53 protein-coding genes and 1 riboswitch (2 of these 54 cut by a window edge) are annotated in these 57,671 nt (G+C 68.6%); of the genes, 36 read left to right on the forward strand and 17 right to left on the reverse strand.

Translation table 11 applies throughout. From position 1 onward, the window contains the following. Both carB and pyrF read left to right on the forward strand, forming a co-directional pair. A protein-coding gene (gene carB, locus SCNU_RS04380) for a carbamoyl-phosphate synthase large subunit (RefSeq protein WP_009678149.1) crosses the window boundary here: on the forward strand, positions 1–2,729 show its 3' portion. It extends 622 nt beyond the left edge of the window; the window shows 2,729 of its 3,351 coding nt (coding positions 623–3,351); its start codon lies off the left edge, out of view; its stop codon occupies positions 2,727–2,729. Then, on the forward strand, positions 2,726–3,550 hold the full coding sequence (gene pyrF / locus SCNU_RS04385; RefSeq protein WP_009678150.1) for an orotidine-5'-phosphate decarboxylase: 825 nt from the start codon (positions 2,726–2,728) through the stop codon (positions 3,548–3,550). The genes carB and pyrF overlap by 4 nt, the downstream gene beginning before the upstream one ends. A gap of 4 nt (positions 3,551–3,554) precedes the next feature. Here pyrF and SCNU_RS04390 read toward each other — a convergent pair whose 3' ends face one another. Then, positions 3,555–4,619 carry an alpha/beta fold hydrolase gene (locus SCNU_RS04390; RefSeq protein ID WP_009678151.1) on the reverse strand — a complete coding sequence of 355 codons (1,065 nt, stop codon included), beginning with the start codon at positions 4,617–4,619 and terminating at the stop codon, positions 3,555–3,557. Positions 4,620–4,867: 248 nt separating this feature from the next. Here SCNU_RS04390 and mihF point away from each other — a divergent pair, with 248 nt between their 5' ends. The 23 genes from mihF (at position 4,868) to ppc (ending at position 29,722) form a co-directional block, all read left to right on the forward strand. Continuing rightward, entirely contained in the window at positions 4,868–5,182 is a 315-nt protein-coding gene (gene mihF, locus SCNU_RS04395) for an integration host factor, actinobacterial type (RefSeq protein WP_006894812.1), read from the forward strand. A 2-nt stretch (positions 5,183–5,184) separates the two neighbouring features. After that, complete coding sequence (gene gmk, locus SCNU_RS04400) at positions 5,185–5,805, forward strand: guanylate kinase (RefSeq protein WP_009678153.1); 621 nt, start codon at positions 5,185–5,187, stop codon at positions 5,803–5,805. Then, a complete protein-coding gene (rpoZ, locus tag SCNU_RS04405) occupies positions 5,806–6,105 on the forward strand; it encodes a DNA-directed RNA polymerase subunit omega (protein ID WP_009678154.1) in 300 nt (99 codons plus the stop codon). Between the two features lie 9 nt (positions 6,106–6,114). Next, a complete protein-coding gene (gene coaBC, locus SCNU_RS04410; RefSeq protein ID WP_009678155.1) occupies positions 6,115–7,431 on the forward strand; it encodes a bifunctional phosphopantothenoylcysteine decarboxylase/phosphopantothenate--cysteine ligase CoaBC in 1,317 nt (438 codons plus the stop codon). Beyond that, a complete protein-coding gene (gene metK, locus SCNU_RS04415) occupies positions 7,428–8,642 on the forward strand; it encodes a methionine adenosyltransferase (RefSeq protein WP_009678156.1) in 1,215 nt (404 codons plus the stop codon). The genes coaBC and metK overlap by 4 nt, the downstream gene beginning before the upstream one ends. 142 nt (positions 8,643–8,784) lie before the next feature. Then, positions 8,785–10,815 (forward strand): primosomal protein N', encoded by a 2,031-nt coding sequence (locus SCNU_RS04420; protein ID WP_009678157.1) that lies wholly within the window; start codon positions 8,785–8,787, stop codon positions 10,813–10,815. A 1-nt stretch (position 10,816) separates the two neighbouring features. After that, positions 10,817–11,758 (forward strand): methionyl-tRNA formyltransferase, encoded by a 942-nt coding sequence (gene fmt / locus SCNU_RS04425; RefSeq protein WP_009678158.1) that lies wholly within the window; start codon positions 10,817–10,819, stop codon positions 11,756–11,758. Beyond that, on the forward strand, positions 11,755–13,197 hold the full coding sequence (locus tag SCNU_RS04430; protein ID WP_009678159.1) for an RsmB/NOP family class I SAM-dependent RNA methyltransferase: 1,443 nt from the start codon (positions 11,755–11,757) through the stop codon (positions 13,195–13,197). The genes fmt and SCNU_RS04430 overlap by 4 nt, the downstream gene beginning before the upstream one ends. A gap of 26 nt (positions 13,198–13,223) precedes the next feature. After that, positions 13,224–13,928 (forward strand): ribulose-phosphate 3-epimerase, encoded by a 705-nt coding sequence (gene rpe / locus SCNU_RS04435; protein ID WP_009678160.1) that lies wholly within the window; start codon positions 13,224–13,226, stop codon positions 13,926–13,928. A 31-nt stretch (positions 13,929–13,959) separates the two neighbouring features. Continuing rightward, positions 13,960–14,952 carry a bifunctional diaminohydroxyphosphoribosylaminopyrimidine deaminase/5-amino-6-(5-phosphoribosylamino)uracil reductase RibD gene (gene ribD, locus SCNU_RS04440; RefSeq protein ID WP_040517725.1) on the forward strand — a complete coding sequence of 331 codons (993 nt, stop codon included), beginning with the start codon at positions 13,960–13,962 and terminating at the stop codon, positions 14,950–14,952. 117 nt (positions 14,953–15,069) lie between these two features. Further along, positions 15,070–15,223, forward strand: a riboswitch (FMN riboswitch). Positions 15,224–15,278: 55 nt separating this feature from the next. Next, positions 15,279–15,923 (forward strand): riboflavin synthase, encoded by a 645-nt coding sequence (locus tag SCNU_RS04445; protein WP_009678162.1) that lies wholly within the window; start codon positions 15,279–15,281, stop codon positions 15,921–15,923. After that, positions 15,916–17,211 (forward strand): bifunctional 3,4-dihydroxy-2-butanone-4-phosphate synthase/GTP cyclohydrolase II, encoded by a 1,296-nt coding sequence (locus SCNU_RS04450; RefSeq protein ID WP_009678163.1) that lies wholly within the window; start codon positions 15,916–15,918, stop codon positions 17,209–17,211. Before SCNU_RS04445 ends, SCNU_RS04450 begins: the two co-directional genes overlap by 8 nt. Then, positions 17,208–17,678, forward strand: a complete 471-nt coding sequence (ribH, locus tag SCNU_RS04455) for a 6,7-dimethyl-8-ribityllumazine synthase (RefSeq protein ID WP_009678164.1) — start codon at positions 17,208–17,210, stop codon at positions 17,676–17,678. Before SCNU_RS04450 ends, ribH begins: the two co-directional genes overlap by 4 nt. Further along, on the forward strand, positions 17,675–18,163 hold the full coding sequence (locus SCNU_RS04460) for a PH domain-containing protein (protein WP_009678165.1): 489 nt from the start codon (positions 17,675–17,677) through the stop codon (positions 18,161–18,163). The genes ribH and SCNU_RS04460 overlap by 4 nt, the downstream gene beginning before the upstream one ends. Positions 18,164–18,214: 51 nt before the next feature. After that, positions 18,215–20,260 carry an excinuclease ABC subunit UvrC gene (gene uvrC / locus SCNU_RS04465; RefSeq protein ID WP_009678166.1) on the forward strand — a complete coding sequence of 682 codons (2,046 nt, stop codon included), beginning with the start codon at positions 18,215–18,217 and terminating at the stop codon, positions 20,258–20,260. Further along, a complete protein-coding gene (gene rapZ, locus SCNU_RS04470; protein ID WP_009678167.1) occupies positions 20,253–21,149 on the forward strand; it encodes an RNase adapter RapZ in 897 nt (298 codons plus the stop codon). Before uvrC ends, rapZ begins: the two co-directional genes overlap by 8 nt. After that, entirely contained in the window at positions 21,146–22,177 is a 1,032-nt protein-coding gene (locus tag SCNU_RS04475; RefSeq protein WP_009678168.1) for a gluconeogenesis factor YvcK family protein, read from the forward strand. The genes rapZ and SCNU_RS04475 overlap by 4 nt, the downstream gene beginning before the upstream one ends. Positions 22,178–22,288: 111 nt before the next feature. Further along, complete coding sequence (gene whiA, locus SCNU_RS04480) at positions 22,289–23,272, forward strand: DNA-binding protein WhiA (RefSeq protein ID WP_040517634.1); 984 nt, start codon at positions 22,289–22,291, stop codon at positions 23,270–23,272. 167 nt (positions 23,273–23,439) lie between these two features. Beyond that, on the forward strand, positions 23,440–24,459 hold the full coding sequence (gap, locus tag SCNU_RS04485) for a type I glyceraldehyde-3-phosphate dehydrogenase (protein WP_009678170.1): 1,020 nt from the start codon (positions 23,440–23,442) through the stop codon (positions 24,457–24,459). A 5-nt stretch (positions 24,460–24,464) separates the two neighbouring features. Further along, positions 24,465–25,682, forward strand: a complete 1,218-nt coding sequence (locus SCNU_RS04490; protein WP_009678171.1) for a phosphoglycerate kinase — start codon at positions 24,465–24,467, stop codon at positions 25,680–25,682. Further along, positions 25,679–26,464: a triose-phosphate isomerase gene (gene tpiA, locus SCNU_RS04495; protein WP_009678172.1), complete on the forward strand. Its 786-nt coding sequence runs from the start codon at positions 25,679–25,681 to the stop codon at positions 26,462–26,464. Before SCNU_RS04490 ends, tpiA begins: the two co-directional genes overlap by 4 nt. A gap of 125 nt (positions 26,465–26,589) precedes the next feature. Then, positions 26,590–26,823, forward strand: a complete 234-nt coding sequence (gene secG, locus SCNU_RS04500; protein WP_009678173.1) for a preprotein translocase subunit SecG — start codon at positions 26,590–26,592, stop codon at positions 26,821–26,823. 49 nt (positions 26,824–26,872) lie between these two features. Further along, entirely contained in the window at positions 26,873–29,722 is a 2,850-nt protein-coding gene (gene ppc / locus SCNU_RS04505; protein ID WP_009678174.1) for a phosphoenolpyruvate carboxylase, read from the forward strand. Between the two features lie 12 nt (positions 29,723–29,734). Here ppc and ehuA read toward each other — a convergent pair whose 3' ends face one another. The 5 genes from ehuA to SCNU_RS04530 form a co-directional block, all read right to left on the reverse strand. Continuing rightward, the gene (gene ehuA / locus SCNU_RS04510) at positions 29,735–30,490 is read right to left on the reverse strand and encodes an ectoine/hydroxyectoine ABC transporter ATP-binding protein EhuA (RefSeq protein WP_009678175.1); all 756 of its coding nucleotides are present in this window, start codon (positions 30,488–30,490) and stop codon (positions 29,735–29,737) included. A 40-nt stretch (positions 30,491–30,530) separates the two neighbouring features. Next, positions 30,531–31,175, reverse strand: coding sequence for an ectoine/hydroxyectoine ABC transporter permease subunit EhuD (gene ehuD / locus SCNU_RS04515; protein ID WP_009678176.1), 645 nt, complete (start codon positions 31,173–31,175; stop codon positions 30,531–30,533). Beyond that, positions 31,172–31,903, reverse strand: coding sequence for an ectoine/hydroxyectoine ABC transporter permease subunit EhuC (ehuC, locus tag SCNU_RS04520; RefSeq protein WP_009678177.1), 732 nt, complete (start codon positions 31,901–31,903; stop codon positions 31,172–31,174). The genes ehuD and ehuC overlap by 4 nt, the downstream gene beginning before the upstream one ends. A 16-nt stretch (positions 31,904–31,919) precedes the next feature. Then, positions 31,920–32,813, reverse strand: a complete 894-nt coding sequence (gene ehuB / locus SCNU_RS04525) for an ectoine/hydroxyectoine ABC transporter substrate-binding protein EhuB (RefSeq protein WP_009678178.1) — start codon at positions 32,811–32,813, stop codon at positions 31,920–31,922. Positions 32,814–32,985: 172 nt separating this feature from the next. Further along, entirely contained in the window at positions 32,986–34,341 is a 1,356-nt protein-coding gene (locus SCNU_RS04530) for an FAD-binding oxidoreductase (RefSeq protein ID WP_009678179.1), read from the reverse strand. A gap of 152 nt (positions 34,342–34,493) precedes the next feature. Between SCNU_RS04530 and SCNU_RS04535 the strand changes: the two genes are divergently transcribed. Beyond that, positions 34,494–35,636, forward strand: coding sequence for a helix-turn-helix transcriptional regulator (locus tag SCNU_RS04535; protein ID WP_009678180.1), 1,143 nt, complete (start codon positions 34,494–34,496; stop codon positions 35,634–35,636). 203 nt (positions 35,637–35,839) lie between these two features. On the opposite strand, the gene pgl is transcribed toward SCNU_RS04535, so the two are convergent. Genes pgl through tkt form a run of 5 tightly spaced genes read right to left on the reverse strand, consistent with a single transcriptional unit; the run spans position 35,840 to position 42,282 of the window. Further along, entirely contained in the window at positions 35,840–36,565 is a 726-nt protein-coding gene (pgl, locus tag SCNU_RS04540; RefSeq protein WP_009678181.1) for a 6-phosphogluconolactonase, read from the reverse strand. Further along, entirely contained in the window at positions 36,562–37,476 is a 915-nt protein-coding gene (locus tag SCNU_RS04545) for a glucose-6-phosphate dehydrogenase assembly protein OpcA (protein WP_009678182.1), read from the reverse strand. The genes pgl and SCNU_RS04545 overlap by 4 nt, the downstream gene beginning before the upstream one ends. Beyond that, positions 37,473–39,014, reverse strand: a complete 1,542-nt coding sequence (gene zwf, locus SCNU_RS04550) for a glucose-6-phosphate dehydrogenase (protein ID WP_009678183.1) — start codon at positions 39,012–39,014, stop codon at positions 37,473–37,475. The genes SCNU_RS04545 and zwf overlap by 4 nt, the downstream gene beginning before the upstream one ends. Before the next feature lie 50 nt (positions 39,015–39,064). After that, a complete protein-coding gene (gene tal / locus SCNU_RS04555) occupies positions 39,065–40,183 on the reverse strand; it encodes a transaldolase (protein ID WP_009678184.1) in 1,119 nt (372 codons plus the stop codon). A 23-nt stretch (positions 40,184–40,206) separates the two neighbouring features. Further along, positions 40,207–42,282, reverse strand: coding sequence for a transketolase (tkt, locus tag SCNU_RS04560; RefSeq protein ID WP_009678185.1), 2,076 nt, complete (start codon positions 42,280–42,282; stop codon positions 40,207–40,209). Positions 42,283–42,634: 352 nt separating this feature from the next. Here tkt and SCNU_RS04565 point away from each other — a divergent pair, with 352 nt between their 5' ends. Further along, positions 42,635–43,591 (forward strand): heme o synthase, encoded by a 957-nt coding sequence (locus SCNU_RS04565; RefSeq protein WP_009678186.1) that lies wholly within the window; start codon positions 42,635–42,637, stop codon positions 43,589–43,591. A gap of 10 nt (positions 43,592–43,601) precedes the next feature. Further along, positions 43,602–44,834 carry a hypothetical protein gene (locus SCNU_RS04570; RefSeq protein ID WP_009678187.1) on the forward strand — a complete coding sequence of 411 codons (1,233 nt, stop codon included), beginning with the start codon at positions 43,602–43,604 and terminating at the stop codon, positions 44,832–44,834. 6 nt (positions 44,835–44,840) lie between these two features. Here SCNU_RS04570 and SCNU_RS04575 read toward each other — a convergent pair whose 3' ends face one another. Beyond that, positions 44,841–45,539: a hypothetical protein gene (locus SCNU_RS04575; RefSeq protein WP_139025800.1), complete on the reverse strand. Its 699-nt coding sequence runs from the start codon at positions 45,537–45,539 to the stop codon at positions 44,841–44,843. Next, positions 45,532–46,509: a quinone oxidoreductase family protein gene (locus SCNU_RS04580; protein WP_009678189.1), complete on the reverse strand. Its 978-nt coding sequence runs from the start codon at positions 46,507–46,509 to the stop codon at positions 45,532–45,534. Before SCNU_RS04580 ends, SCNU_RS04575 begins: the two co-directional genes overlap by 8 nt. A gap of 35 nt (positions 46,510–46,544) precedes the next feature. Here SCNU_RS04580 and SCNU_RS04585 point away from each other — a divergent pair, with 35 nt between their 5' ends. Continuing rightward, entirely contained in the window at positions 46,545–46,910 is a 366-nt protein-coding gene (locus SCNU_RS04585; RefSeq protein ID WP_040517637.1) for a hypothetical protein, read from the forward strand. A 91-nt stretch (positions 46,911–47,001) separates the two neighbouring features. On the opposite strand, the gene SCNU_RS04590 is transcribed toward SCNU_RS04585, so the two are convergent. The 4 genes from SCNU_RS04590 to mptB form a co-directional block, all read right to left on the reverse strand. Beyond that, a complete protein-coding gene (locus tag SCNU_RS04590; RefSeq protein WP_009678191.1) occupies positions 47,002–47,910 on the reverse strand; it encodes a COX15/CtaA family protein in 909 nt (302 codons plus the stop codon). After that, complete coding sequence (locus tag SCNU_RS04595) at positions 47,907–48,707, reverse strand: ABC transporter permease (RefSeq protein WP_009678192.1); 801 nt, start codon at positions 48,705–48,707, stop codon at positions 47,907–47,909. Before SCNU_RS04595 ends, SCNU_RS04590 begins: the two co-directional genes overlap by 4 nt. Beyond that, positions 48,704–49,672, reverse strand: a complete 969-nt coding sequence (locus SCNU_RS04600; protein ID WP_050792752.1) for an ABC transporter ATP-binding protein — start codon at positions 49,670–49,672, stop codon at positions 48,704–48,706. Before SCNU_RS04600 ends, SCNU_RS04595 begins: the two co-directional genes overlap by 4 nt. A 98-nt stretch (positions 49,673–49,770) precedes the next feature. Beyond that, positions 49,771–51,525, reverse strand: a complete 1,755-nt coding sequence (mptB, locus tag SCNU_RS04605; RefSeq protein ID WP_009678194.1) for a polyprenol phosphomannose-dependent alpha 1,6 mannosyltransferase MptB — start codon at positions 51,523–51,525, stop codon at positions 49,771–49,773. A 160-nt stretch (positions 51,526–51,685) separates the two neighbouring features. Between mptB and SCNU_RS04610 the strand changes: the two genes are divergently transcribed. The 7 genes in view from SCNU_RS04610 to SCNU_RS04640 are tightly spaced (at most 36 nt apart) and all read left to right on the forward strand, a layout consistent with a single transcriptional unit that may run on beyond the window. After that, complete coding sequence (locus SCNU_RS04610) at positions 51,686–52,438, forward strand: helix-turn-helix transcriptional regulator (RefSeq protein ID WP_009678195.1); 753 nt, start codon at positions 51,686–51,688, stop codon at positions 52,436–52,438. Further along, positions 52,435–53,871, forward strand: coding sequence for a Fe-S cluster assembly protein SufB (gene sufB / locus SCNU_RS04615; RefSeq protein ID WP_009678196.1), 1,437 nt, complete (start codon positions 52,435–52,437; stop codon positions 53,869–53,871). Before SCNU_RS04610 ends, sufB begins: the two co-directional genes overlap by 4 nt. Next, positions 53,871–55,046 carry a Fe-S cluster assembly protein SufD gene (sufD, locus tag SCNU_RS04620; RefSeq protein WP_009678197.1) on the forward strand — a complete coding sequence of 392 codons (1,176 nt, stop codon included), beginning with the start codon at positions 53,871–53,873 and terminating at the stop codon, positions 55,044–55,046. The genes sufB and sufD overlap by 1 nt, the downstream gene beginning before the upstream one ends. 36 nt (positions 55,047–55,082) lie before the next feature. Further along, entirely contained in the window at positions 55,083–55,853 is a 771-nt protein-coding gene (gene sufC, locus SCNU_RS04625) for a Fe-S cluster assembly ATPase SufC (protein ID WP_009678198.1), read from the forward strand. Between the two features lie 31 nt (positions 55,854–55,884). Further along, a complete protein-coding gene (locus tag SCNU_RS04630; RefSeq protein WP_009678199.1) occupies positions 55,885–57,150 on the forward strand; it encodes a cysteine desulfurase in 1,266 nt (421 codons plus the stop codon). After that, the gene (sufU, locus tag SCNU_RS04635) at positions 57,150–57,605 is read left to right on the forward strand and encodes a Fe-S cluster assembly sulfur transfer protein SufU (protein WP_040517639.1); all 456 of its coding nucleotides are present in this window, start codon (positions 57,150–57,152) and stop codon (positions 57,603–57,605) included. The genes SCNU_RS04630 and sufU overlap by 1 nt, the downstream gene beginning before the upstream one ends. Before the next feature lie 10 nt (positions 57,606–57,615). Next, on the forward strand, positions 57,616–57,671 hold the beginning of the coding sequence (locus tag SCNU_RS04640) for a metal-sulfur cluster assembly factor (protein WP_009678201.1). The gene runs 301 nt beyond the window's last position; the window shows 56 of its 357 coding nt (coding positions 1–56); its start codon is at positions 57,616–57,618; its stop codon lies beyond the right edge, outside the window.

Here is a 57,671-nt window from a genome sequence, read left to right on the forward strand (position 1 = left end):
ACGTCCTGATCGAGGAGTCCATCCTCGGCTGGAAGGAGTTCGAGCTGGAGCTGATGCGCGACAACAAGGACAACGTCGTCGTCATCTGCTCCATCGAGAACGTCGATCCGGTCGGTGTGCACACCGGCGACTCGATCACCGTCGCCCCGGCCATGACGCTGACCGACCGCGAGTACCAGATCATGCGCGACCTCTCCATCGCCATTCTCCGCGAGGTCGGCGTCGACACCGGCGGATGCAACATCCAGTTCGCGCAGGATCCGCGCGACGGCAGGCTCGTCGTCATCGAGATGAACCCGCGGGTGTCGCGGTCGTCGGCCCTCGCATCCAAGGCCACCGGATACCCGATCGCGAAGATGGCCGCCAAGCTGGCGATCGGCTACTCGCTCGACGAGATCACCAACGACATCACCAAGGAGACGCCCGCCGCGTTCGAGCCGGCCCTCGACTACGTGGTCGTCAAGGCACCGCGCTTCGCGTTCGAGAAGTTCCCGGGAGCCGACGACACCCTCACCACCACCATGAAGTCGGTCGGTGAGGCGATGAGCCTGGGCCGCAGCTATGCCGAGGCGTTCGGCAAGGTGATGCGCTCGCTCGAGAACAAGTCCGCTGGGTTCTGGACCGAGGCCGACCGGCCGGATCCGTCCGAGATCGACGTCGACGCCCTGCTCGCGGACGTCGCCGTCGCCCGCGACGGCCGCATGTACAAGCTGATGCTGCTGCTCGAGGCGGGTGTGAGCATCGAGAAGCTGTACGAGGTCACCTCCATCGACCCGTGGTTCCTCGCCGAGTTGGACGGCATCCGGCAGGTGGGCCACGAGGTGCGCGACGCGAGCACCCTCGACGAGTTCACCCTCCGCGTGGCCAAGAGCAACGGACTCTCGGACCGGCAGATCGCGGCTCTGCGCAAGGCCGGCGGTGACGCCGACCTCGCGGACGAGGACGCGGTCCGTGCCTTCCGCACCGGGCTGGGTGTGCGACCGGTGTACAAGACCGTCGACACCTGCGCGGCGGAGTTCGAGGCCAAGACGCCCTACCACTACAGCTCCTACGAGTTGGACCCCGCGGCGACGAGTGAGATCGCGCCGCAGACGGACCGCCCCAAGGTGCTGATCCTGGGGTCGGGCCCGAACCGCATCGGTCAGGGCATCGAGTTCGACTACTCGTGCGTGCACGCCGCGCTGACGCTGTCGGAGGCGGGTTACGAGACCGTGATGGTCAACTGCAACCCGGAGACCGTCTCGACCGACTACGACACCGCCGACCGCCTCTACTTCGAACCGCTGACCTTCGAGGACGTCCTCGAGGTCTATCACGCGGAGTCGGAGTCGGGCACCGTCGCGGGTGTCATCGTCCAGCTCGGCGGACAGACGCCGCTCGGCCTCGCCGCGCGGCTCGAAGCCGCGGGTGTGCCGATCGTCGGCACCAGCCCGGCCGCGATCGACCTCGCGGAGGACCGCGGTGAGTTCGGCGAGGTCCTGGTCAAGGCCGACCTGCCCGCACCGCAGTTCGGTACCGCGACCACTTTCGAGGGTGCGCGGGACATCGCGTCGAGCATCGGTTACCCGGTGCTGGTCCGGCCGTCGTACGTCCTCGGCGGTCGCGGCATGCAGATCGTGTACGACGAACAGGGACTCGCCGACTACATCGCCAACGCCACTGAGATCTCCGACGACCGCCCGGTGCTCGTCGACCGATTCCTCGAGGGTGCGGTGGAGATCGACGTCGACGCCCTGTGCGACGGCGACGAAGTCTACATCGGCGGCATCATGGAGCACATCGAGGAGGCAGGCATCCACTCCGGCGACTCGGCGTGCGCGCTGCCGCCGATCACGCTCGGCCCCGATGTGATCGAGCGCGTCCGCGTGTCGACGACGGCGCTGGCCAAGGGTCTGGGCGTTCGCGGCCTGATGAACGTGCAGTACGCCCTCGCGAACGACGTCCTCTATGTGCTCGAGGCCAACCCCCGAGCCAGCCGGACGGTGCCGTTCGTGTCGAAGGCGACGTCGGTCCCGCTGGCGAAGGCGTGCGCCCGGGTGATGCTGGGCATGTCGATCGCGGAACTCCGCACCCAGGGCATCCTGCCGACGGAGGGCGACGGATCGACCGTGTCGGCCGCCGCACCGATCGCGGTCAAGGAAGCCGTGCTGCCCTTCAATCGGTTCCGCCGTGAGGACGGCACCGGCGTCGACTCGCTGCTCAGCCCGGAGATGAAGTCCACCGGCGAGGTGATGGGTCTGGACGACGACTTCGGTCGCGCGTTCGCCAAATCGCAGGAGGCCGCCGGGGGAGCGCTGCCGATGTCGGGCACGGTCTTCGTGTCGGTCGCCGATCGCGACAAGGCGTCGATCATCTCGCCGATGAAACGTCTCGCCGACCTCGGATTCACCGTTCTGGCCACCGGTGGAACGGCAGATGTGCTGCGGCGCAACGGTATCGCTGTCGAGACCGTGCGTAAGTACTTCGAAGCGGCAGAAGGCGAGCGGACCGTCATCGACGCCATCCGCGAGCGCGAGGTGGACCTCATCATCAACACCCCGTTCGGCACGGCGGGCCCGCGTGTGGACGGTTACGAGATCCGTGCCGCGGCGATCGCGGCGACGGTGCCGTTCATCACCACGGTGCAGGGCGCCGGTGCGGCGGTGCAGGGCATCGAGGCGACGCTGAACGCCAAGATGGGCGTCCGTTCACTACAGCGCAGGCACGCCGAGCTGCAGGCAGCGAAATGACGGACGGCGGCTTCGCGTCCCGCTATCGGGCGGTCGTGGCGGAGCGGGGACGCCTGTGCGCGGGCATCGACCCGCACGCCGCGCTGCTCGAGCAGTGGGGACTGCCGGTGAACGTCGACGGCCTGCGCGCCTTCGCGGACGCCTGCGTCGCGGGTCTCGGCCCGACCGCCGCCGTCATCAAGCCCCAGGTCGCGTTCTTCGAGGTCTTCGGGTCGGCGGGCTTCGCGGTCCTCGAAGACGTGATCGCGGGCTGCCGGGACGCGGGTGCGCTGGTGCTCGCGGATGCCAAGCGCGGCGACATCGGCTCCACGATGGCCGCATACACCGGGGCCTGGCTCGACGACGCCTCGCCGCTGTGCTCGGACGCGGTGACCGTGTCGCCGTACCTCGGCTTCGGATCGCTCGACCCGGCGGTGACGAAGGCGAGGTCCACCTCGCGGGGCGTCTTCGTGCTCGCCCGGACGTCGAACCCCGAGGGCGGATCCGTGCAGACAGCCGACGCGGGTGGTCGTACCGTGGGTCAGTCGATCGTCGACGCCGCCGCCGCGGTGAACGCGGACGGTTCGGGAACGGTGGGCGTCGTGGTCGGAGCGACGCGTGAGCACGGCCTGGACCTGAGCCGGCTGGCCGGTCCGGTGCTCTCCCCGGGGCTGGGTGCCCAGGGCGCGACCGCCGCCGACCTGGCCCGCATCTTCGACGGTTCGGACCTGTCGTGGCTGCTTCCGGCCGCGAGCCGGAGCATCTTGACGTCCGGTCCGGACGCCGCGGCGCTGGCTGCGGCGGTCGCCGCGACACGTGACGAGATCGAGGCCGCGCTGTAGCCGCCTAGGCCCCGATCTTGTCTCGGAAGGCCGCGATCGCCGGCCAGGTCTGTTCTTCGGCGACCGCACCGGTCAGCAGACCCAGGTGGCTGGTCTCCACCGTGTGGAACTCCGTGTGCACCGATTCGGTGAAGAGATCGAGCCCGTGCTCGGCGGCGGCATGACTGACGATCGCATCACGATGCGATCCGACCATGAAGATCGGTGCGGTGATCGCCGTCAGGTCGACGTCGATTCCGTCGAAATGGAGCGTGCCGCGGGCGATCTCGTCGCGCAGCACCAGATTGACGAGCATCTGCTCGCTGACCTTGCCGGGGTATCCGGGCATCGAGTTCTGGAAGCGGTCGATCACCTGCATCCGGATCAGTGCCTCGGTGTCCTTGAGATTGTCGAGGATGTACTTCGGCTTGCGCAGTTCACGGTCCCACGCCGTCGCGCGGTAGGCGATCTGAACAGCGATCGACGGGATGCCGCCCATGGCGCGCAGCAGATAGGTGACCGGACGTCCCTGCGTCGGCGACAGCAGGGTCCGCACCAACGGATACGGTTCCACCTTCTTGTAGTCGAGCGGCGTGCCGACGGTGATGACCGAACGGATCGGGAGATCTCGATGGGCGCCCGCCGTCATCAGCGACAGGGTTCCGCCCAGGCTCCAGCCCATCAGATCGACGGCGTCCGGCGCCGAGCGGAAGTCGTCGATCACCTCGGCGACGGCGCGCGGTACGAACGTGTCGAAGTAGTCTTCGAAGCCGAGACGGCGATCGGCGTACGAGACGTCGCCGAAGTCCACCACGTACGGGATCGTGCCGGTGCTGAGCAGGAACTCCACCACGGAGTTGCCGGGCTGCGCGTCGGGGGCGAGGTCGTAGCAGTGCGCGGGCACCGCCAGCGGCGGCACCAGGAGAACCGGCACCTGCCGGGAGTCCCGAGCGGCCTGCAACTGCTCCGCGGAGCCGTAGCGCACCAGCTTGGCGTGCGGTCTCTCGGAGAGGACGACGCTCTCGCTCGCCGTCGTCGGTGCGAGGCCGTCGGTGAGGACGCGCGCAAGGGTGCGGAGGTCACTGAGCATGCAGGGCACGGTACCTTGTTCGCGTCCCCTCGAGAGACACCGAGTGCGGGCGCGCCCGGAGTGGTTCGTGGGAAACGGACGCGAACCGGGTACCGTTTGTGCTGGTCCGCTTGCATGGGACACGGCACCGACCGATAGGCTGGAGCCGATTCGCACGTAGGGGCATGCTCCCCGAAGCGGAAACACGAGATGTTCGTATAGCGTCGCGTGGACAAACCGAACTGTAGATAACGAAAGACGGAGGAACCGTGGCTCTTCCCCAGTTGACTGATGAGCAGCGCGCTGCAGCGCTCGAGAAGGCTGCTGCCGCTCGCCGTGTGCGCGCGGAGCTCAAGAACCGCCTGAAGAGCGGCGGCACCAACCTGCAGCAGGTCCTGGCTGACGCCGAGAACGACGAGATCCTCGGCAAGATGAAGGTCTCGGCACTGCTCGAGGCGCTGCCGAAGGTCGGCAAGGTCAAGGCGCAGGAGATCATGACCGAGCTGGAGATCGCTCCGACTCGCCGAGTCCGCGGTCTGGGTGACCGTCAGCGCAAGGCTCTGCTCGAGAAGTTCAGCTCCTGAGCGTGACTCGGGAACAGACCCGACGGAGGGGCCGACTGGTTGTACTGGTCGGCCCCTCGGCTGTCGGGAAGTCGACCGTCGTCGCGCGGCTGCGCGAACTGGTCCCGGACCTGTGGTTCAGCGTGTCGGCGACGACTCGTGAGCCGCGGCCGGGCGAAGTCGACGGGCACGACTATCACTTCGTCAGCCGCGAGAAGTTCGACTCCATGATCGAGCGGGCCGAACTGCTCGAATGGGCTGACATCCACGGCGGGCTGCAGCGTTCCGGGACGCCCGCGGCGCCGGTGCGTGCGGCGCTGGACGCCGGATCGCCAGTGCTGCTGGAGGTCGACCTGGTCGGATCGCGGAATGTCCGCGAGGCGATGCCGGAGGCCGTGTCGGTCTTTCTGGCCCCGCCGAGCTGGGACGTTCTGGTCGAGCGACTGACCGGCCGCGGCACCGAATCCAGGGAGGCGATCGACCGTCGACTGGAGACCGCGCGGACCGAGATGGCGGCCCGTGACGAGTTCGAACACGTCGTCGTGAACGACGATGTCGACGCAGCCGCCCAACAATTGGTAAACTTGCTGGTCGGGCCGCCGTTGAATGAGCAGGCCCAGGCCAAGACTTCGCAGGAGCATTGAGTGAGCACTCAGACCGAGACCGAATCGACCGTCGTTGTGGACGAGGCCGTCTACGACACCCCGCTGGGTATCACCAATCCGCCCATCGACGAACTGCTTGAGCGCACGTCGTCGAAGTACGCGCTGGTGATCTATGCGGCCAAGCGTGCGCGGCAGATCAACGACTATTACAACCAGCTCGCCGAGGGCATCCTCGAGTACGTCGGCCCGCTGGTGGAGCCCGGCGTTCAGGAGAAGCCGCTCTCCATCGCGATGCGCGAGATCCACTCCGACCTGCTCGAGCACACCGAGGGCGAGTAGGCCCCACCGGTGTCCAAAGCGCACATCCTGATCGGTGTGGGCGGCGGCATCGCCGCGTACAAGGTGTGTTCGGTCATCCGGCACTACACCGAGGTGGGGCACGATGTCCGCGTCATGCCGACCAGATCGGCCCTCAATTTCGTCGGGGCCGCGACCTTCGAAGCGCTGTCCGGGAATCCGGTCAGCACCGAGGTCTTCGACGACGTCGACCAAGTGGCCCACGTCGCGCTGGGCCGGCAGGCCGATCTGGTGATCGTGGCTCCGGCCACGGCAGATCTGATGGCGCGCGCGGTGGCCGGACGCGCCGACGATCTGCTGACCGCGTCGCTGCTGACAGTCAGCTGCCCGGTACTCTTCGTGCCCGCGATGCACACCGAGATGTGGGAGCATCCGGCGACCGTCGCCAACGTGGCGACCCTGCGCGAGCGCGGCGTCACCGTGATGACTCCGGCCACCGGCCGCCTGACCGGGACCGACAGCGGCGCCGGCCGGATGCCCGAACCCACCGAGATCGCGGCGCTGGGCGACCTGCTCCTCGACCGTCCCGACGCCTTGCCGTACGACCTGGCTGGCGTTCGGGTGCTGATCAGCGCGGGCGGCACTCGCGAAGCCCTCGATCCGGTGCGGTACCTGGGCAACCACAGTTCCGGAAAGCAGGGCTACGCGCTGGCGCGCGCGGCGGCACAGCGCGGCGCACGGGTCACCCTGGTCTCCGGTGCGACGTCGGACCCCGGGACCCCGGCGTCGGTCGAGATCGTCGACGTCGACTCGGCGCGCCAGATGCAGGCCGAGATGGCGGAGCGGGCGAAGTCATCAGACGTCGTGATCATGGCGGCCGCCGTCGCCGACTTCCGGCCGTTGTCGGTGTCGGGTGCCAAGATCAAGAAGGGCGACGAGGGTCCGGCGCCGATCCGACTCGACACCAACCCCGACATCCTGGCCGGTCTGGTCCAGGACCGTGCCGCCGGTCGCATTCCGAGCGACACCGTCATCGTCGGATTCGCCGCAGAGACCGGCGACGCCGACGGCGGGGTACTCGACCACGGTCGTGCCAAGCTGCGGCGCAAGGGCTGCGACCTGCTGGTCGTCAACGCGGTCGGCGGAGGCAAGGCGTTCGGCACCGAGGACAACACCGGATGGGTCCTGACCGCCGACGGGCGCGAGACCGGCCTGCCTTTCGGCTCAAAAACATTGATGGCGAGCAGAATCCTTGACGAAGTCGCTTCTCTCGTGCCAGATGGACTGGTGCCTCGCGCGTCGTCGGAGAACGACGCCGACGCGGCAGCAGCCGATAATCACCATGACAACCCCGAGAGGAACCGATGAGCGCCTCAGCATCCCGTCTATTCACGAGCGAATCCGTCACGGAGGGACATCCCGACAAGATCTGTGACGCGATCAGCGACTCGATCCTCGACGCGATGCTGGCCGCCGACCCTCACGCGAAGGTCGCCGTGGAGACTCTCGTCACCACCGGACAGGTCCATGTCGCAGGTGAGGTCAACACCACCGCCTACGTCGACATCCCGACGATCGTGCGCGAGCGGATCCTGGAGATCGGCTACGACTCGTCGACCAAGGGCTTCGACGGCGCCTCCTGCGGCGTCAACGTGGCGATCGGCGCGCAGTCGCCGGAGATCGCGCAGGGGCTGACCGCTTCGCACGAGAAGCGCACCGGTACCCACGACGACGAGATCGACCAGCAGGGCGCGGGCGACCAGGGCCTGATGTTCGGCTACGCCACGGCGGAGACCCCCGAACTGATGCCGCTGCCGATCGCGTTGGCGCACCGCCTGTCCCGTCGCCTCACCGAGGTCCGCAAGAACGGGACCCTCCCGTACCTGCGCCCGGACGGCAAGACCCAGGTCACCATCGAGTACGCGGGCGACACGCCGGTTCGGCTCGATACCGTGGTCGTCTCCACCCAGCACGCCGCTGACATCGACATCGACGGCATGCTCGCCCCCGACATCCGCAAGCACGTGCTGGAGCCGGTGTTCGCCGAACTGGATCTGCCGGTGAAGCTCGACACCTCCAACCCCCGCCTGCTGGTGAACCCGACCGGCAGCTTCGTGCTCGGCGGGCCGATGGGCGACGCCGGCCTGACCGGCCGCAAGATCATCGTCGACACCTACGGCGGCATGGCTCGCCACGGCGGCGGTGCCTTCTCCGGCAAGGACCCGTCGAAGGTCGACCGCAGTGCCGCGTACGCGATGCGCTGGGTCGCGAAGAACGCTGTCGCGGCCGGACTGGCCTCGCGCATCGAGGTCCAGGTCGCCTACGCGATCGGCAAGGCCGCACCGGTCGGTCTCTTCGTCGAGACCTTCGGTACGGAGAAGGTGGATCCGGGCACCATCCAGAAGGCGATCTCCTCGGTGTTCGATCTGCGTCCGGGCGCGATCATCCGCGATCTGGAACTGCTTCAGCCGATCTACGCGCCGACCGCCGCGTACGGCCACTTCGGCCGCACCGACGTCGACCTTCCGTGGGAGCGCACCGACCGCGTCGACGCGCTGCGCGAGGCCGCCGGACTGTAGGGTCGGCTCCGCCGCCCGCCGCATCCGCTCCTCGCCCCTGCATCCGCTCCCGTCCGGTGGTGCGCGGATGCAGGTTCGAGGAGCGGATGCGGGCGACGGGAGCGGTCGCAGGATCGCCACCGCGCCTCGATACCCTCGACACGTGACAACCGAGACCGAGCAGACGGCGGCGAAGCCTCCGCGCAATCAGCGGGTCGCTGCAGCGCAGCGGCCCGTTGCTCGCGTCCTGCCGATGCTCGGTCTGGCTCATCTCGACCGCCCGTTCGATTATCTGGTGGACGCCAAGCTCGACGACGACGCACAGCCGGGAGTCCGCGTGCGAGTGCGTTTCGCCGGGCGGCTGGTCGACGGCTATCTGCTCGAACGTCTGGACCGCAGTGAGCACGACGGCAAGCTTGCCTGGCTCGACCGTGTGGTCTCACCCGAGCAGGTGCTGACGCCGGAGCTCGCGACGCTGTGCCGGGCGGTCGCGGATCGATACGCGGGCACGATGGCCGACGTGTTGCGGCTCGCGATTCCGCCGCGGCACGCTCGGGTGGAGAAGGAAGCAGTCAGTCACGACGTCGCCCGCGCGATCGTCGTGCCGGACCGGACCGGTTGGGACGTCTACGACTCCGGTCAGTCGTTCATCGACGGGGCGGCCGGTGGCGGCCATCCGCGCGCGTGCTGGCAGGCCCTGCCGGGCGAGGACGTCGCGGCTAGGCTCGCCGAACTCGCGGCGTCCGTCGCGGCCGCCGGACGGGGCGTGGTGATCGTCGTACCCGATCAACGCGACCTCGACCGGCTGGAGGCGGCGTGCACGCCGCTGCTCGGCGACGCGTGCGTCTCACTGGTCGCCGGTCTCGGACCGACGGCGCGATATCGGCGCTGGCTCGCAGTGCTGCGGGGGCAGGCGCGAGTCGTGATCGGGACGCGGAGCGCGGTCTTCGCGCCGGTGTCCGATCTCGGTCTGGTGGTGGTCTTCGACGACGGCGACGACAGCCTGGACGAGCCGCGGTCGCCGTATCCCCATCCGCGAGAGGTCGGAGTGCTGCGGGCGCACGGCACCGGTGCGGCGCTCCTGATCGGCGGTCATTCGCGAACCGCGGAGGCACAGGCGCTGGTCGAGTCCGGGTGGGCGTTCGACGTCGTCGCGCCGCGGGCCGCGGTCCGGGCGGCGATGCCGAGGATCGACGGACTGTCCGACGAGGATCGGCGCGTCGCGAACGATCCGATGGCCCGCTCGGCGCGGGTTCCGGCCATCGCTTTCGATGCGGCGAGGAAGGCGCTCGCGGCCGATCAGGCCGTGCTGTTCAGCGTTCCGAGACGCGGGTACCTGCCATCCGTCGCGTGCGCTCGCTGCCGGGCGCACGTCCGTTGCCGGGCGTGCAACGGCCCGCTGCAGATGAACGACCGCGGCGATCTGGCCTGCCGCTGGTGCGGCCGGCCGGAGAACCGGTTCGTCTGTCCGGCGTGCGCGGGGACGGCGGTTCGAGCGCTGATGGTCGGGGACCGGCGAACCGCTGAGGAGCTCGGTCGTGCGTTCCGGGGCGTGCCGATCGTGACGTCGTCCGGGGACAAGATCGTCGACGAGGTGCCCGCCGGGGCCCGCGTGGTGATTGCGACGCCGGGGGCGGCGCCGCACGCACCCGGTGGCTACGGTGCCGCGGTGGTGCTCGACACCTGGGCGCAACTCGACCGCGAGGACCTGCGGGCCGCGGAGGAGGCGGTCCGGGCCTGGATGGCCGTCGGGACTCTCGTGCGATCACGCGAGGACGGCGGTCGGATGGTGATCGTCGCCGATGCGTCGGAGTCGCCCGTGCAAGCGCTCATCCGTTGGGACCCAGTCGGTTTCGCCGCCATCGAGCTGAGTCACCGGCTGGAGTTGAAGTTCCCGCCCGCGGTGACGATGGCATCGGTCGACGGTCCGCCGGCCGCGGTCGCCGCCTTCCTCGACCTGCTCGACATGCCGCCCGGCGCCGAGACCCTCGGACCCGTGCCCCTGCCTGCGGGGGTGCGCAGACCGGCCGGCCTGGACGACTCCGGACCGGCCGATCGCATGCTGCTGCGCACGCCCCGGGTGGCCGGCCGGGCACTCGCGGAGGCCCTGCGGGCGGCACAGGCGTTGCGCAACGCACGCCACGACGACACCGCGGGCATCAGGGTCCAGGTGGATCCCCCTACGATTGGTTGACATGAGGCTGGTGTTCGCAGGCACGCCCGAGGTGGCGGTGCCGACCCTGCAGGAGTTGCTCGACTCACCCGACCACGAGGTGGTCGGTGTGGTGACCCGTCCGGACACGACCGCGGGGCGTGGCCGGCGCGTGGTGCGGTCGGAGGTCGGGACGCTGGCCGACGAGCGCGGCATCGAGGTGATCACTCCCGGCCGTATGTCGGACCCGGAGGTCGCGGAGGCGTTGTCGCGCTGGAATCCCGACCTCGGTGTGGTGGTCGCGTACGGCGGCCTGATCCCGCAGTCGGTGCTGGACCTGCTGCCGCACGGCTGGGTGAACCTGCACTTCTCGGTGCTTCCGGCCTGGCGCGGTGCGGCTCCGGTCCAGGCGGCGATCGCGGCGGGCGACGAGATCACCGGCGCCAGCGTCTTCGAACTCGAGGCGGGCCTCGATACCGGTCCGGTGTACGGCACGCTCACCGAACGCATCCGCGGCACCGACACGGCGGGCGATCTCCTTGCGCGGCTGGCCGTCTCGGGTGCCGGGCTGCTTCGCGCCGTCGTCGACGGGATCCAGGCGGGGGAGTTGGCTCCGGTGCCGCAGGATGCCGACGGTGTCTCCCATGCGGCCAAGATCACCTCCGACGACGCACGGGTTCGCTGGGATCTGCCGTCGCACATCATCGATCGCACGATCCGGGCCCACACCCCGGCGCCGGGGGCGTGGACCACGCTCGGTGACGCACGGATCAAACTCGGTCCGGTGACGCCCGCGGACGGTGACGATCTCGTGCCGTCCGGACTCGGCCCGGGAGCACTCGGCGTGACCAAGAAGGCGGTTTTCGTGGGAACCGGATCCGGGGCGGTCCGGCTGAGTACGGTGCAGGCACCCGGTAAGAAGTCGATGAACGCGGCGGACTGGGCGCGAGGCAGCCGATTCGACGGAACGGAGAACTTCCGATGACCACTTCCGGCGATCGACGAGGCGGACGACGCGACAGCGGCCGACGGGAGGACCGACGGGGCGACGCCGAGCGGAAGTACCGCGACAAGGACATCGACCCGGCGCGGATCGTGGCGCGCGACGTGCTCCGCGCGGTCCGGGAGCGCGACGCCTACGCGAACCTGCTGCTGCCGAAACTGCTTCGTGAACGCAAGATCTCGGGGCGGGACGCGGGGCTGGCGACCGAACTGACCTATGGCACCGCGCGGTCGATGGGATTCCTGGACGCGGTGATCTCCGCCGCGGCCGGACGCCCTGCGGCGGAGATCGACGGCCCGCTGCTCGATGTTCTGCGGCTCGGCGCCTACCAGCTGCTGCGGACGCGGATCGGCTCGCACGCCGCGGTGTCGACGTCGGTCGACATCGCCCGCAGTGAGAACGGGATGGGGCCGTCGGGTTTCGTGAACGCCGTGCTGCGCAAGGTGTCCCAGCGCGACGAGCAGCTCTGGATCGACGAGCTGGCGCCGTCGATGATGGACGACCGGATCGGGAATCTGGCCTTCACCTACGCGCATCCGCGGTGGATCGGCGAAGTCTTCTACGAGGCGCTCGACCGGTCGACGGGCGAGTTGCAGGCGGCTCTGGCCGCCGACGACGAGCGGCCGATCGTGCACCTGGTGGCCCGTCCGGGGCAGATCACCGCCGAGGAGCTGGCGCTCATCAGCGGCGGCGAGGAGGGCCGGTACTCGCCGTACTGCGTGTACCTCCCGGAGGGGGACCCCGGTCAGCTCGACGCGGTCCGAGAGGGCTTCGCCGGCGTGCAGGACGAAGGCAGCCAGCTGGTGGCGATCGCGCTGACCAGGGCCGACGTCGGCGCCGACACCGGCCGCTGGCTCGACCTCTGCGCGGGTCCGGGCGGCAAGGCGGCCCTTCTCGGCTCGCTTGCGGACGTCGAAGGCGCTCACGTGGACGCCGTCGAGATCTCCGACCACCGTGCGAAGCTGATCGAGAAGGTCGTCGACGGGCTGCCGGTGGACGTCCGTGTCGCCGACGGCCGCGCATCGGGACTCGAGCCCGGATTCGACCGCGTGCTCGTCGACGCGCCCTGCTCCGGGCTCGGTTCCCTGCGCAGGCGCCCCGAGGCGCGCTGGCGTCGCCGGCCGGAGGACGTTCCGGCGCTCGTGGAGCTGCAGAAGCAACTGCTCGCCGAGGCCTTGCGGCTGGTCCGTCCGGGTGGAGTCGTCGTGTACTCGACGTGCTCGCCGCATCGCGCCGAGACGGTCGAGGTCGTCGACGCGGTGCTGTCCGAGGTCTCGGGGATCACCCGGGTCGACGCGCGGCCGCTGGTGGCGGGCGACGTCTTCGACGCCGACTCGCTCGGACCCGGACCGCACGTGCAGCTCTGGCCCCACCGTCAGGACACCGACGCGATGTTCCTGGCCGCGCTGCGAAAGGACTGACCGGGGAGTCTCGTAGACTCCTCTGCATGTGCAACCCCGGCCGTCCGGCACCGATGATCGCCCCGTCCATCCTGTCCGCGGATTTCGCGAACCTGGCCGCCGAGGTCGCGGCCGTGGGTCCGTCCGACGTCGACCCCGGCGTCGACTGGGTGCACGTCGACGTGATGGACAACCACTTCGTGCCGAACCTGACGCTCGGCATGCCGGTGGTCGAGAGCCTGCTGAAGGCCACCGACATTCCGCTCGACTGCCATCTGATGATCGAGGATCCGGGGCGCTGGGCGCCGCCGTACGCCGAAGCGGGTGCGTACAACGTGACGTTCCACGCCGAAGCCACCGACGATCCGACCGCCGTCGCCCGCGACATCCGGGCGGCGGGCGGTAAAGCGGGTCTGGCGATCAAGCCGGGGACACCGCTCGAGCCGTATCTGGAGATCCTGCAGGACTTCGACACCCTCCTGGTGATGAGCGTGGAGCCCGGGTTCGGCGGCCAGAAGTTCATGCCGGAGGTCCTCGACAAGGTCCGGATCATCCGGAAGAAGATCGACAGCGGTGATCTGCGCCTGCTCGTCGAGATCGACGGCGGCATCAGCGACTCGACCATCGAAGAGGCCGCGGAGGCCGGAGTGGACTGCTTCGTGGCGGGTTCCGCCGTCTACGGCGGCGACGACCCGGCCGCCCGCGTCGCCGAACTGCGGCGCAAGGCGACACTGGTCCGCGAGGGACGGTAGCGACTTGACCGACACCGCGATCGTTGCGGCGATGAGGCGCGCGATCGCCGAATCCGAAGCGGCACAAGGGTTCACCACGCCCAACCCGCCGGTCGGCGCGGTCGTGCTCGACGCCGACGGCGAGATCGCGGGCGTCGGCCGCACCCAACCGCCGGGCGGCCCGCACGCCGAGGTGATGGCCCTGCGCGCCGCGGGCGAGCGAGCGCGCGGCGGCACCGCCGTGGTCACGCTGGAACCCTGCGATCACACCGGACGGACCGGCCCGTGCACGCAGGCGCTGCTGTCCGCCGGAATCGCCGACGTCCACTTCGCGGTCGCCGACCCGAATCCGGATGCCGCCGGCGGGGCGCAGACGCTGCGCGCCGCGGGCGTCGACGTCCATCCCGGAGTGCTGGAGTCCGAGGCGCGGAGCGGTCCGCTGAAGTACTGGCTCTTCCGCCAGAAGACGGGCCGACCGTTCGTCACCGCGAAGATCGCCGCCACCGCCGACGGCCGCATCGCCGCACCGGACGGCAGCAGCCAGTGGATCACCGGCCCGCAGGCGCGCGAGCACGCGCACGAGGTGCGCGGGCGGCTCGACGCGATCGTCGTCGGAACGGGCACCGTCCTCGTCGACGATCCGTCGCTGACCGCTCGGCGGCCGGACGGCAGGCTGCTCGATCATCAGCCGACCCGTGTCGTCCTCGGACTGCGCGAGGTTCCCGCCGCCGCCCGCGTCCGGGACGGCTCCGCGCCGTTCGTCCACGTCGCGAGCCGAGATCCGCGGGCCGTGGTCGATGCGCTGCCGGACGCGCTGCACGTGCTCGTCGAGGGCGGACCCGAGGTGATCGGAGCCTTCCTGGCCGCCGGACTCGTGGACGAGATCCACGCCTACCTGGCTCCGACGATCCTGGGTGCGGGTCGCGCGGCGGTGTCCGATGAGTCGGTGGCGACGCTGGCGCAGGCCCATCGATTCCGCCGGTCGGGGTTGCTGGAGTTGGGCGAGGACATCCTGCTGATCCTGGAACCGCGGCGCTCGGTGTGACCGCGGCGGTGTTTCGCCCAACGTGCGCGGAAGCGTCGAAAGCGCGCTGACGTGGACCATCCCGTTGTCCGGGACAGCGGATACGCGGTGCGCTTGCCGCGCGTGCTAATTTCAATATTGAGTTCTCGGGGCGGGGTGAAAGTCCCCACCGGCGGTGATGCCCTCGTTGAGAGGGATGAGCCCGCGAGCGCCTCTGCGACAGCAGGGGGACGAGCAGACTCCGGTGCGATTCCGGGGCCGACGGTCACAGTCCGGATACGAGAGAATGGCAGTGCGGCGCCGTGCCGCGGGCTGCCTCTCCCGAGCGCACCTGCAAAGGAGAGACGGTGTTCACGGGAATCGTGGAGGAGCGCGGCGAAGTCACCGCGCGCGACGACCTCACTGAGGCCGCGCGTTTTCGGATTCGTGGTCCGCTGGTGACCAGCGATGCCTCATTCGGCGACTCGATCGCCGTCAACGGCGTATGTCTCACGGTGACCGAGCTCGGTGAGGGCGAGTTCACCGTCGACGTGATGGCCGAGACCCTCGAGCGCAGTTCGCTCGACCGGCTGGGACCCGGCGCCAGCGTCAATCTGGAACGGGCCATGGCGGCGGGCGGCCGATTCGGCGGACACATCGTTCAGGGCCACGTCGACGGAGTCGGCGTCATCGCCTCGGTGTCGCCGAGCGAGAACTGGACGGTCGTCCGCGTCCAGCTCCCCGCCCAGCTGTCCCGGTACGTGGTGGAGAAGGGATCGATCACCATCGACGGGATCTCCCTGACCGTCTCCGCGATCGGCTCCGACCGGGAATACGGAGACTGGCTGGAAGTGTCTCTCATACCGACGACCCTCGCCGAGACCAATCTCGGAGACGCCGCGGCCGGGGTGCGCGTGAACTTGGAAGTCGATGTCATCGCGAAGTACGTCGAGCGCCTGACCGGTGCCGGGCTGCCCGCGAACAGTGGTGTGGAAGGTGAGCCCAATGAGTGAGATCCGCAGCAGCCAGGCCGAAGGCGGCGTGGCGTTCGACACCGTCGAGCGGGCGATCGCCGACATCGCGGCGGGCAAGGCCGTCGTCGTGGTCGACGACGAGGACCGCGAGAACGAGGGCGACCTGATCTTCGCCGCCGAGAAGGCGACGCCGGAGCTGGTGGCCTTCATGGTCCGCTACACCTCGGGCTACCTGTGCGTCCCGCTGGCGGGTGACGATTGCGACCGGCTCGGACTGCCGCCGATGTACTCGGTGAACCAGGACAAGCACGGCACCGCGTACACGGTGACCGTCGACGCTCGTGAGGACATCGGCACCGGTATCAGCGCGGCCGACCGAGCGACGACGATGCGCAAGCTCGCCGACCCGGGATCCGAGGCGCACGACTTCACGCGACCCGGCCACGTGGTGCCGCTCCGGGCGAAGGAGGGCGGCGTGCTGCGGCGTCCCGGCCACACCGAGGCCGCCGTCGACCTGGCGACCGCTGCCGGACTGGCGCCCGCGGGCGTCATCTGCGAGATCGTCAGCCAGAAGGACCCCGGTCACATGGCCCGCACCGACGAACTGCGCGTCTTCGCCGACGAGCACGAGCTCGCGCTGATCTCGATCGCCGACTTGATCTCCTGGCGCAGGCACAACGAGAAGCACGTCGAGAAGGTCGCCGACGCCCGCATCCCCACCGAGTACGGCACGTTCCGCGCCGTCGGCTACCAGAGCCCGTACGACGACGCCGAGCACATCGCTCTGGTGATGGGCGACGTCGCCGAGAACGGCGACGACGTGCTGGTGCGCGTCCACTCCGAGTGCCTGACCGGCGACGTCTTCGGATCACTGCGGTGCGACTGCGGCCCGCAGCTGCAGGCCGCGATGGAGATGGTCGGACGCGAGGGCCGCGGCGTGGTGTTGTACATGCGCGGTCATGAGGGCCGCGGCATCGGCCTGATGCACAAGCTGCAGGCGTACCAGCTGCAGGACAGCGGCGCGGACACCGTCGACGCGAACCTGGAGCTCGGGCTGCCGGCCGACGCCCGCGACTACGGTCTCGGCGCGCAGATCCTGGTGGACCTGGGCGTGCGATCGATGCGGCTGCTGACCAACAATCCGGCCAAGCGGGTCGGTCTCGACGGCTACGGCCTCGAGATCGTCGACCGCGTGCCGATGCCGGTCCGCGCCAATGCCGAGAACCTGCGGTACCTGCGCACCAAGCGCGACCGGATGGGCCACGTGCTCGACGGCCTCGACGACATCCTGCCGGAGGCGGCGGGCGGAACTGGAGAAGGTGCATGAGCGGCGTCGGTGAGCCCACGCTCGACCTCGCGGACGCGAGCGGCCTGAGGGTCGCGATCGTGGCCTCGCAGTGGCACGAGACCATCTGCACCGCGCTGCTCGACGGTGCGAAGCGTGCGGCGTCGAAGAACGGCGTCGGCAGTCCGACGGTGGTCCAGGTGGCCGGCGCGATCGAACTGCCGGTGATCGCGCAGGCACTGGCGCGGACCCACGACGCGGTCGTGGCGCTCGGCGTCGTGATCAAGGGCGAGACTCCGCATTTCGAGTACGTCTGCGATGCGGTGACCGCCGGTCTGACCCGGGTCTCGCTCGACGAGTCGACTCCGGTGGGCAACGGCGTGCTGACCACTCTCAACGAGGCGCAGGCCCTCAATCGAGCCGGTCTGCCGGACTCGGCCGAGGACAAGGGAGCGCAGGCGATGACCGCGGCCCTCGCGTCGGCGTTGATCCTTCGGGGTCTGCAATGAGCGAAGCGGAGCCCGCTGCGGCCGAGGACGTCCCCCAGGATTGGGAGTACGTCTATCGGCCGCGCTGGATGCGCATCGCCGCCTGGGTGGCCGTCGGCGTGGTGATGGCCATCCACCTGACCTTCGGTCTGCTGCTCGACGTCTCGTACACGGGGGTGAACGTCGAGTGGTCGGACAAGTTCGCGCTGATCGGCGTCGGGGTACTCATCAGCTGCGTGATCCTGTTCCTCACCCGCGCGCGTCTCCGGTTGGGGCCATCGGGCGTCGGCGTGCTGAACCTGGTCTCGGAGCGGGTCTTCGCGTGGGACGAGGTACTCGGCATGGAGTATCCGGAGAAGGGTTTCTGCGCCCGGCTGCTGTTCCCGGGCGACGAGCACATCCCGGTGATGGCGGTGCAGGCGCGCGACGGCGATCTGGCCGTCGAGGCGATGAGCCGCTTCCGCGAGTTTCAGCAGAAGTACGCGGTCGCGCAGAACGCGGAGTGAGGCGGCGGAGTGCCGCGGCGGACTGTCCGATGCTCCGACTAGCCTGGAGCCGTGGCTGATCCTTCGACCTACCGCCCGGCTCCGGGCACCATTCCGACCGATCCCGGCGTGTACAAGTTCCGTGATCAGCACGGCCGCGTCATCTACGTCGGAAAGGCCAAGAGCCTTCGGCAACGTCTGACGTCGTATTTCGCCGACATCACCGGCCTGCATCCGCGCACGCGGCAGATGGTCACCACCGCCGCGTCGGTGGAGTGGACCGTGGTCGGGACCGAGGTCGAGGCGCTTCAGCTCGAGTACAACTGGATCAAGGAGTTCGATCCCCGGTTCAACGTCCGCTACCGGGACGACAAGAGCTATCCGATGCTCGCCGTGACGATGAACGAGGAGTACCCGCGCGTCTTCGTGTACCGCGGCGCCCGCCGTCCGGGCGTGCGCTACTTCGGGCCGTACGCCCACGCGTGGGCCATCCGCGAGACAGTGGATCTGCTGACCCGCGTGTTCGGGGTCCGCACCTGCTCGAAGGGGGTGTTCCGGCGCAGCGAGCAGATGGGCAGGCCGTGCCTCCTCGGGTACATCGACAAGTGCTCGGCGCCCTGCGTCGGACGGGTGTCGGCCGCCGAGCACCGGGCGATCGTCGAGGACTTCTGTGACTTCCTGGCCGGCCGCACCGACGGGCTGATCCGCAAGCTCGAACGCGAGATGAGTGATGCCGCAGAGGAATTGGACTTCGAACGGGCCGCACGACTCCGTGACGATGTGTCCGCGCTCCGCCGCGCGATGGAGAAGCAGGCGGTGGTCCTCGGCTCCGGCACCGATGCGGATGTGATCGCGATGGTCGGAGACGAGCTGGAGTGCTCGGTCAAGGTCTTCCACGTCCGCGACGGTCGTGTCCGCGGTGAGCGGGGCTGGGTGGTCGAGGTCCAGGAGAACGCTTCGCTGTCCGATCAGGTGGGCACCTTCCTCACCCAGTTCTACGGCGACGAGACCGATATGAGCTCCGGCATCCCGCGCGAGGTGCTCGTGCCCGCGCTGCCCGACGACGCGCCCGACGTCGAGAAGTGGCTCGCCGGGCGCCGTGGCGCGCACGTCAGTCTGCGCGTCCCGCAGCGGGGCGACAAACGCACCCTGATGACGACCGTGGAGCGCAACGCGACCGAGGCCCTGGCACGACACAAGCTGCAACGCGCGGGCGACCTCACGACGCGGTCGGCCGCCCTCACCGAGCTGCAGGACGCGCTGGGCCTCGACGTCGCGCCGTTGCGCATCGAGTGCATCGACATCTCGCACGTGCAGGGCACCGATGTGGTGGCCTCGCTCGTGGTCTTCGAGGACGGTCTCGCGCGGAAGTCCGACTACCGTCACTACTCGATCAAGGAGGCCGCGGGCGACGGGCGGTCGGACGACGTCGCCTCCATCGCGGAGGTCACCCGCCGGCGATTCCTTCGGCATCGGGACGGTGCCGCCGCCCCGCCGCCGGAGGACACGGTCCAGACCGGTTCGGCCGACAGCGGCTCGGGCGAGACCGCGCCGGACGACGACGCCACGTCGCGCAAGGCCAAGAAGTTCGCCTATCCGCCGAATCTGTTCGTCGTGGACGGCGGTGCGCCGCAGGCGCATGCCGCCGCGTCGGTGCTCGACGAGCTGGGCGTCACGGACGTGGCGGTGGTCGGTCTGGCGAAACGGCTCGAAGAGGTGTGGATTCCGGGTGATGATGAGCCGGTGATCCTGCCACGCAACAGCGAAGCCCTGTTCCTGTTGCAGCGGGTCCGGGACGAGGCGCACCGCTTCGCGATCACGTTCCATCGCAGCAAACGCAGCAAACGCATGACGGCCTCCGCGCTGGACGGGATCGCGGGACTGGGCGCGGGCCGACGGACCGCTCTCGTCACGCATTTCGGGTCGGTCGCGAAGCTGAAGCAGGCCACCGTCGAGGAGATCGGGGAGGTGAAGGGGATCGGCCCGGCCACGGCGCAAGCCGTGCACGAGGCGCTGAACCCCGACGTCCTGGATTCCGATGCCCTGGACTCCGATGCGGTGGCGGTGCCCGCTGGAGCGATCGACTCCGCCGACCGGAAGGAAGTGCCCCTTGACTGACACGGAGAACCGCACGACGGTGCTTTTCGTCACCGGCATGTCCGGAGCCGGACGCACGTCGGTGGCCAACGTCCTCGAGGACGACGGCTGGTACGTCAGCGACAACGTCCCGATGTCGCTGATCTCGCAGCTGGTCGAGATGGTCCGCAGCAGCGAGGTCGGCGAACAGCGGATCGCGATGGTGGTCCGCGGCGGCGACCCGTCGTTCGCCGCGGAGATGGCGGCCTTGCGACGCAGCCTGGAGGAGGGCGGTGCGTCGACGTCGATGATCTTCGTCGACGCCTCCGACGACGTCCTGGTCCGCCGGTTCGAGCAGGTTCGGCGTCGGCATCCGTTGCAGGGCAGCGGAACTCTCGGCGAGGGGATCGCAGCGGAGCGGGCGGTCATGGAGCCGGTGGCCAATCGTGCGGACCGGGTGATCGACACGTCGAATCTGAGCTCGACGCGACTGCGGTCGATCGTTGAGAACGTGTTCCCGCACGTCGCCGGGCGCAGGCTGTCGATCGCCGTGCAGTCGTTCGGATTCAAGTACGGCCTGCCGATCGACTGCGATCTGGTCGCCGACGTTCGCTTTCTGCCCAATCCCTTCTGGATCCCCGAGCTGCGTGAGCACAACGGCCGGGACCCTCAGGTGCGCGACTACGTGCTGGGGCAGGACGATGCGAGCGCGTTCCTGGAGCGTTATGTGGACCTCGTCGGCATCGTCGCCCGCGGCTATCTGCGGGAGGGCAAGGGCTATATGACCCTGGGCGTCGGCTGCACGGGCGGCAAGCATCGGAGCGTGGCGATGTCGGAGGATCTCGCGCGACGGCTGTCGGAGGTCGTCGACGCCGAGGGGAATCCGCTCTACGACGTCGAGGTGACGCACCGCGACCTGGGCAACGAATGACCGGGGACGACTCGGCAGCGGGATCCGGACCAGTCCTTCGTCCGATCGACGATCTGAAGGTCACCGCCCTCGGCGGTGGGCACGGACTGTTCAACACCCTGACGGCACTGCGTTTCCTGACCGCCGACGTGACCGCCGTGGTGACCGTCGCCGACGACGGCGGATCGTCGGGACGCCTGCGCGCCGAACTCGGACTGATACCGCCCGGCGACCTCCGCATGGCGCTCGCCGCGCTGATGGCGGCGCCGGCCGCGCTGGAGGCGCGCAGACGCGTGGACCCGGCGTCGGCGGCGCGTCACGAGCGCTGGGCGAGGATGCTGCAGCATCGGTTCGGCGGGTACGGGGCGCTGGCGGGACACCCGATCGGTAATCTCCTGCTGTCCGGCCTGAACGAGGTCACCGGTGATGTCGTCGAGGCGCTCGACGATCTGATCGACCTGTTCGACGTCGACGGCCGGGTGCTGCCGATGGCCCTCGTCCCGCTGGTCATCGAGGCCGACGTGTCCGGACTGGAGAAGGACCCGCGGGTGAGCCGGGTGATCCGCGGACAGGTCGCCGTCGCCACGACGCCGGGGAAACCGCGCCGGGTCCGATTGATCCCGGACTCGCCCGCCGGGTGCGCGGAGGCGGCCGCGGCGATCCTGGACGCCGACGTGGTGACCCTCGGTCCCGGCTCGTGGTTCTCCAGCGTCATCCCGCACGTGCTCGTTCCCGACCAGTTGGCGGCGCTGAGCGAGACCTCGGCGCGCAAGATGCTCTTCGTGAATCTGGCCGCCGAACCGGGGGAGACCACGGGATTCTCCGTCGAGCGGCATCTGCACGTGCTGCACGCGCATGCCCCGACCCTGCGCGTGGACGACGTCGTCGTCGACTCCGCGTCGGTCCCGGAAGGGCTTGAACGCGACCACCTGGAACGGGCAGCGGGACGATTCGGCGCCCAGCTCCGGGTGGCCGATCTCGCGGTGCCCGGCACAGCCACGCATGATCCGGTGAAAACAGCGGCGACCGTGGTGGGGCTGATCGACTGAGATGAGCGTCGGTAAGGTTGGAGCAGCAATTCTGACTTGCTCCCGGGACTCGATCGATTCGCGGGAGCGGTCGGCTCACGGGGGACATCAGGGGACGAGGAGGCTTGAACCGTGGCTATGACAGGGGCGGTCAAGGACGAGCTGAGCCGGTTGTCGGTGACGCAGATCAGCTGCCGCAAGGCGGAGGTGTCGGCGCTGCTGCGCTTCGCCGGGGGGATTCACATCGTCAGTGGTCGCGTGGTGGTCGAGGCCGAGGTGGACCTCGGCAACGTTGCGCGACGGCTGCGGTACGAGATCCACGGATTGTTCGGCTACAACGCCGAAGTGCACGTTCTGCGTTCGGGGGGAATGCGGAAAGGCGCACGGTACATCGTTCGCGTCACCAAGGACGGTGAGGCGCTGGCTCGGCAGACGGGTCTGCTGGACATGCGCGGTCGGCCGGTTCGGGGGCTGCCCGCCCAGGTGGTCGGCGGCAGCATCGGCGACGCGGAAGCGGCCTGGCGAGGGGCCTTCCTGGCGCACGGTTCGCTGACCGAACCGGGCCGGTCGTCGTCGCTCGAGGTCAGCTGCCCGGGTCCGGAGGCCGCGCTCGCGCTCGTCGGTGCCGCACGCAGACTCGGCATCTCGGCCAAGGCGCGCGAGGTCCGCGGCAGCGATCGCGTGGTGATCCGCGACGGCGAGGCGATCGGCGCGCTGCTCACCCGGATGGGCGCCCATGACACCCGCCTGGTGTGGGAGGAACGTCGGATGCGGCGCGAGGTGCGGGCCACGGCCAACCGGCTCGCCAATTTCGACGACGCCAACCTGCGACGCTCGGCGCGAGCCGCCGTCGCCGCTGCCGCGCGAGTGGAGCGGGCCCTGGAGATCCTCGGCGACGACGTGCCCGATCATCTGCTGTCCGCCGGACGACTCCGGGTGGAGCACCGACAGGCCTCGTTGGAGGAGCTCGGTCAGCTGGCCGATCCGCCGATGACGAAGGACGCGGTGGCCGGCCGGATCCGCAGACTGCTGTCGATGGCCGACAAGCGAGCGCGCACCGACGGGATTCCGGACACCGAGTCGGCGGTGACCGCCGAGCTTCTCGACGAGGCGTGAACCAGCCCGGAGCCGACTGCGCGGACTCCTCTGGCGGGCAGTGGTGACGAACACCCCAGTGCGGACGGGTGACCTTCCCGTGACCTCGCGCGCTGGGACTATTAGGCTGGGTGGGAGCGGGCCGGTATCGAACCACCGGCTCTACATCACCGCATAAGGAGCAACACGTGACTGTTCGGGTAGGCGTCAACGGCTTCGGCCGCATCGGCCGCAACTTCTTCCGCGCTGTGGACGCGCAGAAGGCGCTGGGTACCACCGACATCGAGATCGTCGCCGTCAACGACCTCACTGACAACGCCAGCCTGGCGCACCTGCTCAAGTACGACTCGATCCTCGGCCGCCTCCCGCACGACGTCTCGCTCGAGGGCGAGGACACCATCGTCGTCGGTGATCAGAAGATCAAGGCGCTGTCGCATCGCGGCCCGCTGTCCGAGCTTCCGTGGGGCGAGCTGGGCGTCGACGTCGTCGTCGAGTCGACCGGCATCTTCACCGACGCCGAGAAGGCCAAGGGTCACCTCGAGGCCGGCGCGAAGAAGGTCATCATCTCGGCTCCGGCCAAGGGTGAGGACATCACCATCGTGATGGGCGTCAACGACGACAAGTACGACGGCAGCCAGACGATCATCTCGAACGCCTCGTGCACCACGAACTGCCTCGGCCCGATCGCCAAGGTCCTCGACGACGAATTCGGCATCGTCAAGGGCCTGATGACCACGGTCCACGCCTACACCCAGGACCAGAACCTGCAGGACGGCCCGCACAGCGACCTGCGTCGCGCCCGCGCCGCCGCGCTGAACGTGGTCCCGACCGGCACCGGTGCGGCCAAGGCCATCGGCCTCGTCCTCCCGCAGCTGCTCGGCAAGCTCGACGGTTACGCACTGCGCGTGCCGATCCCGACCGGCTCGGTCACCGACCTCACCGCGAACCTGAAGAAGCCGGCCACCGCCGCCGAGATCAACGCCGCGATGAAGAAGGCCGCCGAGGGACCCCTCAAGGGCATCCTGAAGTACACCGAGGATCCGATCGTCTCGTCGGACATCGTCACCGACCCGCACTCGTCGATCTTCGACGCCGGGCTGACCAAGGTGATCGACGACCAGGTCAAGATCGTCTCCTGGTACGACAACGAGTGGGGTTACTCCAACCGCCTCGCCGACCTCATCGGACTCGTCGGGAAGTCGCTGTAAGAATCATGGCAGTTCGTACTCTGGAAGACCTTCTGGCCGACGGAGTCGAGGGTCGCGGCGTCCTGGTGCGCTCGGATCTGAACGTTCCGCTCGACGGCGGCGCGATCACCGATCCGGGACGCATCGTCGCGTCTGCTCCGACCATCGCGAAGCTCGTCGAGGCCGGCGCCAAGGTCATCGTGACCGCGCATCTGGGACGCCCGAAGGGCGAGCCCGATGCCGCACTCTCGCTGGCGCCGGTCGCCGCACGGTTGTCGGAGGAGCTGGGCCGCAACGTCCAGCTGGCAGGCGATGTGGTCGGCTCCGACGCTCTCGCACGTGCGGAGGGACTCACCGACGGTGACGTCCTCCTGCTCGAGAACATCCGTTTCGATCCCCGCGAGACCAGCAAGGACGACGCCGAGCGCACCAAGCTCGCCAGGGCACTCGTCGAGCTGGTCGGCGACGACGGCGCGTTCGTGTCCGACGGCTTCGGCGTCGTGCACCGCAAGCAGGCGTCGGTCTACGATGTCGCCAAGCTGTTGCCGTCGTACGCGGGCGACCTGGTGGCGACCGAGGTCGAGGTGCTGCGCAAGCTCACCTCCGACGTCGAGCGTCCGTACGCGGTCGTCCTCGGCGGCTCGAAGGTGTCGGACAAGCTCGGCGTCATCGAGGCACTCGCGCCCAAGGTCGACACCCTGGTGATCGGTGGCGGCATGGCCTTCACGTTCATCAAGGCGCAGGGCAGCCCGGTCGGCGACTCGCTGATGCAGGAAGACATGATCGGCACCTGCACGGACCTGCTCGAGAAGTTCGGCGACGTGATCCACCTGCCGCACGACATCGTCGTGGCGGACAAGTTCGCCGCCGACGCCGACACCAGCATCGCGATGACCGCCGACGGCTTCGACGCCGGCATGGGTCTGGACATCGGTCCGGGAACGGTCGAGCGTTTCGCGAACGTCCTGCGCGGCGCCAAGACGATCTTCTGGAACGGCCCGTCGGGCGTGTTCGAGTTCGAGAAGTTCGCCGAGGGCACCCGCGGTGTCGCCGAGGCGATCGTCGAGGCGACGAAGAACGGTGCGTACAGCGTCGTCGGCGGTGGCGACTCCGCCGCGGCCGTGCGTGCCCTGGGCATTCCGGACGAGGCGTTCTCGCACATCTCGACCGGCGGCGGCGCCTCCCTCGAGTACCTCGAGGGCAAGGAACTGCCCGGCCTCGCCGTACTGGGGGTGGAGCAGTGAGCCGCAAGCCGCTGATCGCGGGCAACTGGAAGTGCAACCTCAATCACTACGAGGCCATCGCACTGGTCCAGAAGATCTCGTTCGCCCTGCCGGAGAAGTACTTCGAGAAGGTCGACGTGACGGTGATCCCGCCGTTCACCGACATCCGCAGCGTGCAGACGATCGTCGACGGCGACAAGCTGCTGCTCACGTACGGTGCGCAGGACGTCTCCCAGCACGACTCCGGCGCGTACACCGGTGAGATCAGCGGTGCCTTCCTGGCCAAGCTGGGTTGCACCTTCGCCGTCGTCGGCCACTCCGAGCGGCGCACGCTGCACGGGGAGACCGACGAGGTGGTCCTGGCCAAGGCCAAGGCTGCGCTGCGCCACGACCTCACGCCGATCGTATGCATCGGCGAGGGGCTCGAGGTCCGCGAGGCGGGCGACCACGTCGCCTACAACGTCGCGCAGATCAAGGCCTCGCTGGCCGGCCTCTCGAAGGCGGAGATCGCGAAGGTCGTCGTCGCGTATGAGCCGGTGTGGGCCATCGGCACGGGCCGTGTGGCCAGTGCGGCCGACGCCCAGGAGGTCTGCGCGGCAGTCCGCGGCGCGCTCGTCGAACTGGCCGATCAGGAGACGGCCGACTCGGTGCGCGTGCTGTACGGCGGTTCGGTGAACGCGAAGAACGTCGGGGAGCTGATCGCTCAGGCCGACGTCGACGGCGCACTGGTCGGTGGCGCCTCGCTCAAGGCCGACGAGTTCGCGCAGCTGTCCGCGATCGCCGCGGGCGGTCCGTTGCTGTGACGCGCTGCGGGCGGATGCACTAGCGGCGTCCACCATCGCGTAGACTGTGGCAGGTTGCTTCCCGAACGGGACGCGACCTGCCACAGGCATATTCTCCAGGCTTCGACGAACAGGACCATCGACCCGTGACTATCGCGCTCGACATCGGCTTGATCATCACCAGTGTGCTGCTGATCGTTCTGGTTCTGCTGCATCGCGCCAAGGGTGGTGGCCTGTCCTCGCTGTTCGGCGGCGGCGTCCAGTCGAGCCTGTCCGGCTCCTCGGTGGTCGAGAAGAATCTGGACCGCCTGACGGTGTTCGTCGGTCTGGTCTGGGTCATCCTGATCATCGGCGTCGGCCTGGACATCAAGTACTCCTAGGAAGCGCATCCGCGTAGCTCGGCCCGTGTTGTCCGCGTAGGTTGGGCACATGGCTGCCGATCCCGAAGTTCTCGCCCGCGCCATCGCCACACCGATGGTCGAACGAATCAGCGTCGACGACACCGGCCGGGCGCTCACCGAGCCCCTTCGTGACGACATCCGATATCTGGGTGGTCTCCTCGGCGATGTGATCCGATCCCATGCGGGGGACGAGACGTTCGAGCTCGTCGAGAACTCGCGTCGAGACGCCTTCGGCATCCGATACGCCGACGTCACCCGCGACCAGCTCGCAGGCCGCTACACCGACCGCGAAGTCTCCGAGCTGATGCCGGTGATCCGGGCGTTCACCAATTTCGCGCTGCTCGCCAATCTCGCCGAAGATCTGCATCGCGAGCGGCGCCGCCGCATCCACCTGCGCGCAGGCGATCCGCCGCAGCCGTCGTCGCTGCAGGCCACGTTCGGCAGGCTCGCAGCGGCCGGACTCAGCGACGCGGACGTCGCCGAGGCGCTCCGCGCAGCCGAGGTGGTGCCGGTGATCACCGCGCACCCCACGGAGACTCGCAGGCGAAGCGTCTTCGACGCGCAGAACCGGATCACCGAACTCATGCGTGTACGTGCCCGCACCGAGTTGACGCCGGACGAGGACGCGCGCCTGTCCGACGACATCGCCCGGCAGATCGTGCTTCTCTGGCAGACCGCGCTGATCCGGCTGCGCAGACTCACCATCTCCGATGAGATCACGACCGGACTCCGGTACTACGGTGCCTCGTTCTTCGACGTCGTCCCGGCACTCAACAACGATGTGCGCGCGGCCCTGGTGAACGCCTATCCCGGCGCGGGCCTGGAGGACGTCTCGATGATCACCATGGGCTCGTGGATCGGCGGTGATCGTGATGGGAATCCGTACGTCACCGCGGAGGTCGTCACCGAAGCCGCATCGAGTGCGGCGGAGGCGGTGATGCGGCATCACTTGACCGAACTCGCCGCACTGCACCAGGAGCTGAGCCTGTCGGCCCGACTCTTCGGTCCGGTCACGCGGCCGCTGGCCGCACTCGGATCGGGATTCGCGCCACCCGGTGAACCGGGTGGGGTGGACGACGAGCCGTTCCGCTCGGCCGTCACAGCGGTCCGGTCGAGGGTCCTGGCGCGGGCACTGGTCACCCTGGGGGAGGACTTCATCGATCCGGCGGAGCGGTCGGCTGCGGAGTCATCGGCCCCATACGATGATGCGGCCGAGTTCCTCGCCGATCTCGATGTGATCGACGCGGGTCTGCGCGCGGCGAACGACGATTCGATCGCCGACGACCGTCTGGCAGCGCTGCGGGAAGCGGTGCGCACCTTCGGGTTCCATCTCTCCGGGCTCGACATGCGACAGAACTCGGAGACCCATGAGGAGGTGGTCGGCGAGTTGCTGGCGTGGGCCGGGGTGTGTGCGGACTACACCGGTCTGGACGAGACCGCGCGGATCGATCTGCTCACCGCCGAACTCGCGTCGCGTCGTCCGCTCACCTCGCCCGACGCCGAGCTGAGCGACCTGGCGGTGAAGGAACTCGGGGTGGTGCATGCCGCGGCGGGCGCGATCGACCGCTTCGGGTCTGCGGCGGTGCCGAACTACATCATCAGCATGTGTTCGTCGGTCTCCGACATGCTCGAGGCCCTGATCCTGCTGAAGGAGGCCGGTCTCTACCGTCCGGGCGCCGTCGATTCGTCCACCGGACCGACCTGCACTGTGCGAGTGGTGCCGCTGTTCGAGACCATCGAGGACCTCCGAGACGGTGCCGCCACGCTGACGGCGACGCTCTCGCTCGACTTCTATCGGGACCTCGTGCGGACGCAGGGGAACACCCAGGAGGTGATGCTCGGGTACTCGGACTCGAACAAGGACGGCGGGTATCTGGCGGCCAACTGGGCGCTGTACCGGGCCGAGCTCGATCTCGTGGCCGCGGCTCGCGAGACGGGTATCCGCCTCCGGCTCTTTCACGGGCGGGGCGGCACGGTGGGACGCGGCGGCGGTCCGAGCTACGACGCGATCCTCGCGCAGCCGCCGGGTGCGGTGCAGGGGTCGCTGCGACTGACCGAGCAGGGCGAGATCATCGCCGCCAAGTACGCCGAGCCGGTGAGCGCCCGGCGGAATCTGGAGTCGTTGCTCGCGGCGACCATCGAGTCATCGCTCCTCGACGTCGAAGGACTCGGTGACGATCCGGAGCAGGCGTACGCCGACTTCGACGAGCTGGCCGAGCTCGCCCGCGCGGCGTATGCGGCGCTGGTTCATGACACACCGGGTTTCGTCGAGTACTTCACGGCGTCGACGCCGCTGTCGGAGATCGGCGCGCTCAACATCGGCAGTCGGCCGACCTCACGGAAGCAGACCACCGCGATCTCCGACCTCCGCGCCATTCCCTGGGTGCTCTCGTGGACGCAGTGCCGCGTGATGTTGCCGGGCTGGTACGGCGTCGGCACTGCATTCGAGCAGTGGATCGGCGACGACGAGGCCCGGCTGGCGCAGCTGGCGTCGTACTACGAGAACTGGCCGTTCTTCCGGTCGGTGATGTCGAACATGGCTCAGGTGCTCGCGAAGTCCGACATGGGGCTGGCCTACCGGTACGCGGAGCTGGTGCCGGACGCGGATCTTCGGAACCGGGTTTTCTCGATGATCGTCGACGAGCACGAGCGGACCATCGCGATGTACGCGAAGATCACCGGAACCACCGATCTGCTCGCCGACAACGACGCGCTCAAGCGGTCGGTGTACAACCGGTTCCCGTACCTCGAACCGCTGAACCTGCTGCAGGTGGAGCTGCTGCGGCGCTTCCGTGCGGGGGAGGACTCGCCCTTGATCCGGCGAGCCATCCAACTCACGATGAACGGTCTCGCCACCGCGCTGCGCAACAGCGGTTAGCGTCGCCGCAGATCAGAGCACCGCTTTGAGGAACTCCCGAGTCCGCTCGTGCGCCGGATCTTCGAAGATCTGTTGTGGCGGACCGGCTTCGGCGATCCGGCCGGCGTCGAACATCATGACGCGGTCGGACACCTCGCGGGCGAAGCGCATCTCGTGCGTGACGATGAGCATGGTGATGTCCGTGCTGGACGCGATGTCCCGGAGTACCGAGAGGACCCCGTCGACGAGTTCGGGGTCCAGGGCCGAGGTCACCTCGTCGAGCAGCATCACCGACGGACTCATCGCCAGGCAGCGTGCGATCGCGACGCGCTGCTGCTGCCCGCCGGACAGCTGGGTCGGGTGCGCCGTCTCGCGGTCGCTGAGCCCGACCATCTCCAGCAGCGTCCGGGCGCGGGCGACGGCCTCGTCGCGGGACTGCCCGAGGACGTGAATCGGAGCCTCGGTGATGTTCTGCAGCACGTTCATGTTGGGAAACAGGTTGAACTGCTGGAAGACCATTCCGATGCTCTTGCGCACCTCGCGCAGGTGCTTCTCCTTCGCCGGGACGAGCCGGTCGCCGCGGTACTGGTGGCTGAGCGGTCGGCCGTTCACCCAGATCACGCCGTCGGTCACGGTCTCCAGGGTCATCAGCAACCGCAGGATGGTGGTCTTGCCCGACCCGCTCGGACCGATGAGCGTCACCTTCTCCCCGCGGTCCACAGTGAAGCTCAGATCGTCGAGAACGGTGTGATCGCCGAAGCGTTTGACGACGTCGTCGAACCGGATCATGTGCGTGGACTCGGGTTCGACCGGTGTCTGGGGCGGGGCGTCATCGGTGGGCAAGGAGTCTCTCCAGTCGTCGGATCAGGACCGAGGTGGGGTAGCTGGCGACGAGGAAGAACGCGCCGGCCAGCGTGAAGGCCTCGAGATAGGCGAAGTGCGCGGCACCGTAGGTCTGGGCCGCCGTGACCAGCTCGACCACTGAGATGGTGAACAGGTACGGGGTGTCCTTGAACATCGACACCGCGTTGTTGCCGAGTGCGGGGAGCGAGTTGCGGGCCACCTGCGGCAGGATCACGGCGCGCCAGGTTCGCGTTCCCGGCAGTGACAGAGCTCGTGCCGCCTCCCATTGCCCGACGGGGACCTCCTCGATTCCCGCACGATAGACCTCGGCCATATAGCTCGCGTAGTGGACGCCGAGGACTGCGATGCCGATCGTCAACGGCGTGAACTGCGGGAGCAGGGCGTAGACGAAGAGGAGTTGCACGACGATCGGTGTCAGCCGCACGAACTCGGTGGCTGCGTGCACCGGGATCGCGAGCCACCGGGGACCCGACCGTCGGATGACGGCGACCACCAGGCCGAGGATCATCGCGACCAGAAAGCCGATGACCGTGGCGAGGAGAGTGATCTTGAAGCCGTCCCACAGCACGGGCAGGGCGTCTTCGGCGCGCTGCCAGCTCCAGTCGATCATCGCAGTCCACCTCCGGCGAGGTCTTGCGACTGCGGCCGGAAGCTGAGGATCTCGCGCAGCGTCGGGCCGCGGCCGAGGCGGTTCTTGGCGCGCGCCTCGGCGAGGTTGATCAGCAGCGTGACGAGATAGGCCAGGATCAGATAGATCACCAGTCCGACGCCGAACGAGAACAGGGTGTCACCGGTCGTCTTCTGCAGGTCGACGATGCCGGCCGTGAGGTCCTGCAGGGTGATGAACGACGCGAACGCCGTGCCCTTGAGCAAGTGGATCAGCAGATTGCCGAGCGACGGGATCATCATCGCCCACGCCTGCGGGAAGACCACGCGGGTGAGGCGCTGCCTGGCGCTGAAGTTCAGCGCGACGGCGGCTTCCACCTGTGCGGCGGGCACGGCAGTCAGTGCGCCGCGCACCACCTCGGCGCCGTACGCGCCGTAGTTGAGCCCGAGCGCGAGGATTCCGCAGAACACCGGGTCGAGCTGGTAGCCGAGCAGCGGCAACACGTAGAACAGCCAGAAGAGCTGGACGACGAGGGAGGTGCCCCGGAAGAACTCGATGAGCACGCGGGCGATGAAGCGCACCGGCATCGAGGGCACGCGGACGAGGTTGCCGAGGAGGAGGGCCAGGACGAACGCGAGGAGGGCGCCACCCGCCGTCAGCTCCAGGGTGACGACGATACCGCGCCAGAGCGCAGGCAGCGCGTCGACGAGGGCGTCGAGATCGTTGTTCACTTCGGTCGAGGCCCGGTCACTCTCCGCGGCACAGTTGTTCGGTCGTCAGCGACGCCGCGGGAATGTTCTCCTCGGTGAATCCGAAGGGGCCGAGGATCGACATGTAGGAGGTGCGGTCGGCGAGGATCTTCTTCACCTCGGCGTTGTAGGCATCGCGCAAGGCGGAGTCCTCTTTCCGGAACACCGTCGCACCCGCGGGGTTCTGCGGTTTGCCGTTGATCACCGCGATGAAGGGCTTGGTGACCTCGACGTTGAGCCCCGGCGTGTGCGTCTTCGCGTAGTTGAGGGACACCGCGGTGAGCGCGAAGGCGTCGACGCGCCCGGAGTTCACCGCATCGATTCCCGACTGCTGATCCTTCACCAGCATCGGGTTCGCGATGTCGAGCTCCGAGGCGTAGTCGGCCTCGATGGCTCCGGTCATCGCCGCCATCTTGGCGCCCGTCCGCTTGATCGAGTCCATGTCCGTGAGGTGTTTCGGGTTGCCGGGCGGGACCATCAGCGCCGTCGTGTAGTTGATCTCCGGGACGCTGAACGACGCCTGTTCGCACCGTGCGGGAGTGATCGACATGCCGGCGCTCACCAGGTCGTAGCGTTTGGCGTTGAGGCCGGGGATGAGCCCGCCCCAGTCGGTCTTGACGCCCTTGAGTTCGGGAACGCCGAGTCGTTTGAAGACCTCGCGGTGAAGCGCGATCGTGCCGCCCGTCAGTTCCCCGTCCTTGTCGAACGAGTACGGCGCCTCGTTGGCGTAGGCGACGGTGACGACCCCGGCGTCCTTCAGATCCTGCAGGGTCGTCTCGCTACCGGTGTCGGTCTTCGTGCACGCGGTGAGCGCCGTCGCCGCGGCGATCAGCGTCGCCGCGACAGCGGCTGCGGTTCGGATCTTCTGTCGACGATCGCGGTATGTCCTCATGGTCTCTGCCTTCTCCCCGCTGGACGGGCCGGACGGAACCGAGGCTCTATTCATTCACGACGGCTGGTTGCGTTCGGGCGCCCAAGGTTTCGTACGGACGATTGACTATCGGGTGAGTCGACCGTAGCAACGGGAGTCGTCGCCGATGGGCGGTTTGGCGAGTTGCGCCCGGTCACTTCACCGCATGACCGGCCACCCAGATGCCGGCGGGATCGTAGACCTGCCTGGTTCGGCGCAACCGGTCCCATGAGCTCTGGTCGAAGCAGGCTGCGGTGTCCTCGGGCCGTCCGTGGAAGTTCGGGAAGAACGCTCCGGTCGACCAGGAGGCGAGGGCGTCGACGACCGCGTGGACTGCCGCGTCGCCCGGCCCTGCGGCTTCGGGCACGGGTATCGCACTCACCGCGATCAGCGCGTAGTCGGCGTCCAGACACGGGAGAGCCGCGTCGGCGGGCTCGGCGAGCGCTCCGCCGAGGTGGCGGATCTCAGCGAACATCAGCGGCGTGTCGACTCCGGGGCCGGCGATGTCGAGAAGTGCGTCGACGGCGTCTTCCGGGAATGCGCTCAGCAGGGAATGATCGACGGTCGTCGGCGTCGGATCGGGCGGGTCCATATGGACGGCGGTCACCTGATGCGACGGGATTCGGCCGAACGTGTCGATCTCGGGTCCGAGCTCGCGCAGCGGTGCGAGACGGTCGGCGGCGGTGGCGTCGTCGGCCAGCACAGCTCCGTCGATGACGACCAGACTGCGCCCACTCAGGAACGGCGGCAGTTCGGGCAGCGGCGGGAAGCGCATCATGCGGAGCGTCGTCGTCGAGTCGTCGGGAACGGTGCGAGTCCACTGCGCCCACGCGTGGGCGACGCGCGGAGCGTCGGCGAGGTCCCACAACAGCATTCCGGCGACGACGTCGGCGATCGGAAGCAGCGCGATCTCGATGGAGACGATCACGCCGAAGCTTCCACCGCCGCCGAGCAGCGCCCAGAACAGGTCCGAGTGCGACGTCGGGGAGGCATGCACCAGGCGGCCGCCCGCGGTCACCAGGTCGATCGAGAGCACCGACGAAGTCGCGAGGCCGTGCCTGCGGCCGTAGAACGAGAGTCCACCGCCGAGGATGAACCCGGCGACCGCGACGTCGCCCGTGCTTCCGTGAAGAGCGGTCAACCCGAACGGTGCCGCGGCGTCGAGCACCGCCTGCCACAGCGTGCCGCCGAGAATCCGTGCGGTGCCCAGATCGGGATCGATTGTGACACCGGAGAATTCGCTCATGCGGAGGAGGATCGCCCGGTCCATGTCGGAGCCGACGACGGCATCTGAGCCGTGTCCGGTACTCTGCGGTGCGATGCGAAGGCCCGCCGCGACCGCAGCGCGAACGACGTCGATCACCTCCTCTACTGATCGGGGCGTGGCGACCGCGACCGGAGTCTGGACGATGGCGCAGTTCCACGGTGTCGCGGCGCGGTCGTAGTCCGGATCGCCGGGGAAATGGATCGGACCCGCGCCGCGGAACTCGGTGGGATCGATGATGGTCATGGCACATCCTCCGTATGACTCTGTGATTCGTGAACTTCCAGTGATCACAGTGGGCCCGCGACGGCGGTCGCGACCATCCCCGCGGGCTGGGGAGTCCGAGATCCCAGGATCATGGGATACCGGGCGGAGCTCCGGCGGCGAATACTGGGCACATGATGTCCGGGCTGACTGCGGAGCGCGCGTGCGCCGATGTCGACGTGCTCTCCCGAGCCGGTCTCGGACTCGACGATTTCATCAGCGAGGCGATCACCGCAGTGGGGCGCGCGGTGCCCTGGTCGGGCGCTTGTGTCGGCACGATCGACCCCGAGACGCTCATCATCACCAGCGCGCGAGAGTACGGTGCGCTCGAGCCAGACGCCGAGAACGATGCACTGTTCGGTGCCATCGAGTACGGCATGGATGAGAGAACGTCGTTTCGGCAGCTCGCTCTCGGAAACCGGTCGTCGGCGGCGATGCATGCCGAACAGTGGCTCGACACGTCGCCGCGATGGGACCGGCTGATGCGGCCGGTCTATGGATTCGGCGACGAAGCGCGATCGATCTGCCGCGACGGCTCGCGGACCTGGGGCTGTGCGGCCTACTTCCGTGAAGCAGGCGATCGGCCGTTCTCCCCGGAAGAGGTCGACTTCCTGGAGCGTGCCGCATCGTCGGTCGCGCGCGGACTGCGTGTCGGCATGATGACCCGACTCGCCGACATGCCGATCGACGCCGACCGCGTGTCGGGTCCGGCCGTCGTCGTGTTCGATGCGTGCGACGAGGTCTCGCACATCAGCCTCGGGGCTCGCGAGCGGCTCGAGGCGCTCGCCTCGGTCCCGAACACGAGCGACCCGATGAGCGTTCTGACGATGCTCGTCTCTGCCGCCCGTCGTATGCGCGCCGACGGATCAGTTCAGGTGCCACGGATCCGCATGAGGACCCCTGCCGGGATGTGGCTGGTGCTGCACGCCTCGCCGCTCGACGGCATCGATGGAACGCCGGGCGGCGTCGTCCTGACGATCGAGGAGGCGCGCCCGCCGGAGATCGTCGAGCTCGTGGTCGCGGCGTTCGGGCTCACGCTTCGCGAACGCGACGTCACGAGACTGGTTCTGCAGGGACTCGACACCAAGGAGATCGCGACCCGTCTCCATCTGTCCGCCTACACCGTGCAGGATCACCTGAAGTCGGTGTTCGAGAAGGCGGGCGTCCGCAGTCGCCGCGACCTCATCTCCCGCGTCTACTTCGACCAGTACGTTCCCCGCCTCGGCGCCCAGGTCGGCCCGTCTGGGGCGTTCCTGGACGCGAGGTCGGTCGAGTGAGCGGGGCGCATCGAGACCCGGGTTGCATACTTGTCGGCGTGTCGGGTTGTTCGGCGTGTCGGTGCGCGGGTCTCGATGCGCCTCGTCACTGCGTTCCTCGACTTACTCGACCGGCCTGAAGGGTTCCTCGACTTACTCGACCAGCTTGAAGGGTTCCTCGACTCACTCGACCGGACTGAGGGAGTTCTCGGCGTCAGGGTGGGTCAGCTCAGCTGCGAGGCGGCGGCCTGGTCGAGGAACCAGACGGTGTTCTCGGTGCCGTGGGCGCCCGCGCACGGCCAGTCGTGGCGCGATGCGCCCTGCGCCGCGGCGGCGACGGCTTCGGCCTTCTCGGCGCCGGAGACGAGGAACCACACCTCGCGGGAGGCGTTCACGACCGGGAAGGTCAGGGTGATCCGGCGCGGCGGCGGCTTGGGCGAGTCGGTGACGGCGACGACCGTCCGATCGTCCTCCGCGGTCGCGTCGGTGTGGGGGAACAGCGAGTTGATGTGTCCCTCACCGCCCATGCCGAGCAGATGGAGGTCGAAGACGGTGTCCGGTCCGACGAGGCGCGCGTAGTCCGCGGTCGCGGCGTCGATGTCGTCGCCGAAATCGCCGTCGGACGCCGCCATCACATGCACCCGCGCAGGATCGACGGGCACATGGTCCAGAAGCGCTTCGCGGGCCTGCAGGCAATTGCGCTCCGGATCGTCGGCGGGGACGAAACGGTCGTCGCCCCAATACAATTCGACGCGCGACCAGTCGATAGTGCCGCTGTCGGCGGCGAGCGCGCGCAGCAGGGCGATGCCGTTGCTACCGCCGGTCAGCGCCACCGCGGCGACACCGCGGGCGTCCTGAGCGGCGGTGACCGCGGCGATGAATCGCGCAGCGGCCGTCGCGACCAGATCGGCAGACGATTCGAAGATCAGGTGTTCGACCGGTGCGGTCATCGATGCTCCTCGTGGGTGACTCCGGACAATCCCTGCAGTGCCTTCTCGTAGACCTCGTCCGCGTCGAGGCTGCGCAGTTCCTCGGCCAGGCATTCCGCGGTGGACCGTCGGGCGAAGGCCGACCGGCCGTCGGGATGTCCGGTACTGCGGATCACCCCACCGTCGGGTCCGGCGCTCAACGAGAGTTCACCGCCGCCGTCGCGACGCAGGGTCACCGACATCTCTCCGTCGCCTCGGGTGACGGGAACACCGAGAGCGCCGGCGAGCCAGCCGGCGAACAGATCGAGGCCGGCGAGGTCGCGAGGCCCGGTCACCCGGGCGCCGACGACCGCGTCATGGGGCGGCCGGTCCAGCGCGGAAGCGAGCATCGCCCGCCACTGCGTGATCGCCGACCATGCGAGGTCGGTGTCGCCCGGGGCGTAGCCGACCCGGCGGGCGCTGAGAAATGCGCCGGGATCGTCGGTGCGGCGACCGTCCGTGATGCGGCGGGACGCCAGTCGCCCGAGTTTGTCGTCCGCGGGCCGCGCCGGTGCGCGGCCGGGCCACCAGGTCACGACGGGGGTGTCCGGCAGCAGGAACGGGGTCACGGCGGCGTGCGGATGCTCGGCGAGGCTTCCGTGCAGGTGCAGCACGACCACCTCGGAGGCACCGGCGTCGCCGCCTACGCGGATCTGCGCGTCGAGTCGGGACTCGGCGGCGCGGTCGTGCCGGACGACCATGATGACGCGGCACGGATGCTCGCGGCTCGCGCGGTTCGACGCCTCGACGGCGTCCTCGGCGTCGTCGTCCGCGTCGAGGTCGATGATCAGGGTCAGCACGCGTCCGAGTGTCACGGCACCGCCGGTGCGTCGGACCTGCACCAGCTTCTTGCTGATGTCGAGGGTCGAGGTGTCGGGGAGATCGACGATCACGGGCGCCTCCAGGCTCGTCCGGTGCGGGACATCATCTCGTCTGCGGAAGCCGGTCCCCAGGTACCTGATTCGTACTCGTCGGGCGTGCCGGACTGCGCCCACTCGTCGAGCACCGGATCGAGGATCTGCCAGCTGAGCTCGACTTCCTCGTCGACCGGGAAGAGCGACGGCTCGCCGAGCAGCACGTCGAGCAGCAGTCGCTCGTAGGCCTCGGGCGACGAGACGGTGAACGCGCCGCCGTACGAGAAGTCCATGTTGACGTCACGGACTTCCATGCTGGTGCCCGGAACCTTGGAGCCGAAGCGCAGGGTGACGCCCTCATCGGGCTGCACGCGGATCACGAGGGCGTTCTGGCCGAGCTCCGCGGTCATCGTGTCGTCGAACGGCAGATGCGGGGCCCGCTTGAAGACGATCGCGATCTCGGTGACGCGCCTCCCGAGCCGTTTTCCGGTGCGCAGGTAGAACGGCACGCCCGCCCACCGCCGGGTGTCGACTTCGAGGGCGATCGCGGCGAAGGTCTCGGTGGTGGAGTCGGGGGAGAAGCCCTCCTCCTCCTTGAGTCCGACCACCGGCTCGGAACCCTGCCAGCCCGCCCCGTACTGGCCGCGCGCGGAGTTCTCGGCGATCGGCGTGATGTTCCGGGTCGACGAGAGGACCTTGATCTTCTCGATCTGGAGATGGCGCGGTGAGAACGACACCGGCTCCTCCATGGCGACCAGCGCGAGCAACTGCAGCAGGTGGTTCTGGATCACGTCGCGAGCGGCGCCGATGCCGTCGTAGTAGCCGGCACGACCTCCGAGACCGATGTCCTCTGCCATGGTGATCTGCACGTGGTCGACGTAGTGCGAACTCCACAGCGGATCGAAGAGCTGGTTGGCGAACCGCAGGGCCAGGATGTTCTGGACGGTCTCCTTGCCGAGGTAGTGGTCGATCCGGAAGACCGACTCCTCGGGGAACACGCTGCCGACGAGGGCGTTGAGCTCCCGCGCGCTGTCGAGGTCGTGCCCGAAGGGCTTCTCGATGACCACGCGCCGCCAGCTGTCGCCGTCCTGATCGGCCATGCCGGTGCGGCGCAGCTGACTGAGCACCACCGGGAACGCCTTGGGCGGAATCGACAGGTAGTAGGCGTGGTTGCCGTCGGTGCCGCGATCGCGGTCGAGATCCGCCAGCGTCTGCTGGAGCGTCGCGAAGGCATCGTCGTCCTCGAACGTTCCGGCGACGAAACGGATGCCCTGCGACAGTCGCTCCCACACCTCCTCGCGGAACCCGGTGCGGCACCCCGCCTCGACGGCCTCCCGCACCACCTGCGCGAAGTCCTCGTGCGCCCAGTCGCGCCGGGCGAACCCGACGAGCGCGAAGCTCGGCGGCAACAGCCCGCGGTTCGCGAGGTCGTAGACCGCGGGCATCAACTTCCGCCGCGCGAGATCACCCGTGACGCCGAAGATCACCAGCGCGGACGGCCCGGCGATCCTCGGCAGTCGGGTGTCGTGCGGATCGCGTAGCGGGTTGGTCCACGCCTGGTTCACCGCACGTCCCATCGGGTCAGCCTCTCGTGTCTGTTCCGCTTCGGATGGTCAGCTTCGGACGGTCAGCCGCGAGCCGCGTCCAGCTGTGTCTGCGTGGCGCCGAGCAGATCGTTCCACGCATCCTCGAACTTGCCGACGCCCTCGGTCTCGAGGAGCTCGAAGACGTCCGCCAGGTCCACGCCGACGCGAGTGAGGGCGTCGAAGACCTCCTGAGAGGCCTTCGCCTGACCGATGATCGAGTCGGCGTTGACCCACCCGTGGTCGGCGTACGCCTCCAGGGTCTTCACCGGCACCGTGTTGACGGTGTTCGGCGCGACCAGCTCGCTGACGTACAGCGTGTCCGGGTAGTCGGCGTTCTTGGTGCCGGTCGATGCCCACAGCGCACGCTGCGGCAATGCGCCGTGCGCCTGCAGATCGGGGAAGCGGGTCTCGGTCTCGAACACCTCGCGGTACGCGGCGTAGGCGAGTCGCGCGTTCGCCAGGCCGGCCTTGCCTCGAAGCTCCAGGGCCTCGGGGGTGCCGATGGCGTCGAGGCGCTTGTCGATCTCGGAGTCGACGCGCGAGACGAAGAACGAGGCGACCGATTCGATCTTGCTCGCGTCGTGCCCGTTGCGGAGAGCTGCGTCGAGGCCGTCGAGGTAGGCGTCCATCACTTCGCGGTAGCGCTCCACCGAGAAGATCAGTGTCACATTGACGCTGATGCCCTCGGCGATGACGCGCGTGATCGCGGGCAGTCCGGCCTTGGTCGCCGGGATCTTGATGAACAGGTTCGGCCGGTCGACGATCTTCCACAGTTCGATCGCCTGGGCGACGGTCTCGTCGGTCTTGTTCGCCAGTCGTGGGTCCACCTCGATCGAGACTCGGCCGTCGTGGCCGTCGGAGTCGACGAACACCGGCTGCAGCACGTCGCAGGCGGCGCGGACGTCGTCGGTGGTGATCGCCGTGATCGCCGCGTCGACGTCGGCCCCCGACGCCGCCAGCTCCTTGACCTGGTCGGCGTAGCTCGCCGACTTGGAGATCGAGTTCTGGAAGATCGCCGGGTTGGTGGTGACGCCGACGATCGAATGGGTGTCGATCTCGTCCTGCAGCGCACCCGAACGGATCAGGTCACGGGAGAGGTCGTCGAGCCACACCGAGACGCCGGCCTCGGAGAGTGCTGCGAGATTCTTGTTCTGCGACATGTCTGCCTCCTGGAGACGGTGGATCAGCGGTCGAGGGCCCGGCGAGCGGCGGCGGCGACGGCGTCCGCCGTGATGCCGAACTCCTCGTAGAGCTTCTTGTACGGGGCCGACGCGCCGTAGTGCTCGAGGGAGACGATCTCGCCGCCCGCGACCACCGCGTGCCACGGCATCGCGATGCCGGCCTCGACGGCCACGCGCGGAATACCGGTCGGCAGGACCGATTCGCGGTAGTCCGCATCCTGCTCGGCGAACCACTCGAGCGACGGCATCGACACGACTCGCGCGCGGATACCTTCGGCAGCAAGGGTTTCCGCGGCTTCGACAGCCAGCGAGACTTCGGAGCCGGTGCCGATCAGGACGACCTCGAAGGTGCCGTCGGCATCGGAGAGCACGTAGCCGCCGCGGGCGACGCCCTCGAACGACGTGCCCTCCAGGACCGGGACGTTCTGGCGGGTGAGCGCCAGGCCGACCGGACGATTGCGGCGCGTCAGCAGGTGGCGCCAGGCATGGGCGGTCTCGTTGGCGTCGGCCGGGCGCACCACGTCGAGGTTCGGGATGGCGCGGAGCGCGGCCAGATGCTCGATCGGCTGGTGGGTCGGACCGTCCTCGCCGAGTCCGATGGAGTCGTGCGTCCACACGTAGATCGGATCGATCTCCATGAGCGACGCCAGTCGGACCGCGGGACGCATGTAGTCGGCGAACTGCAGGAACGTGCCGCCGTAGGCGCGAGTCGGACCGTGCAGCACGATGCCGGACAGGATCGAGCCCATCGCGTGCTCGCGGACGCCGAAGTGCAGCGTCCGGCCGTACGGGTCGGCGGTCCAGGTGTCGGTGCTGATCGCCTTCGGGCCGAACGAGACGGCGCCGTCCATCGTCGTGTTGTTGGAGCCCGCGAGGTCGGCGGATCCGCCCCACAGCTCGGGGAGAATCGGGGCCAGCGCCGAGAGCACCTTGCCCGAGGCCGAACGCGTTGCGACGTCCTTGTCGCCAGCCTCCCACGAGGGGAGGACGTCGGTCCAGCCCTCGGGCAGGGCGTGGGCCTGGAGGCGGTCGAACAGCTCCTTGCGCTGCGGGTTGTCGGCGGCCCAGACGTCGAAGTGCTTCTGCCAGTCGGCGCGGGCGGTCGCGGCGCGGGCGGCCAGCGACCGGGTGTGCGCGATCACGGCGTCGTCGACGTCGAAGCTCTTCTCCGGGTCGAAGCCGAGCACGGTCTTGGTGGCGGCCACCTCGTCGGTGCCGAGCGCGCTGCCGTGCGAGGCACCGGTGTTCATCTTGGTGGGTGCCGGCCACGCGATGATGGTGCGCAGGCAGATGATCGACGGCTTGTCCGTGACGGCCTTCGCGTTCTCGATCGCCGCCTCGATGGCGACGATGTCCTCGCCGCCCTCGACGATCTGGACGTGCCAGCCGTACGCCTCGTAGCGCTTGGCGGTGTCCTCGGTGAGGGCGATCTGCGTGTCGTCCTCGATCGAGATGTGGTTCTGGTCGTAGAAGACGATGAGGTTGCCCAGTTCCTGGGTGCCCGCGAGCGAGCTGGCCTCGGACGTGACGCCCTCTTCGATGTCGCCGTCGGAGGCGATCACGTAGATGTGGTGATCGAACGGGCTCTGGCCGTCGGCCGCGTCGGGGTCGAACAGTCCGCGCTCACGCCGGGCTGCCATCGCCATGCCGACGGCCGAGGCCAGACCCTGGCCGAGCGGGCCGGTGGTGATCTCGACGCCCTTGGTGTGACGGAACTCGGGGTGACCCGGCGTCAGCGAACCCCAGGTGCGCAGCGCTTCGAGATCGCCGAGTTCCAGGCCGAAGCCGCCGAGGTACAGCTGGATGTACTGGGTCAGGCTCGAGTGCCCGCACGACAGCACGAAGCGGTCGCGGCCCACCCACGTGGGGTCAGTGGGGTCGTGGCGCATGACGCGCTGGTACAGCGTGTACGCGAGCGGAGCGAGACTCATCGCGGTGCCCGGGTGACCGCTGCCGCAGTGCTGCACGGCGTCGGCGGCGAGGATGCGAGCCGTGTCGACGGCCTTGGTGTCCAGATCGGTCCAGTCGCCGGGGTGTACCTGCTGGGTCAGCGCGCGGATCTCGTCGGTATTGGCCACGGTCGTGGAGTCTCCTGTGCCTTGTCGTGGGTGCGGTCGCGGTGCTCGGACGCATTAGCGGTTCCAGCCTAGCGGTCGCGGCCGGATGTGCGCGCGGGCGGCCGACGAACTTCCTGCAGTGGGATTGCGCACTCGGCCGGTGGCGGCGAACTGTGATCTGGGCACGGTGGATTCTGTTATGAGTGACCTCCGGGTCTACCATCGTTTGTAGTAGCCCGTCGGTGTGCCCAGCGTCGGTGACGACTGTCGTCCTACCGCGCGGCCGGGACCTGCGGCGCCGGCACCGGGCCTAGTGTGAGGAGACTCTGTGAGTATTGGGGAAAGCGCGGACACCGACGCCTCCTCGACCCCGATGTCCACTGAGAGCTCGGCCGGTGAGACCGGCCTGGGTGTGCGCGTGTGGAATACGGTCCTGGCGTACATCGCCCTGACCAAGCCCCGGGTCATCGAGCTGCTGCTGGTCTCCACCATCCCCGTGATGTTGCAGGCCGAACGCGGCTCGGTCGACATCGCTCTGATCCTGATCACCGTGGTCGGCGGTTGGCTCGGCGCCGCGAGCGCCAACAGCCTCAACATGGTCGCGGACGCCGATATCGATCAGAAGATGAAGCGGACTGAGCGCAGGCCGCTGGCACGGCACGCCGTCCCGGTCCGCAACGCCCTCGTGTTCGGCATCGTGCTCGCCGCACTGTCGTTCGCCGTCCTGTACTTCGGCACGGCGAACAGCGCCGGTGAGCGCTCCTTCCTGCCGTCGATCCTGGTGATGATCACGATCGGCTTCTACGTCGGCGTCTACACGTTGATCCTCAAGCGCCGCACCTGGCAGAACGTCATCTGGGGCGGTGCCGCCGGATGCATGCCTGCGCTCGTGGGATGGGCCGCCGTCACGCATTCGCTGAGCTGGCAGCCGTTCGTGATGTTCCTGGTCGTGTTCTTCTGGACGCCGCCGCACACCTGGGCGCTGGCGATGCGCTACCGCGAGGATTACCGCGCCGCGGGCGTGCCGATGTTCCCGGTGATCGCGAGCGATGAGCGGGTCACCACCCACATGCTCGTCTACACCTGGCTGACGGTGCTCACCTCGTTCTTCTTGATTCCGGCGACCAGCTGGATCTATCTCGTCGTGGCGGTCGGCTCCGGCGCCTGGTTCATCTACATGGTCACCAAGCTCTATGTCGAGACCCGCCGCGGCGTCGAGGTGAAGCCGCTCAAGATCTTCCTGACCTCGAACGAGTACCTCGCCCTGTTGTTCTGCGGCCTGGCCGTCGACGCGGTGATCAACCTGCCGACCATCTCCAGCTACTTCTGATTCTCCTCCGGTGAACCGTCCCGGTCCGATCGCGATGCGCACGGCGCTCGCCGCTGTCGTCGCGACTGTCGGCATCGTGACAGCGGTCGTCATCGACCTCCCGATCACCTCGACGCTGTTCGCCGCCGCGGGCGTCGGCCTCGCCATCTGGCTGATCGGCGGTGTTCGAAGCCGCGACCAGCAGGCCGCCCTGCGCGGAGCCGCCGTAGTCGTGGCGTCGGTGCTGGTGGTCGGACTGCCTGCGGTCGTGCTGCTGAAGGACCCGGTCTCGCGGGCGTCCGGCGCGGCACCCGACGGGACGGAGAAGGTCACCGTCGGCGGAGAGGATCCGTCGTCGGCCCTCGTGCGCGCCCTCGATCGGGCCGATCAGCTCACGCCCGGCGGATCGACGTCGATCATGCAGATCACCATCGGCGAGGACCGCGAGTCGGTGCGGATCTTCGACGCGCGCACCGGGCAGTCGCTCACGTCGTACCGATCAGGCGACGAGTGGTCGGCCCCCAGCGCCGATCGATCGTCGGACAGGGTGGTGTTCTCACGCGCCGACATCCGGGAACTCGACCTGAACGCCGCAGTGAAGCGGGTCGACGCGGCGCGCGAGCAGATCGGCTACCCGGCACCGACGTCCAGCGGCGGAATCGACGTCGGTCCGCGCTCGGCGGACGACAAGATCGTCGCGAGCTTCGGCGTCGGGTCGGGTGTCTCGATCGAGACCGACTTGCGCGGGCAGGTCGCCGACACGGTCGGCGCCGCCTCGGTGAGCGAGTTTCCCGCGGTCGTGGACCGGGCGATGCGCGCTGCCGGCCTCGATCCGGCGGCGCAGCTGCTGACCTCGATCGATTTCAAGACGGTCGACGACGCGGCCTCGTGGATCGGGCTGGCGCACCCCGGGTTCGAGCTCGAGCTCGACGGCACGACGGTGTACCGGATCGAGGTGGAACCCGGCAGATTCCCCGAGCTCCACACCTCCTCGTCCGCGCCCACCTCACCGCCGAACGGATTCTCGCTCACCGGATTGACGGGGGCGACGATGACGAAGGTGCGCGACGACCTCGCGCGGCGTCGCGACGTGCCGCCGTACGACCGTGATGCCGTCGGAGCGGTCATCGGAGTCGCACGGAACGACGACGACGATCGTGACCGGCTGCCGGTCACCATTCAGATGGTCGTCGGACCAGGAGACCCGGACACCGGCGGCGTGTACTCGACTCGAGGACGATTCCTACGCGACGGCACCGAGTAGGACGCCTCACGCTTCGATGGCGCGGCGCAGCTTGGCGGTCAGCGCGGAGCGGACGCGTTCGGGCTGCGGGACCACACCGCGTTCGGTCAGCCGGTCCACCGTGTTCAGGACCTGTTGCAGGTACGCCGCGCGCTCGTTCTTCTCGGCACCGTCGGCGTGCGTCAGGAGTTTCAGCGCCCGTCGGCAGTCTCGGGCGTCGGCGGGATCGAGATCGTCGGTCCCGGTCTGCCGCGCGAATCGGTCTGCGGCCGCCCAGGCGCTGCGGAGTTCGGTCACCGCGCTGATGTAGCGTCCGGCACGGTCGTCGCCGGGGAACTGGTCGGTCCGGAGTTCGCCTGCCGTCTCCAGGCAGTCGTGAAAGGCGATCACCGCGGGAGCGGACAGATCCCACAGCGCCGGATACTGCAGGAGCATCCGCGGATCGAGCTCGAAGGCGCCGTACGCGCCGAGGACCTGGTTGTGGTGTTCGACGCTGCGCTGCCATCGGTCTTTGAGCGGCATTGCGCCGCCGGACGTCCGTGGTGGCGGCGCTGAGGCGTTGTCTGCGGGAGCCTGTGGTCGGGACATGGACACCGCGAGCAGCCCGACGCCGAGGGTGAGTGCCAGCGCGATGAGCAGTCCGATCGGCCCGAACGGTCTCGACAGGACCAGGAGAACCACCGCGGCGACGGCGACGGCAGCCCACCGCAGAGCGCTATTACTCACCGGCCGCGACCGCCAGCATGGTCGAGCCGACCGTGCTCCGGGATTCGAGCGCCCGATGCGCTTGGACGGCCTCGGCGAGCGGGAACGACTGCCCGACGTTGACGGTCAGTACCCCCTCAGCGACAGCGGTGAAGAATTCACCTGCCCGCCAGGCGAATTCGACCGGATCGGCGATGAAGTGGGCGAGCGTCGGCCGAGTCACCGACAGTGATCCGGCGGGATTGAGACGCTGCAGATCGAACGGTGGGACCGGGCCGCTGGCTGCGCCGTACAGGACGACGGTGCCGCGGACGGCCGTGGCGGCCAGTGACTGCTCGAAGGTGCTCGCGCCGACGCCGTCGTACACGACCGGCACGCCGCGGTCGTCGGTGAGAGCCCGGACGCGGGAGGCGATGTCGTCGTTGTAGCGCAGCACCTCCGACGCACCGGCTTCGCGCGACAGCCGTTCCTTGTCGTCCGACGAGACGGTGGTGATCACCCGGATCCCGCGGGCGACGGCCCACTGGGTCAGCAGCAGACCGACGCCGCCCGCACCGGCGTGCACCAGGACGGTGTCGCCGTCCTCGGGTCGGGCGCTGCCGTCGAGCAGATAGTGGGCGGTCAGACCGCGGAGGAGCGATGAACCCGCGATGTCGAGGTCGACCGCGTCCGGCACCGGCAGCACGCGGTCGGCGCGGAGGCGGACCGACTCGGCGTAGCCGTGGTTGCCGTCGCACCACGCGACACGGTCGCCGACGACGTGGTTGCGCACGCCCTCACCGACGGCGGTGACGACGCCGGAACCCTCGATGCCTGGCACATAGGGAGGAGTGGACGGGTACATGCCGGCCCGGAAGTAGGTGTCGATGAAGTTCACGCCCGCGGCATGGACGGACACCACGACCTCGCCCGGAGCGGGCTGAGGATCTGGCAGTTCGACGAGGGTGAGGACTTCCGGGCCGCCGTGAGCCGAGACTTCGATCGCGCGCATGGGTCCATTTTCGCACGCCGCTATACTCGTCAGTCATGAGCGAAGACACCGCTGTTTCCACGGCCCCCGTGACCGCACCGGCCGATGTGGTCGCCTCGATCCGCAAGTTCGTCGCCGCGGAAGGCGGTTCGGCGAAGGCCGTCGTCCAGCCGGTCGGCGCCGCGGGCGTCCGCATCACCCTGGTGGGCGCCGAAGGCGGGATTCTCGGCGACCGCGTGGTCGACAGCGTCGAGACCGCGACCGCAGTGGTGGACGCGGTGGAGGGACTCGAGACCGCGGAGTGGGATCGGGAACTCACGTCGGTCGCGAACGTCGCGCCGTCGCACTGGCGCCAGATGGCCGGGTGGGTCGCGCACCAGACTCGCTTCCCGAAGGCCCGGAACCGCAAGATCGTCGACTGAGCGGCATTCGCACCGCTTTCCGGCTTCAGTAGAGAACCCCGGCGACTCGAGTCGCCGGGGGTTCTCTTGTATGCGGTGGTGGCGGGAGCCGTCAGTCCTCGCGGCGGGTGGACAGGACCAGGAGCGTCGCGCCGATCATCAGCAGCGCGCTGCCGAACATGTGCAGGATCACCAACACCTCGGGCAGGTTCGTCGCGTACTGGACGTAGCCGATGACGCCCTGGACCAGGATGACACCGCCGAACACCGCGGCCGCGCGCCGCATCGACGAGACGGCCGCGACCGTCAGCAGGATCAGTGCGACGGTCAGGCCGACCAGGGTCCAGACCGCGTCGACGTGCAACTGGGTGGCCTGCGTCGGCTCCAGCCCGTTGCGGTGCGCCTTGATGTCGCCCGCGTGCGGCCCGGAACCGGTGACGACGGTTCCGAGATAGATGACGACCCAGGTCAGCGCGTAGATCGCCCACGACAGCATCACCGCGAAGCGGCGCATCACCTTCGGCTGCGAGTCGTCGAGCGGCGTCGCGCGGACGCCCGGCCGGGTGTGCACGGCCAACCAGGTCGCGAGCGAGATGATGACCATCGTGGACAGGAAGTGGAACGCGACGATCCACGGGTTCAGGTTGGTCAGCACCGTGATGCCGCCGATCACCGCCTGCAGCGGGACGCCCATCGCGACGGCGGTAGCCAACCGCCGGGACGTCCGGTCGACCGGTCGACGGCGCATGGCGGCCAGCCAGGTGCCCACCGCGACGATGACGAGGACCCAGGTCAGCATCCGGTTGCCGAACTCGATCACGCCGTGGATGCCCATCGCGGCGTGCGGTGTGAGCGAACCGGCGGTGCACTGGGGCCAGGTGGGGCATCCGAGGCCCGAGTCGGTCACCCGGACCGCGCCGCCCGTGACCACCAGCACGACGTTCGCGACCACGTTCGCGATCGCCCACGCATAGAGGAACTTGGCCGTCGGGCGCTTGAAGCCGAACCAGGACTCGATCATTGAAACCGGAACCACCTAACTGCCAGTGCGCTGCCGATCGCGGCCCACACGATCAGGACGCAGAAACCGAACACGTCGAACGAAGACTCCAGGGCCCGGGTGAGCGCCTCGGTGAGCGCTCCGGACGGGGACAGGCGGGCGATGGTGCGCACCGCGCCGGGGACGTGCTCATCGAAGACGACGAGGCCGGCGAGCCCCAATAGGACGAACCAGATGAGGTTGCCGAGCGCGAGGACCACCTCTGCCTTGAGCGTGCCGCCGAGCAGCAGACCGAGGCTGGCGAAGGCGACAGTTCCGACGGCGATCGCCAGCGCGCCGAGCGCGAGGCCGGCGAGGCCGGGGCGCCAGCCGAAGGCGAGTCCGATGGCCCCGATGATCACCGACTGCATGACCACCACGATCAGCACCGCGAGCGACTTTCCCGCGATGATGCCCCATCGGGGGATGGGGGTGGCGCCGAGTCGCTTCAGCGCACCGTAGCGGCGGTCGAAGCCGACTGCGATCGCCTGTCCGGTGAACGCGGTGGACATGATCGCGACGGCGAGGATCGCGGGCACGAAGGTCGTGGCGCGCGCGGCCGGCGTGTCGCCTGCCTCGGTGGTCAGGGGGAGCAGGCTCAGCCCGACCAGCATGGTGATCGGGATGAACATGGTCAGCAGCAGCTGCTCGCCGTTGCGCAACAGGAGCACCAGCTCCATGCGGGTCTGCGCCGCGAGCATCCGGGCCAGCGGGGCAGGCTGCGGGTTCGGGGTGAAGGTTCCGCTGGGGAACCGATTGGCCGCGGGGACTTCGGTCACGCCCGCACCTCCCGTCCGGTGAGAGTCAGGAAGACGTCCTGGAGGCTGTTGCTGGCGACGTTCAGCGAGGAGATCAGCACATCGCGGTCCGCGCAGAACCGGGTGATCAGCGCGACGACCTCGGGCGTGATTCCGCCGGTGATCAGGTGCTCCCCGGTGGGTGAGAGCGAGCAGCGGTACCCGGTGGGCAGCGCGGACTGCAGCGCTTGCGAGTCGAGTCCGGGCGCGGTGAAGCGAAGCTGGCCCTCGGCGTCCTGGCGGACGAGATCGGCCGGGGTTCCGGCGGCCACCGCGCGGCCCTTGTCGACGATGACGATCTGATCCGCGAGTTCTTCGGCCTCGTCGAGCAGATGGGTGGTCAGCAGAATGGAGACGCCGTCGGCACGCAGTCGGGAGATCAGCTCCCAGACCATGATGCGGGCGTGCGCGTCGAGGCCGGCGGTCGGCTCGTCGAGGAAGACGAGTTCGGGACGACCCACGAGCGCGCAGGCCAGCGACAGCCGCTGCTGCTGGCCGCCCGACAGACGACGGAAACCGGTCCCGGCGACCTCGGTGAGGCCCAGGGCGTCCATCAGCCAGTCGGGGTCGAGGGGATCGGCGCTGTAGGCGGCGCACAGCCGCAGCATCTCCTTGGCCTTGGCGCCCGGGTAGGCGCCGCCGCCCTGAAGCATCACGCCGATCCGCGTCCGCAGACGGTCGTTGTCGGCGACGGGATCCAACCCGAGAACCCGGACCTCACCGGCATCGGGTCGGGTGAATCCCTCGCAGATCTCGACGGTCGTGGTCTTGCCCGCTCCGTTGGGTCCGAGTAGCGCGAGGATCTCCCCGCGGGGAAGGGTCAGGTCGAGTCCGTCGACGGCGGTCTTGTCGCCGAACGTCTTCACCAGACCGCGAACCTGCAGCGCCGCGTCGCCCGAAGCCGGTCGGTGATCCGGCCCGGTACCGGGCGAAGAAGCTTCATGCACGCCCCACAGCCTAGGCTAGCGACGCAGGTCACCGGGCTGCGGGGCCGCCGCGAGTGGACGTCGAGCAGACGACCGGTCAACGGTCGTGAACCGCTCGCTTACTGGGGCTTCGGGTCGCGTCGTCGTCGGATCCAGGTTCTGATCGGGCTGTCGATGAAGAAGAACATGGCAGTGATTGCGACCATGATCACACCGGTGGCGAGTCCCTGTGCGACCACCAGCGGGCTGGTATCCGAACTCGTCGGCATGACGACGACGGCGATGATGCCCGAGATCACCACCGTTCCGATGCGGAACCAGCGGGTGGTGGCCCACGCCGCGAGCGGGATGACCGCCCACAGCAGATACCAGGCCTGAACGAACGGGAAGAAGATCACCACGCTGGCCATCGCGATGCCGAGGCCGCCGATCGGGTGGATGCGACCGGCCAGGCAGGCGAGCAGCCAGCGGACCACCAGGACGGCGGCGACGAGTTGGCCGATCGGTCGGGCGATGTCGAGGATCGCCTGCGTCTGCTCGCCCATTCCGAGCCAGAGGCCGACGCGTCCGGCGACCACTGAGAGCAGGGTCGGCATCGACATCCACGACCGCACGATGCCGCCGGTGCTGAGGGTGTGCGTCCAGCCGAAGCCGAGTCCGGTGCCCAGGCAGGTGCCGATCACGATCACCCCGGCGACGGTGATCATCGTCGCCGCGCTCGCCGCGAGTGCCGCCACCGACTGTCTCGATCGCGTCCACCATTCCCTGATCGGTGCGTGGCGGAGAGCCGGGAGCGTGGCGCCCCATCGGCGGGCCAGAGCGATCCCGGCGAAGCCGAGGGCGAGCATCGAGGTCACCTTGATCATGGACGAGGCCGCGATCATCGCGATGCCCGCGATCAGGATCCACCCCGCGCGCGACGGGAGCGGCCGGTCGGGCAGGCGGAGTCTGGCCGTCCCGTAGATCGCCTGGAAACACCACTCCAGGCCGACGAGCATCATGCCGATCATCAGCGATTCGTTGTGGATGCCGCCCACCAGGTGGAGGATCAGCAGCGGATTGAGGGCGCCGAGCCACAGGGCGGCGACCGACGACACGCCGCATCGGCGCGCGAGACGAGGCAGGGCCCAGACGATCATCAGCACTCCGCCGATGGCGACGAGCCGGTGGAGCAGGACCGCCATCGTGATGTTCTCGCCGGTGATGGCGGTGATCTGCTCGCCGATCCAGAGGAACAGCGGACCGTACGGGGCGGGGGTGTCCTTCCACAGATTGGGCACCGACAGGGTGAGCGCGTGGTCGACGCCGAGTCCGCGCATCGGGCTGTACGTGTACGGGTCCATGCCCTTGTACGCGATCGCACTCTGCGCGAGGTAGGAGTAGACGTCCTTGCTCAGCAGCGGGGGTGCGATCACGAGCGGTGCGACCCACATCAGCAGCGTGCGGTCGGTCTGCCCGCGCGTCATCCGCCGCGCCGGACTCCGGCCCTCGGCGACTTCGACCCGGTAGCGGCCGACGGCGTATCTGCCGAGCATCACCCACGCGACGACGAGCATGATCGCGCCGCCGATCGAGATGGTCAGCGCGGTGGAGTACATCCGGGACGGCAGCGAGAGGATCCGCGTTCCGACGATGGGGTTCTGGAGGACCGGCAGCATGCCGGTGCCCAGCGAGCCGATCAGGATCAGCATCGATCCGGTGGTGCCGAACAGCCTGATCCGGCGCATCCGGAGCGTTTCGAGACGATTCAGCGGACCGACTTCGCGCTCGTCGTCGTGCATCCGGGCGACGGTGGTGCCGAAGTCGCCGATGCGGTCGGAGTCGTGCTCGACGGCGGGCTTGGCGAGCCCTATGTAATCGAGCGTCCGGCGCATGAGGGGGAGTTCTGGCACATCGAAGACTCTAACTGTTGCGTTCGGTGACGCTTCCGCTCCCGCGCAGACGCACCGGAGACCTCACGGACCCTTCGTGCGATTTAGGCGACCCTTGGTGGCCCGGTGGAAGTATTTAGGTAACAATATTGTTGTGAAAAGCATGAGCGGTGACGAGCGACTGCTGCCTGAGCAGCATACGGACGGGGGTGGCCCCGATGGCCAGACCCGTGCCGCAGTCGTGTCGCTGCTGGTGGACGAGGGGCCGATGACGGCGGGCGACATCGCCGAGCGTCTCGGCATCTCGCCTGCGGGAGTGCGCCGTCACCTGGAGAACTTGTCGGCCGACGGCGACATCGAGGTCGCGCCCTCGGGCTTCAGCAAGGCAGGTTCGGGCAGGGGCGGTCGTGGCCGTCCCGCCAAGTGGTTCCAGCTCACGCCCGCCGGCCGCGGAAAGCTCCGACACGCGTACGACGACCTCGCCGGAGCGGTGCTGCGGAAGCTGCGCGACGTCGCCGGTCAGCAGGCAGTCGACGAGTTCGCGCACGACCGCATCGCGGGCCTGGTCGCCGAGGTCGAGCCCGTCGAATCGTCGGGTTCGGTGATCGCCACGGTTCAGCAGATCGCCGACGCGCTCACGGCAGGCGGCTACTCCGCTGACACGCGCGAAGTCGGCGCAGGCGTTCAGATCTGCCAACATCATTGCCCGGTCGCCCATGTGGCGTCCGAGTTCCCGGAGCTCTGCGAGGCCGAGACGGCCATGTTCACCGAGCTCCTCGGTACACACGTGCAGCGGTTGGCGACCATCGCCAACGGCGACTGCGTGTGTACGACGCACGTTCCAGTGCATGTCACGACTGACGGAGGCGGCCAGCCCGCAGCCTCCGACACCCCCGAAGGAAAGGTTCTCCGATGACGGTCACCGATCCCGCCGCCACCCAGTTGACGCAGGAAGAGACCATTGCTTCCTTCGATCGCTACGGTTACGGCTGGTCCGACAGCGACGAGGCAGGTGCGTCCGCCAAGCGCGGTCTGTCCGAGGCCGTCGTCCGCGACATCTCGGCCAAGAAGAACGAGCCCGAGTGGATGCTCGAGCAGCGTCTGAAGGCGCTCCGCATCTTCGATCGCAAGCCCATGCCCAGCTGGGGCGGCGACCTCGACGGCATCGACTTCGACAACATCAAGTACTTCGTGCGCTCGACCGAGAAGCAGGCCGAGTCGTGGGAGGAACTGCCCGAGGACATCAAGAACACCTACGACCGCCTCGGCATCCCCGAGGCGGAGAAGCAGCGCCTCGTCGCAGGCGTCGCCGCTCAGTACGAGTCCGAGGTCGTCTACCACCAGATCCGCGAGGACCTGGAGGAGAAGGGTGTCATCTTCCTCGACACCGACACCGGCCTCAAGGAGCACCCGGAGATCTTCCAGGAGTACTTCGGCAGCGTCATCCCCGCCGGCGACAACAAATTCTCGGCGCTGAACACCTCTGTGTGGTCGGGCGGCTCGTTCATCTACGTCCCGCCGGGCGTCCACGTGGACATCCCGCTGCAGGCGTACTTCCGCATCAACACCGAGAACATGGGTCAGTTCGAGCGGACGCTGATCATCGTCGACGAGGACGCATACGTCCACTACGTCGAGGGCTGCACCGCGCCGATCTACAAGTCGGACTCGCTGCACTCGGCGGTCGTCGAGATCGTCGTGAAGAAGGGCGGCCGCTGCCGCTACACGACCATCCAGAACTGGTCGAACAACGTCTACAACCTGGTCACCAAGCGCGCGAAGGCCGAAGAGGGCGCGACCATGGAGTGGATCGACGGCAACATCGGCTCCAAGGTGACGATGAAGTACCCGGCCGTGTGGCTGACCGGCGAGCACGCCAAGGGCGAGGTCCTGTCGGTCGCGTTCGCGGGCGAGGGTCAGCACCAGGACACCGGGTCGAAGATGGTTCACCTGGCGCCCAACACCTCGAGCAACATCGTCAGCAAGTCCGTGGCGCGAGGCGGCGGACGGTCGTCGTACCGCGGTCTGATCAAGATCAACCCGGGTGCGCACGGCAGCCGCTCGACGGTGCAGTGCGACGCGCTGCTGGTCGATCAGATCAGCCGCAGCGACACCTACCCGTACGTCGACATCCGCGAGGACGACGTGACGATGGGACACGAGGCCACCGTCTCGAAGGTCAGCGACGATCAGCTCTTCTACCTGATGAGCCGCGGCATGACCGAGCAGGAGGCCATGGCGATGGTGGTCCGCGGCTTCGTGGAGCCCATCGCCAAGGAACTCCCCATGGAGTACGCACTCGAGCTCAACCGGCTCATCGAACTGCAGATGGAAGGATCGGTCGGCTGATGGCGGACGCTTCGCAGACCACCGCCTCACCGGTGGTGGTCAACAAGGGTGAGCTCTTCACCTCCTACGACGTCGACGCCTTCGAGGTGCCGTCGCAGCGCGAGGAGTCGTGGCGTTTCACCCCCTTCCGCCGCCTGCACGGACTGCACGACGGCACCGCGGTCGCCAGCGGCACCACGACCGTCGAGGTCGCCGGTGCGACGGACGGCGTGAGCGTCGAGACCGTCGCCCGCGACGACCAGCGTCTCGGCGAGGCCGGTGTGCCGTTCGACCGTGTTGCGGCACAGGCCTACTCCTCGTTCGAGAAGGCGACCGTGCTGACGATCGGCAAGGAGGCGCAGGTCGCCGAGCCGGTGGTCGTCACCGTGGAGGGACCGGGCACCGACAAGGTCGCGTACTCGCACCTCCAGGTCCGCGCCGAGGCCTTCTCGAAGGCCGTCGTGGTCATCGATCAGCGTGGCAGCGGCGTGATCGGTGAGAACATCGAGATCCTCGTCGGCGACAGCGCGCATCTGACCGTCGTCAACGTGCATGAGTGGGAGGACGATGCCACCCACGTCGCGACGCACCACCTGTCGCTGGGACGTGACGCGGTCGTGAAGCACTTCGCGGTCAGCCTCGGCGGCCACACGGTCCGCCTCTCGCCGCACGTGCAGTACACCGCGCCCGGCGGCGACGCCGAGCTGTGGGGACTGTACTTCGCCGACGGCGGTCAGCACCTCGAGCAGCGGCTCCTGGTGGACCACTCGCAGCCGAACTGCCGCTCGCACGTCACGTACAAGGGCGCGCTGCAGGGCGACCCGTCGGGTGACAAGCGCAAGGAGGCCCACACGGTCTGGATCGGCGACGTGCTGATCCGCCCGGCGGCCGAAGGCACCGACACCTACGAGCTGAACCGCAACCTGGTGCTGACCGACAACGCCCGTGCTGATTCGGTGCCGAACCTCGAGATCGAGACCGGCGAGATCGTCGGCGCCGGCCACGCGAGTGCCACCGGCCGCTTCGACGACGAGCAGCTGTTCTACCTCCAGGCACGCGGCATCCCCGAGGACCAGGCTCGCCGCCTCGTGGTCCGTGGCTTCTTCGGCGAGGTGCTCGCCAAGATCGCCGTTCCGGACCTGCGTGAGCGACTCGAAGCCGCCATCGAGGCCGAGCTCGAGTCCGCCGGCGCCTGATCACCCACACATACTTTCGACAAGGAATCACCACAGATGACGACCCTGGAAATCCGCGACCTGCACGTCGACGTCGCGCAGTCCGACCCCGACGCCGAGCCGATTCACATCCTCAAGGGCGTGAACCTGACCGTCCGCTCGGGCGAGACCCACGCGATCATGGGCCCCAACGGCTCCGGCAAGTCGACGCTGTCGTACGCCATCGCCGGCCACCCGAAGTACCAGGTGACGTCGGGCTCGATCACTCTCGACGGTGAGGACGTGCTCGAGATGAGCGTCGACGAGCGTGCTCGTGCCGGACTCTTCCTCGCGATGCAGTACCCCGTCGAGGTGCCCGGCGTCTCGATGTCGAACTTCCTGCGCAGCGCCGCGACCGCGGTCCGCGGTGAGGCCCCGAAGCTGCGCCACTGGGTCAAGGAGACCAAGCAGGCGATGGCCGAGCTGGAGATCGATCCGGCGTTCGGCGAGCGCAGCGTCAACGAGGGATTCTCCGGCGGCGAGAAGAAGCGCCACGAGATCCTGCAGCTCGGCCTGCTCAAGCCGAAGATCGCGATCCTCGACGAGACCGACTCCGGCCTCGACGTCGACGCGCTGCGCATCGTCTCCGAGGGTGTGAACACCTATAAGGAGCGCGAGAACGGCGGCATCCTGCTGATCACGCACTACACGCGGATCCTGCGCTACATCAAGCCGCAGTTCGTCCACGTGTTCGTCGACGGCCGCGTCGTCGAGTCGGGCGGCCCGGAGCTGGCGGACGAGCTGGAGGAGAACGGCTACGAGCGGTTCACCTCGGCTGCCGCGAAGTGACGGTTCGGACTCTCTGACGAAGGGATGTGACATGACCACCGCAGCTGCTCTCGACGTCGCGGCCCTGCGTGCGGATTTCCCGATCCTGCAGCGCACCGTCCGTGACGAGAAGCCCCTCGTCTACCTCGACTCGGGCGCGACGTCGCAGCGGCCGCTGCAGGTGCTCGACGCCGAGCGGGACTTCCTGCTCAATCACAACGCCGCGGTGCACCGTGGCGCGCACCAGCTGGCGGAGGAGGCGACCGACGCGTACGAGCACGCTCGCGCGGCGATCGCCGGCTTCGTCGGTGCCGCCGTCGACGAGGTGGTCTTCACCAAGAACGCGACCGAGGCGCTGAACCTGGTGGCGTACGCCCTCGGCGACGACCGTTCGGCACCGGTGTTCGGCGGCAAGGCGCTCGGCCCGGGCGACACGATCGTCGTCACTGAGCTCGAGCACCACGCGAACCTGGTTCCGTGGCAGGAGCTCTGCCGTCGGACCGGTGCGACCCTGAAGTGGTATGGCGTGACGGCCGACGGCCGGATCGACCTGGACTCGTTGGTGTTGGACGATTCCGTCAAGGTGGTCGCCTTCACTCATCAGTCCAACGTGACCGGCGCGGTCGCCGACGTTCCGGAGCTCGTCCGGCGTGCGCGGGCGGTCGGTGCGCTCGTGGTTCTCGACGCCTGCCAGTCGGTGCCTCACATGGCGGTCGACCTGGCGGCGCTCGGCGTCGACTTCGCCGCGTTCTCCGGGCACAAGATGCTCGGTCCGTCGGGCGTCGGCGTGCTGTACGGACGGTCGGCGCTGCTCGCGCAGCTGCCGCCGTTCCTGACCGGCGGGTCGATGATCGAGACGGGGACGATGGAGTCCTCGACGTACGCGCTCCCGCCGCAGCGATTCGAGGCCGGTGTGCCGATGACCTCGCAGGTGGTCGGTCTCGGTGCCGCGGTCGAATACCTCGAGAAGATCGGCATGGACAACGTCGCGGCCCACGAGCACGAGCTCACGGCGCACGCACTCGACCGGCTCACCGCCATCGAGGGACTGCGCATCGTCGGCCCGACGACTGCCGAGATGCGGGGCGGAGCGGTGTCGTTCGACGTCGAGGGCGTGCACGCCCACGATCTCGGGCAGGTACTCGACGACGAGGGCGTCGCGATCCGCGTCGGCCATCACTGCGCATGGCCGCTCCATCGCACCTTCGGCGTGCAGGCGAGCGCGCGTGCGTCGTTCGCCGTCTACAACACCCTGGACGAGGTCGACGCCCTCGCCGACGCGATCGGCGTCGCCCAGCGGTTCTTCGGGGGCCGCTGATGCGGATGGAGCAGATGTACCAGGAAGTGATCCTGGACCACTACAAGCATCCGCACGGGCGCGGACTGCGCGATCCGTTCGACGCCGAGGTGCATCACGTGAACCCCACCTGCGGTGACGAGGTGACCCTCCGCGTCGCGGTGTCGGATGACACGATCGCCGACATCTCGTACGACGGCCAGGGCTGCTCCATCTCGCAGGCGTCGACGTCGGTGCTGTTCGATCAGGTCGTCGGACTCAGCGTCGACGATGCCCTGTCGACCCTCGATTCATTCGCCGCCATGATGACCTCGCGGGGCGCCGACGCCGGCGACGAGGATCTGATCGGCGACGGCATCGCCTTCGCCGGCGTCAGCAAGTATCCCGCGCGCGTGAAGTGCGCGCTGCTCGGATGGATGGCGTTCAAGGACGCCCTCTCGCAGAGCGTGGCCACCGACATCCCCGATTCCGCCTAGGAGCGACCGCATGACGACGAACACCGAAAACACCGACACCCCGAACACCGCGTTGCCGTCCATCGA

Origin of the sequence: Gordonia neofelifaecis NRRL B-59395 (genome assembly GCF_000192435.1) — a bacterium.
Lineage (GTDB): Bacteria > Actinomycetota > Actinomycetes > Mycobacteriales > Mycobacteriaceae > Gordonia > Gordonia neofelifaecis.

What these genes read in the sequence shown, in the direction of transcription:
- pyrF (WP_009678150.1), top strand. Translation starts at nt 2,726, where the DNA reads ATGACGGACGGCGGCTTCGCGTCCCGCTATCGGGCGGTCGTGGCGGAG.
- SCNU_RS04390 (WP_009678151.1), bottom strand. Translation starts at nt 4,619, where the DNA reads ATGCTCAGTGACCTCCGCACCCTTGCGCGCGTCCTCACCGACGGCCTC.
- metK (WP_009678156.1), top strand. Translation starts at nt 7,428, where the DNA reads ATGAGCGCCTCAGCATCCCGTCTATTCACGAGCGAATCCGTCACGGAG.
- fmt (WP_009678158.1), top strand. Translation starts at nt 10,817, where the DNA reads ATGAGGCTGGTGTTCGCAGGCACGCCCGAGGTGGCGGTGCCGACCCTG.
- SCNU_RS04430 (WP_009678159.1), top strand. Translation starts at nt 11,755, where the DNA reads ATGACCACTTCCGGCGATCGACGAGGCGGACGACGCGACAGCGGCCGA.
- rpe (WP_009678160.1), top strand. Translation starts at nt 13,224, where the DNA reads ATGTGCAACCCCGGCCGTCCGGCACCGATGATCGCCCCGTCCATCCTG.
- ribD (WP_040517725.1), top strand. Translation starts at nt 13,960, where the DNA reads ATGAGGCGCGCGATCGCCGAATCCGAAGCGGCACAAGGGTTCACCACG.
- SCNU_RS04450 (WP_009678163.1), top strand. Translation starts at nt 15,916, where the DNA reads ATGAGTGAGATCCGCAGCAGCCAGGCCGAAGGCGGCGTGGCGTTCGAC.
- ribH (WP_009678164.1), top strand. Translation starts at nt 17,208, where the DNA reads ATGAGCGGCGTCGGTGAGCCCACGCTCGACCTCGCGGACGCGAGCGGC.
- SCNU_RS04460 (WP_009678165.1), top strand. Translation starts at nt 17,675, where the DNA reads ATGAGCGAAGCGGAGCCCGCTGCGGCCGAGGACGTCCCCCAGGATTGG.
- SCNU_RS04475 (WP_009678168.1), top strand. Translation starts at nt 21,146, where the DNA reads ATGACCGGGGACGACTCGGCAGCGGGATCCGGACCAGTCCTTCGTCCG.
- SCNU_RS04490 (WP_009678171.1), top strand. Translation starts at nt 24,465, where the DNA reads ATGGCAGTTCGTACTCTGGAAGACCTTCTGGCCGACGGAGTCGAGGGT.
- ppc (WP_009678174.1), top strand. Translation starts at nt 26,873, where the DNA reads ATGGCTGCCGATCCCGAAGTTCTCGCCCGCGCCATCGCCACACCGATG.
- ehuA (WP_009678175.1), bottom strand. Translation starts at nt 30,490, where the DNA reads ATGATCCGGTTCGACGACGTCGTCAAACGCTTCGGCGATCACACCGTT.
- ehuD (WP_009678176.1), bottom strand. Translation starts at nt 31,175, where the DNA reads ATGATCGACTGGAGCTGGCAGCGCGCCGAAGACGCCCTGCCCGTGCTG.
- ehuB (WP_009678178.1), bottom strand. Translation starts at nt 32,813, where the DNA reads ATGAGGACATACCGCGATCGTCGACAGAAGATCCGAACCGCAGCCGCT.
- SCNU_RS04530 (WP_009678179.1), bottom strand. Translation starts at nt 34,341, where the DNA reads ATGACCATCATCGATCCCACCGAGTTCCGCGGCGCGGGTCCGATCCAT.
- SCNU_RS04535 (WP_009678180.1), top strand. Translation starts at nt 34,494, where the DNA reads ATGATGTCCGGGCTGACTGCGGAGCGCGCGTGCGCCGATGTCGACGTG.
- pgl (WP_009678181.1), bottom strand. Translation starts at nt 36,565, where the DNA reads ATGACCGCACCGGTCGAACACCTGATCTTCGAATCGTCTGCCGATCTG.
- zwf (WP_009678183.1), bottom strand. Translation starts at nt 39,014, where the DNA reads ATGGGACGTGCGGTGAACCAGGCGTGGACCAACCCGCTACGCGATCCG.
- tal (WP_009678184.1), bottom strand. Translation starts at nt 40,183, where the DNA reads ATGTCGCAGAACAAGAATCTCGCAGCACTCTCCGAGGCCGGCGTCTCG.
- SCNU_RS04565 (WP_009678186.1), top strand. Translation starts at nt 42,635, where the DNA reads ATGTCCACTGAGAGCTCGGCCGGTGAGACCGGCCTGGGTGTGCGCGTG.
- SCNU_RS04580 (WP_009678189.1), bottom strand. Translation starts at nt 46,509, where the DNA reads ATGCGCGCGATCGAAGTCTCGGCTCACGGCGGCCCGGAAGTCCTCACC.
- SCNU_RS04585 (WP_040517637.1), top strand. Translation starts at nt 46,545, where the DNA reads ATGAGCGAAGACACCGCTGTTTCCACGGCCCCCGTGACCGCACCGGCC.
- SCNU_RS04590 (WP_009678191.1), bottom strand. Translation starts at nt 47,910, where the DNA reads ATGATCGAGTCCTGGTTCGGCTTCAAGCGCCCGACGGCCAAGTTCCTC.
- mptB (WP_009678194.1), bottom strand. Translation starts at nt 51,525, where the DNA reads ATGCGCCGGACGCTCGATTACATAGGGCTCGCCAAGCCCGCCGTCGAG.
- SCNU_RS04610 (WP_009678195.1), top strand. Translation starts at nt 51,686, where the DNA reads ATGAGCGGTGACGAGCGACTGCTGCCTGAGCAGCATACGGACGGGGGT.
- sufB (WP_009678196.1), top strand. Translation starts at nt 52,435, where the DNA reads ATGACGGTCACCGATCCCGCCGCCACCCAGTTGACGCAGGAAGAGACC.
- sufD (WP_009678197.1), top strand. Translation starts at nt 53,871, where the DNA reads ATGGCGGACGCTTCGCAGACCACCGCCTCACCGGTGGTGGTCAACAAG.
- sufC (WP_009678198.1), top strand. Translation starts at nt 55,083, where the DNA reads ATGACGACCCTGGAAATCCGCGACCTGCACGTCGACGTCGCGCAGTCC.
- SCNU_RS04630 (WP_009678199.1), top strand. Translation starts at nt 55,885, where the DNA reads ATGACCACCGCAGCTGCTCTCGACGTCGCGGCCCTGCGTGCGGATTTC.
- sufU (WP_040517639.1), top strand. Translation starts at nt 57,150, where the DNA reads ATGCGGATGGAGCAGATGTACCAGGAAGTGATCCTGGACCACTACAAG.